General features: G+C 64.7%; 49 protein-coding genes. 33 read left to right on the top strand and 16 right to left on the bottom strand.

Going from position 1 to position 56470, the window contains the following annotated elements; all coding sequences use genetic code 11:
• Nucleotides 1-273: 273 nt before the first annotated feature.
• Nucleotides 274-1365, bottom strand: coding sequence for a methyl-accepting chemotaxis protein (locus tag DBO85_RS19790; RefSeq protein WP_407681488.1), 1092 nt, complete (start codon nucleotides 1363-1365; stop codon nucleotides 274-276).
• Between the two features lie 960 nt (nucleotides 1366-2325).
• On the opposite strand from DBO85_RS19790, the gene DBO85_RS16535 reads away from it, so the two are divergent.
• Nucleotides 2326-3135, top strand: coding sequence for a hypothetical protein (locus DBO85_RS16535; protein WP_108108494.1), 810 nt, complete (start codon nucleotides 2326-2328; stop codon nucleotides 3133-3135).
• Nucleotides 3136-3202: 67 nt separating this feature from the next.
• On the top strand, nucleotides 3203-3760 hold the full coding sequence (locus DBO85_RS16530; RefSeq protein ID WP_108108492.1) for a methyltransferase family protein: 558 nt from the start codon (nucleotides 3203-3205) through the stop codon (nucleotides 3758-3760).
• A 676-nt stretch (nucleotides 3761-4436) separates the two neighbouring features.
• Here DBO85_RS16530 and DBO85_RS16525 read toward each other — a convergent pair.
• Nucleotides 4437-5333 (bottom strand): acyltransferase, encoded by an 897-nt coding sequence (locus DBO85_RS16525; protein ID WP_108108490.1) that lies wholly within the window; start codon nucleotides 5331-5333, stop codon nucleotides 4437-4439.
• Between the two features lie 202 nt (nucleotides 5334-5535).
• Here DBO85_RS16525 and DBO85_RS16520 point away from each other — a divergent pair, with 202 nt between their 5' ends.
• The 9 genes from DBO85_RS16520 to DBO85_RS16480 all read left to right on the top strand — a co-directional run bounded on the left by DBO85_RS16520 (nucleotide 5536) and on the right by DBO85_RS16480 (nucleotide 13680).
• Nucleotides 5536-6774, top strand: coding sequence for an HD-GYP domain-containing protein (locus DBO85_RS16520; RefSeq protein WP_108108488.1), 1239 nt, complete (start codon nucleotides 5536-5538; stop codon nucleotides 6772-6774).
• Nucleotides 6775-6850: 76 nt separating this feature from the next.
• Nucleotides 6851-7540 (top strand): two-component system response regulator CreB, encoded by a 690-nt coding sequence (gene creB, locus DBO85_RS16515; protein ID WP_108108486.1) that lies wholly within the window; start codon nucleotides 6851-6853, stop codon nucleotides 7538-7540.
• Nucleotides 7540-8964, top strand: a complete 1425-nt coding sequence (creC, locus tag DBO85_RS16510) for a two-component system sensor histidine kinase CreC (RefSeq protein ID WP_108108484.1) — start codon at nucleotides 7540-7542, stop codon at nucleotides 8962-8964. The genes creB and creC overlap by 1 nt, the downstream gene beginning before the upstream one ends.
• A gap of 52 nt (nucleotides 8965-9016) precedes the next feature.
• A complete protein-coding gene (locus tag DBO85_RS16505; RefSeq protein ID WP_108108482.1) occupies nucleotides 9017-9451 on the top strand; it encodes a CBS domain-containing protein in 435 nt (144 codons plus the stop codon).
• A 104-nt stretch (nucleotides 9452-9555) separates the two neighbouring features.
• A complete protein-coding gene (gene creD, locus DBO85_RS16500; protein WP_108108480.1) occupies nucleotides 9556-10902 on the top strand; it encodes a cell envelope integrity protein CreD in 1347 nt (448 codons plus the stop codon).
• A 43-nt stretch (nucleotides 10903-10945) separates the two neighbouring features.
• A complete protein-coding gene (locus tag DBO85_RS16495; protein WP_407681483.1) occupies nucleotides 10946-11251 on the top strand; it encodes a hypothetical protein in 306 nt (101 codons plus the stop codon).
• Nucleotides 11248-11436: a hypothetical protein gene (locus tag DBO85_RS16490; protein ID WP_108108476.1), complete on the top strand. Its 189-nt coding sequence runs from the start codon at nucleotides 11248-11250 to the stop codon at nucleotides 11434-11436. The genes DBO85_RS16495 and DBO85_RS16490 overlap by 4 nt, the downstream gene beginning before the upstream one ends.
• A 199-nt stretch (nucleotides 11437-11635) precedes the next feature.
• Nucleotides 11636-11902, top strand: coding sequence for a DUF4212 domain-containing protein (locus tag DBO85_RS16485; RefSeq protein WP_108108474.1), 267 nt, complete (start codon nucleotides 11636-11638; stop codon nucleotides 11900-11902).
• Nucleotides 11903-11913: 11 nt separating this feature from the next.
• Entirely contained in the window at nucleotides 11914-13680 is a 1767-nt protein-coding gene (locus tag DBO85_RS16480; RefSeq protein WP_108108472.1) for a sodium:solute symporter family protein, read from the top strand.
• Nucleotides 13681-14208: 528 nt separating this feature from the next.
• Here the strand turns inward: DBO85_RS16480 and DBO85_RS16475 are convergent.
• The 3 genes from DBO85_RS16475 to DBO85_RS16465 all read right to left on the bottom strand — a co-directional run bounded on the left by DBO85_RS16475 (nucleotide 14209) and on the right by DBO85_RS16465 (nucleotide 18288).
• A complete protein-coding gene (locus tag DBO85_RS16475) occupies nucleotides 14209-15315 on the bottom strand; it encodes an alginate lyase family protein (protein ID WP_108108470.1) in 1107 nt (368 codons plus the stop codon).
• A 337-nt stretch (nucleotides 15316-15652) separates the two neighbouring features.
• Nucleotides 15653-16357: a 3'-5' exonuclease gene (locus tag DBO85_RS16470; RefSeq protein ID WP_108108469.1), complete on the bottom strand. Its 705-nt coding sequence runs from the start codon at nucleotides 16355-16357 to the stop codon at nucleotides 15653-15655.
• Nucleotides 16354-18288, bottom strand: a complete 1935-nt coding sequence (locus DBO85_RS16465) for a putative nucleotidyltransferase substrate binding domain-containing protein (protein ID WP_108108467.1) — start codon at nucleotides 18286-18288, stop codon at nucleotides 16354-16356. Before DBO85_RS16465 ends, DBO85_RS16470 begins: the two co-directional genes overlap by 4 nt.
• 153 nt (nucleotides 18289-18441) lie before the next feature.
• Here DBO85_RS16465 and DBO85_RS16460 point away from each other — a divergent pair, with 153 nt between their 5' ends.
• Nucleotides 18442-18876: a PaaI family thioesterase gene (locus DBO85_RS16460; protein WP_108108465.1), complete on the top strand. Its 435-nt coding sequence runs from the start codon at nucleotides 18442-18444 to the stop codon at nucleotides 18874-18876.
• Nucleotides 18877-18912: 36 nt separating this feature from the next.
• Nucleotides 18913-19500, top strand: coding sequence for a TetR/AcrR family transcriptional regulator (locus tag DBO85_RS16455; RefSeq protein WP_108108464.1), 588 nt, complete (start codon nucleotides 18913-18915; stop codon nucleotides 19498-19500).
• An 889-nt stretch (nucleotides 19501-20389) separates the two neighbouring features.
• On the opposite strand, the gene DBO85_RS16450 is transcribed toward DBO85_RS16455, so the two are convergent.
• The 4 genes from DBO85_RS16450 to DBO85_RS16435 all read right to left on the bottom strand — a co-directional run bounded on the left by DBO85_RS16450 (nucleotide 20390) and on the right by DBO85_RS16435 (nucleotide 26136).
• Nucleotides 20390-20794: a type 2 periplasmic-binding domain-containing protein gene (locus tag DBO85_RS16450; RefSeq protein WP_108108462.1), complete on the bottom strand. Its 405-nt coding sequence runs from the start codon at nucleotides 20792-20794 to the stop codon at nucleotides 20390-20392.
• Nucleotides 20795-20805: 11 nt separating this feature from the next.
• Complete coding sequence (locus DBO85_RS16445; RefSeq protein ID WP_108108460.1) at nucleotides 20806-21972, bottom strand: hypothetical protein; 1167 nt, start codon at nucleotides 21970-21972, stop codon at nucleotides 20806-20808.
• Nucleotides 21973-21995: 23 nt separating this feature from the next.
• Nucleotides 21996-23618, bottom strand: coding sequence for a methyl-accepting chemotaxis protein (locus DBO85_RS16440; protein ID WP_108108458.1), 1623 nt, complete (start codon nucleotides 23616-23618; stop codon nucleotides 21996-21998).
• 340 nt (nucleotides 23619-23958) lie between these two features.
• Complete coding sequence (locus tag DBO85_RS16435) at nucleotides 23959-26136, bottom strand: malate synthase G (protein ID WP_108108456.1); 2178 nt, start codon at nucleotides 26134-26136, stop codon at nucleotides 23959-23961.
• Nucleotides 26137-26336: 200 nt separating this feature from the next.
• On the opposite strand from DBO85_RS16435, the gene DBO85_RS16430 reads away from it, so the two are divergent.
• Nucleotides 26337-26855: a glycine cleavage system protein R gene (locus DBO85_RS16430; protein ID WP_108108454.1), complete on the top strand. Its 519-nt coding sequence runs from the start codon at nucleotides 26337-26339 to the stop codon at nucleotides 26853-26855.
• A gap of 6 nt (nucleotides 26856-26861) precedes the next feature.
• On the opposite strand, the gene rarD is transcribed toward DBO85_RS16430, so the two are convergent.
• From rarD to DBO85_RS16415, 3 genes are all read right to left on the bottom strand, one after another.
• Nucleotides 26862-27752, bottom strand: coding sequence for an EamA family transporter RarD (gene rarD / locus DBO85_RS16425; protein ID WP_108108452.1), 891 nt, complete (start codon nucleotides 27750-27752; stop codon nucleotides 26862-26864).
• Between the two features lie 19 nt (nucleotides 27753-27771).
• A complete protein-coding gene (locus DBO85_RS16420) occupies nucleotides 27772-28746 on the bottom strand; it encodes a serine/threonine protein kinase (RefSeq protein WP_108108450.1) in 975 nt (324 codons plus the stop codon).
• 68 nt (nucleotides 28747-28814) lie between these two features.
• Nucleotides 28815-29525 (bottom strand): ComF family protein, encoded by a 711-nt coding sequence (locus tag DBO85_RS16415; protein WP_108108448.1) that lies wholly within the window; start codon nucleotides 29523-29525, stop codon nucleotides 28815-28817.
• A 105-nt stretch (nucleotides 29526-29630) separates the two neighbouring features.
• Here DBO85_RS16415 and bioB point away from each other — a divergent pair, with 105 nt between their 5' ends.
• The 10 genes from bioB (at nucleotide 29631) to DBO85_RS16365 (ending at nucleotide 41177) form a co-directional block, all read left to right on the top strand.
• Nucleotides 29631-30686 carry a biotin synthase BioB gene (gene bioB, locus DBO85_RS16410; protein WP_108108447.1) on the top strand — a complete coding sequence of 352 codons (1056 nt, stop codon included), beginning with the start codon at nucleotides 29631-29633 and terminating at the stop codon, nucleotides 30684-30686.
• Between the two features lie 110 nt (nucleotides 30687-30796).
• Nucleotides 30797-31963 carry an 8-amino-7-oxononanoate synthase gene (bioF, locus tag DBO85_RS16405; RefSeq protein ID WP_108108445.1) on the top strand — a complete coding sequence of 389 codons (1167 nt, stop codon included), beginning with the start codon at nucleotides 30797-30799 and terminating at the stop codon, nucleotides 31961-31963.
• On the top strand, nucleotides 31956-32687 hold the full coding sequence (locus tag DBO85_RS16400) for an alpha/beta fold hydrolase (RefSeq protein WP_108108443.1): 732 nt from the start codon (nucleotides 31956-31958) through the stop codon (nucleotides 32685-32687). The genes bioF and DBO85_RS16400 overlap by 8 nt, the downstream gene beginning before the upstream one ends.
• A complete protein-coding gene (bioC, locus tag DBO85_RS16395; protein WP_108108441.1) occupies nucleotides 32680-33492 on the top strand; it encodes a malonyl-ACP O-methyltransferase BioC in 813 nt (270 codons plus the stop codon). The genes DBO85_RS16400 and bioC overlap by 8 nt, the downstream gene beginning before the upstream one ends.
• On the top strand, nucleotides 33489-34178 hold the full coding sequence (gene bioD, locus DBO85_RS16390) for a dethiobiotin synthase (protein ID WP_108108439.1): 690 nt from the start codon (nucleotides 33489-33491) through the stop codon (nucleotides 34176-34178). Before bioC ends, bioD begins: the two co-directional genes overlap by 4 nt.
• An 84-nt stretch (nucleotides 34179-34262) precedes the next feature.
• Complete coding sequence (locus tag DBO85_RS16385; RefSeq protein WP_108108437.1) at nucleotides 34263-34520, top strand: hypothetical protein; 258 nt, start codon at nucleotides 34263-34265, stop codon at nucleotides 34518-34520.
• A gap of 121 nt (nucleotides 34521-34641) precedes the next feature.
• The gene (locus DBO85_RS16380; RefSeq protein ID WP_177429794.1) at nucleotides 34642-35238 is read left to right on the top strand and encodes a putative metalloprotease CJM1_0395 family protein; all 597 of its coding nucleotides are present in this window, start codon (nucleotides 34642-34644) and stop codon (nucleotides 35236-35238) included.
• Between the two features lie 164 nt (nucleotides 35239-35402).
• Nucleotides 35403-37208: a phenylacyl-CoA dehydrogenase gene (locus tag DBO85_RS16375; RefSeq protein WP_108108433.1), complete on the top strand. Its 1806-nt coding sequence runs from the start codon at nucleotides 35403-35405 to the stop codon at nucleotides 37206-37208.
• A gap of 207 nt (nucleotides 37209-37415) precedes the next feature.
• Nucleotides 37416-39212 carry an acyl-CoA dehydrogenase C-terminal domain-containing protein gene (locus DBO85_RS16370; RefSeq protein WP_108108431.1) on the top strand — a complete coding sequence of 599 codons (1797 nt, stop codon included), beginning with the start codon at nucleotides 37416-37418 and terminating at the stop codon, nucleotides 39210-39212.
• A 186-nt stretch (nucleotides 39213-39398) separates the two neighbouring features.
• Nucleotides 39399-41177, top strand: a complete 1779-nt coding sequence (locus DBO85_RS16365) for an acyl-CoA dehydrogenase C-terminal domain-containing protein (protein WP_108108429.1) — start codon at nucleotides 39399-39401, stop codon at nucleotides 41175-41177.
• A 55-nt stretch (nucleotides 41178-41232) separates the two neighbouring features.
• Here the strand turns inward: DBO85_RS16365 and DBO85_RS16360 are convergent, their stop codons facing one another.
• Nucleotides 41233-41889 carry an endonuclease gene (locus tag DBO85_RS16360; RefSeq protein WP_108108427.1) on the bottom strand — a complete coding sequence of 219 codons (657 nt, stop codon included), beginning with the start codon at nucleotides 41887-41889 and terminating at the stop codon, nucleotides 41233-41235.
• 387 nt (nucleotides 41890-42276) lie between these two features.
• Here DBO85_RS16360 and DBO85_RS16355 point away from each other — a divergent pair, with 387 nt between their 5' ends.
• The 5 genes from DBO85_RS16355 to DBO85_RS16335 all read left to right on the top strand — a co-directional run bounded on the left by DBO85_RS16355 (nucleotide 42277) and on the right by DBO85_RS16335 (nucleotide 48890).
• Nucleotides 42277-42630 (top strand): hypothetical protein, encoded by a 354-nt coding sequence (locus DBO85_RS16355; protein ID WP_108108425.1) that lies wholly within the window; start codon nucleotides 42277-42279, stop codon nucleotides 42628-42630.
• Nucleotides 42631-42722: 92 nt separating this feature from the next.
• The gene (locus DBO85_RS16350; RefSeq protein WP_108108423.1) at nucleotides 42723-43976 is read left to right on the top strand and encodes a TolC family protein; all 1254 of its coding nucleotides are present in this window, start codon (nucleotides 42723-42725) and stop codon (nucleotides 43974-43976) included.
• Nucleotides 43973-45427, top strand: coding sequence for an efflux RND transporter periplasmic adaptor subunit (locus tag DBO85_RS16345; protein ID WP_108108421.1), 1455 nt, complete (start codon nucleotides 43973-43975; stop codon nucleotides 45425-45427). The genes DBO85_RS16350 and DBO85_RS16345 overlap by 4 nt, the downstream gene beginning before the upstream one ends.
• Nucleotides 45424-48567 carry an efflux RND transporter permease subunit gene (locus tag DBO85_RS16340; protein ID WP_108108419.1) on the top strand — a complete coding sequence of 1048 codons (3144 nt, stop codon included), beginning with the start codon at nucleotides 45424-45426 and terminating at the stop codon, nucleotides 48565-48567. The genes DBO85_RS16345 and DBO85_RS16340 overlap by 4 nt, the downstream gene beginning before the upstream one ends.
• Nucleotides 48564-48890: a copper-binding protein gene (locus DBO85_RS16335; RefSeq protein WP_108108417.1), complete on the top strand. Its 327-nt coding sequence runs from the start codon at nucleotides 48564-48566 to the stop codon at nucleotides 48888-48890. The genes DBO85_RS16340 and DBO85_RS16335 overlap by 4 nt, the downstream gene beginning before the upstream one ends.
• Before the next feature lie 71 nt (nucleotides 48891-48961).
• Here the strand turns inward: DBO85_RS16335 and DBO85_RS16330 are convergent, their stop codons facing one another.
• Nucleotides 48962-49354 carry a hypothetical protein gene (locus DBO85_RS16330; RefSeq protein WP_108108416.1) on the bottom strand — a complete coding sequence of 131 codons (393 nt, stop codon included), beginning with the start codon at nucleotides 49352-49354 and terminating at the stop codon, nucleotides 48962-48964.
• A 231-nt stretch (nucleotides 49355-49585) separates the two neighbouring features.
• Between DBO85_RS16330 and DBO85_RS16325 the strand changes: the two genes are divergently transcribed.
• Complete coding sequence (locus DBO85_RS16325; RefSeq protein WP_108108414.1) at nucleotides 49586-49744, top strand: YqaE/Pmp3 family membrane protein; 159 nt, start codon at nucleotides 49586-49588, stop codon at nucleotides 49742-49744.
• A 130-nt stretch (nucleotides 49745-49874) separates the two neighbouring features.
• On the opposite strand, the gene osmE is transcribed toward DBO85_RS16325, so the two are convergent.
• Nucleotides 49875-50207 (bottom strand): osmotically-inducible lipoprotein OsmE, encoded by a 333-nt coding sequence (gene osmE, locus DBO85_RS16320; RefSeq protein ID WP_108108412.1) that lies wholly within the window; start codon nucleotides 50205-50207, stop codon nucleotides 49875-49877.
• A gap of 345 nt (nucleotides 50208-50552) precedes the next feature.
• Between osmE and DBO85_RS16315 the strand changes: the two genes are divergently transcribed.
• Both DBO85_RS16315 and DBO85_RS16310 read left to right on the top strand, forming a co-directional pair.
• Complete coding sequence (locus tag DBO85_RS16315) at nucleotides 50553-51842, top strand: DUF2254 domain-containing protein (protein WP_177429793.1); 1290 nt, start codon at nucleotides 50553-50555, stop codon at nucleotides 51840-51842.
• Nucleotides 51843-52147: 305 nt separating this feature from the next.
• Nucleotides 52148-52969: an HDOD domain-containing protein gene (locus DBO85_RS16310; RefSeq protein WP_108108410.1), complete on the top strand. Its 822-nt coding sequence runs from the start codon at nucleotides 52148-52150 to the stop codon at nucleotides 52967-52969.
• 96 nt (nucleotides 52970-53065) lie between these two features.
• Here the strand turns inward: DBO85_RS16310 and DBO85_RS16305 are convergent, their stop codons facing one another.
• Nucleotides 53066-54403, bottom strand: coding sequence for a CSLREA domain-containing protein (locus DBO85_RS16305; RefSeq protein WP_108108408.1), 1338 nt, complete (start codon nucleotides 54401-54403; stop codon nucleotides 53066-53068).
• Between the two features lie 1063 nt (nucleotides 54404-55466).
• Between DBO85_RS16305 and DBO85_RS19150 the strand changes: the two genes are divergently transcribed.
• On the top strand, nucleotides 55467-56470 hold a 1004-nt coding region (locus tag DBO85_RS19150; RefSeq protein WP_177429792.1), incomplete at its 3' end, for an RHS repeat protein.

Genomic DNA, 56470 nt, shown 5'->3' with positions numbered 1-56470 from the left:
GCGCAGTGTAGCAGGCGGGCAGCCAGGGGCCGATCTGTAGCGTGCGGGTTGACGCAGGGGTGATCTCTGTTGGGCCTTGCGGCCCAACCTACACATTGGGGTTGGCGTGGCGGCTTTGCCGAGGTTGCTGTTGGGCCTTCGGCCCAACCTGCTCGGTGCGGCGTTGTAGGTTGGCGCCGAGCATGGCGAGGCCCAACGATGCGGTGGCTCAGGCCCGTAGGGTGGATCAGCCGCAGGCGTAATCCACCGCTGAGGTCACGTCATGGCAGACGATCAGCTCACCCCCAACGCCTGCGGGACGATGCCTGTGCCCAGCGTTCCCCAATGCCGTCCGCGCACGTAGAGCGGTACGAAGAGCACGAAGCAGACGATGTTGCCGGGCAGCACGAAGGTGCCGAAGCCGATGTGGGTGCAGTCGCGGATGTTCTGCAGGTCGACCTTGTTGGTCACTAGGAAACGCATGAAGTTGCTCTTGATCGCATCCACCTCCGGGTTGCCGGTGGGCGGGTTGGACGACTCGGGGCGCGCGCAGGGCAGGTAGCCCATGTCGTTGGTCGGCAGGCAATAGATGATGCCGTCCTTGCCCTGGCTGCTGTTCCATTCGTTGAGCAGCGGCTGGGCGGCCTGGCGGAACGGGCCGACCCAGCTGGCGTCGTGCTTCTGCGGATTGGTATTGGGGATTGGCGTATAGCGTTCGTCGTGCAGGTTCACACCCTGGTCGGCGAGGCGTTCCATGATCTCCTCAAGCGCGGTACGGCGCTGCATGAGCAGGTCGGTGATCTGCTCCATGCGGCCGTGGCCGAGGCGGAAACTGGCCAGCTGGCGCAGCACGCGGTTGGTGGCGTCGCGCAGCCCGTCGGCCTTGGCGAAGGAGGTCTGCATGTCCTTGCCGATCTGCAGGCTGAGGTTGCGGATCTCGGTGCTGTGCTCGTGGCTCTCGCTGTTGGTGATGGACAGCTGCTCCAGTGCCGAGCTGACCATCAGCAGGTCGCCGTTGGCCGATTCGAAGTCGGCGACCATGGCGGCGAACTGCGATGAAGAGGCGGCGATCGCGTCGCTGGCAAGGGCCGAGCGCTCGATCATGCCCTGGGTGCCCTCGTCGGCGCCGGCTACGGCGCTGGCCATGTTGCCGACCAGGCTCTGGATCTGGTCGGCGGCCTTGCCGACCTTGGCCGCCAGGGAGCGCACTTCGTCGGCGACCACGGCAAAGCCGCGGCCCTGCTCGCCGGCACGGGCGGCCTCGATGGCGGCATTGAGCGCGAGCATGTTGGTCTGCGCGGCGAAGTCGAGCACGGTGCCGAGGATGTTGCGGATGCTGCCGGAGCTTTCCTGCAACTGGTCGATGGTGCTGCGGAAGTTGCCCATGATCTCGCTGATCCCGGCGATCTGCCGGCTGACCTCGGCCAGTTCCTGCTGCGAACTGCGTGCGACCTCCAGATTGCGGCTGTTCATCGAGGCGATGGCGCTGCTGCGCTGGGAGACTTCCTGTACCGCAGTGGCGGTCTGCTCGCTGGACTGGAACACCAGTGCAGAGACTTCCTCCTGGCGGTTGGCGCCCTTGGCTGACTGCTCGGCAAGCAGGCGACCCTGTGCCGAGGACAGGCCGATGACCAGATTGTGCTGCTGGAACTGCTCCATGATCTGGCGCAGGCGAGTGGCGAAGGCGTTGTACTGCGCGGCCAGCCCCGCATAGGGACTGCCGGGCGCGACTTGCAGGTCCGCGCTGAGGTCGATCTGCTCGCCGTTGGCCGCCTTGAGCAGCTGCTCCAGCTCGCCCAGGACCGGGTCGCCGCGGCGCATGCGCCAGGTCAGCCAGAGGCCGACGCCAACGAGGATCAGTGGAGCGACCTTCCACCCGCCTGGCGCCAGCAGCAGCGCGCCGCCGGCCAGCAGGAGCAGTACCAGCATGAGCATGAAGCTCAGCGTTGTGGGGGAGGGGCCAGAGGCTTTCTGCACGTTTGGATTCTTGTCGTTCATGGGGCGAACCTGTCGAGGACTGCGCGGACTGTTCGTGCCTGCCAATGGTTTTTGTTTTCGGCAGGGATATTCAAGGTCCGTCCGCTGGACCCCGGTGATGCTGTATCGGCCGTAGTGGCAATTTAGTATAGGGAGGGAAAAATAATTTCCGACTGTCGTCCGCGGCCAAAACGCTCAATGGTCAGGGCGATTCGGCCAACTGCGCGGACTCTTTGCCAGTCGTCGCCGACGAGCGTACTGGCGTCGGGCAGTTGTTGTGATGGGTTTAATGGCGGCGCGCGCCAGCCTGAGCTCCAATCCGCTCCCTGCGGGGAGGGGCCCCGTCTTTATCGTGGTGGAGTGCTCTACATGGACAGTGGCAAAGCGCTTTTAAATCAGTTCTGGGAAACCTTCAGCGCTTGGGGACTGTTCCTCAACGGCCTGGGCGGCGCTTTGCTCGGTCTGCTGCTGGGCGTCGTCCTCGCGGTGCTGCTGCAGCGTTCCGGCTGGCTGGGGCGGCGTAATCGATGGCATCACTGGCTGCTGAAACTGTATTTCCTTGCGCTTCCCGGCCTGGGGATAGCCCTGGGCGTCCAGGCAGGCGTGCTCTACGCGGTGCAGAAGGAAGCCTATCGCCAGATCGACGCCTTCAAGCCGCAACTGCAGGCCGAGGCGGATCGCTATCTCGATGACTTCCAGGCCTACGTGCACGCCCAGCAGCTGGGCGTCGTGGATCTGCGCGAGGACTCGCTACGCGAACTGCTGGCGCGCATGGTGCGGGACTATCTGCGCGAGAACCCGTTGCTCGGCTTCGAGGGTCGTGACGACTCGGTGCTGGAGATGGCCGGCTACAAGTTGATGGAAGGTTTGCGCGAAAGCGTGCTGATCAGTCTTGCCAGCGACCAGTTGATAAAGAAGGCCGCGGGCTACAGCCGCCTCGACGAGAAGACGCTGGAGAAGATCATCCAGACGCGTTTCTCAGAGCTGTTCAGCGCCGACTTCGTGCTTGGTCTGGCAAAGAAACAGGTTGCGGCTCTCATGCAGGGCTTCTACCTGGGTGTGCTGATGCAGTTGCTGATAGCGCTGCTGCTGATCGGGCTGGAGGTCGGCCTGTCGCGCTGGTTCGGTCAGCTACGCACGCTGGACGCCGCGCTGCAGCCGCCGCTGCCGGTTGCCTGAGCGAAGCGGCAAAGGCCGCGCACTTGTCTTATAGTGCGCGGCCTTTGCGAATCACCGGCCGCACGCGATGACTCTTCTCTACGATCTGCTCTTCATCTGTCTGGGCCTGGCCCTGGCGGGAGTGTCCTGGCGTTCGCTGCGCGATCCCGGCAGCCATGGCTTCTACCGGCTGTTCGTCTTCGAAGCCGCGCTGCTGCTGCTCTGGCGCGCGCTGCCGGTCTGGTTCGCGGCGCGCTTTGCCTGGTATCAGCTGATTTCCTGGGGGCTGCTGTTCGTTGCGCTGTACCTGTTGCTGCACAGCCTGTATCTGTTGCGCAGCCGGGGCGGGCAGGGCGCAGCGCGGCCGGGGCAGGAGGCCAACTTCGCCTTTGAGAACACCGCCTCGCTGGTCGAGAGTGGCCTCTACCGATGGGTTCGTCATCCGATGTACAGCGCCCTGCTGCTGTTCGCCTGGGGGCTGTTCTGGAAGCGCCCGGACCTGCTCGGCGGTATCGCTGCCGGGGTCGCGACGCTGGCCATGTTGGCCACGGCCCGGGTCGAGGAGCGCGAGAATCTGGCGACCTTTGGCGAGGCCTATCGGGATTATATGAAGCGTACTTGGCGTTTTATTCCGTTGGTGTTCTAGCTTGGGCTGAGCGGTGCCTGTCTTAGTTTCGTTGTTTCGTGTCTGGGCTCATTGCCCAGTGGCCTGGGGATTCTGGTTTCGGCCCCCCGGCCGAGTTCCTTTTGGCATTGCCCCAAAAGGAACCAAAAACGCTAGCCCCGTCATCCGGCCCTGCGCTGCGCGCAGGGTGCCTTCGCTCCATCGGCGCTCCGAGGGGCCGACGTAGAAGGACCATCCATGGTCCTCTACGTCTTTCGCGGCATCCATACCGCTCACCCCTCTACACGACGACTGCGCTCAGCCGGATAAAAGGGGCGATAGGTCGTGCCTGAAAGTCTGTGCTGTGGAAAGGCAAAAGATTCAAAAGAAGAGCGGCCAGGCAGCTCGGTGCCAGATCCCCTTACAGAAGGCCGAGTGGAGGTGTTGCGCAGGAGGTGAGCGGCAGGGATGCCGCGAAAGGCATAGCGGGCCAGGGACGGCCCGTGTATGCCGGCCTCTGGAGCGGCGCCGGAAGGAGGGAACCCTGCGCGAAGCGCAGGGCCGGATGTGGGGGTGTGTTTCTTTGCTTACTTTCTCTGCACAAGCAAAGAAAGTAAGGCGCCCGGAAGGGCGAAACCAGAAGCATCAGCCGGCGCGACAAACAGTCGGGCACCGAGCCAGGGGCGCTCACTAAGCCCATCGACGCGTGAGCCAGTGCTTACGACTCCTGCGTCTCCGCCCGCAGCTCGGCGATCCGCGCATCCTTCTCCGCCCAGAGCCCGCTGACCCAGCCCTGGACGAACTGTCGGAACAGCGGATCGTTCTGGTAGTCGCCCTGCCAGAGGGCCGGGTCCAGCTCGCGGGTGCGGATGTCGACGATGACCCGCGGCAGCTGGCCACTGATCAGCTTCCAGAAACCGGGAATCCTGCCCTCGGGATAGACCAGGGTCACGTCGAGGATGGCATCCAGCTGCTCGCCCAGCGCAGCCAGCACGAAGGCCACTCCGCCTGCCTTGGGCTTGAGCAGATGTTGATAGGGCGAGCCTTGCGCCGCGTGCTTGGCGGGGGTGAAGCGAGTGCCTTCGAGGTAGTTGACCACGGTGACCGGCAGATCGCGGAATTTCTCGCAGGCGCGCCGGGTGATCAGCAGATCCTGGCCCTGCATGTGCGGGTTGCGCGCCAGGAACGCCTTGGAATAGCGCTTCATGAAGGGGTAGTCGAGCGCCCAGAAGGCCAGGCCGAGGAAGGGCACCCAGATCAGTTCGCGCTTGAGGAAGAACTTGAAGTAGGGCGTCTTGCGGTTGAAGGCCTGCACCAGCGCCGGAATGTCGACCCAGGACTGGTGGTTGCTGATCACCAGATACGAGGTATCGCTGCGCAATTCGCCACCGCCGCGGATGTCCCAGACGGTCGGCGTGAGGGTGGCAAAGATCAGCTTGTTCAGCTCCGCCCAGGTTTCCGCTATCCACATCACTCCGCGCGAACAGGCCAGGCGCAGGCGCCGGCCAGGCAGGATCAGGCGCATCAGCGCGAGCAGCAGCATTGGGCCGATCAGAATCAGCGTGTTCAGTAGTACCAGCAGAATGACGCTCAGACCGGTGATGAACGGACGCATGCGTGCTCCTTGTAGGCGAGACCGGGGCTGATGATAAGGCAAGCCCCGACCTTGGGCGATGGTCGAACTGGCGGCCCCCTGGGCCACGTGCCATCATCCTGAACAGGGCTCGGGGTATACGCTGCAAGGGGCGTGGTACGTGTCAGGACGACAGAATTCGCTCCGAATGTGTTCCGTTGGCTAGTTGCAGTCAGGTGTCGTCGTGCTGAAACGTATCAAGGTGGTGGATGCCCGCGTGGGCATGTTCGTACAGGAGTTCTGCGGCTCATGGATGGACCACCCGTTCTGGAAGGCACGCTTTCTGCTCGATAGCGAGCATGATCTGCAGCGTATTCGCGGCAGTGCCATCACCGAGCTGTGGATCGATACGTCCAAAGGCCTGGATGTACTCGGTGGTGCCGGCCAGAGCGAGGCCGAGGTGGCTGCCGAGACCGAGGCCCTGCTCGCTGCGGTGCGGGCTCCGGAGCCGGTCCGGCCGGTGGATCTGGATCAGGAGCTGGAGCGCGCGGTGCGCCTGTGTGCGCGAAGCAAGAAGGCCATCGTCAGCATGTTCAGCGATGCGCGCATGGGCCAGAGCATCGAGATCGGCGGCGCCCGCGAGCTGGTCGAGGAGATCAGCGACTCGGTCATCCGCCACCCCAGCGCGCTGATCAGCCTGGCGCGGCTGAAGACCTCGGACGAATACACCTACATGCACTCGGTGGCGGTCTGCGCATTGATGATCGCTCTGGCGCGCCAGCTCGGCCTGCCCGATCGTGAGGTGCGCGAGGCCGGTCTGGCCGGTCTGCTGCACGACATCGGCAAGATGGCCATGCCGATGGAGGTGCTGAACAAGCCGGGCAAGCTGACCGACGAGGAGTTCGACATCATGCGTTCGCACCCGGCGGCCGGGCACGCCATGCTGCTCGGCAACGAGGTCAGTGCGCAGGTGCTGGACGTCTGCCTGCACCATCACGAGAAGGTCGACGGCAGCGGCTATCCGAACCGGCTGAGCAGCGATCAGATCAGCCTGCAGGCGAAGATGGGTGCGGTCTGTGACGTGTATGACGCGGTCACCTCGGACCGCCCCTACAAGCGTGGCTGGGATCCCGCCGAGTCGATCCGGCGTATGGCCGAATGGACCGGGCATTTCGATCCGGCGGTATTCCAGGCCTTCGTCAAGTCGGTGGGCATCTATCCGGTCGGCTCGCTGGTGCGGCTGCACAGCGGGCGCCTGGGCGTGGTGATGGAGCAGAGCGACAAGTCGCTGCTGGCGCCGAAGGTCAAGGTGTTCTTCTCGGCGCGCTCGAAGACCCCGATTCCGCAGGAGGTCATCGATCTGGGCCGGCTTGCCGGCGCGGACAAGATAGTCGCGCGGGAGAACCCGGGCGACTGGAACTTCCCCTACCTCGACGAGCTCTGGTCCGGCCTGCCGGCGAGCAAGGGTTCGCACTTCGACTGATGCGGCGCCCCGGTGGTTGACGGCCGCGCGTGCGCTGCGGCACCGTGCGCGTCACTGCGCACACGCCGGGACGCCCATGCCGCACATTCTCATCGTCGAAGACGAAGCCGCCATCGCCGATACCCTGATCTTCGCCCTGCAGGCCGACGGTTTCAGCACGCGCTGGTTCAGCCTGGCGGGGGAGGCGCTCGACTACCTGCAGCAGGAGGTCGTCGACCTGGTGGTGCTGGATGTCGGCCTGCCCGACATCAACGGCTTCGAGGCCTGCCGCCGGTTGCGGCGCTTCTCCGAGGTGCCGGTGATCTTCCTCACCGCTCGCGATGCCGAGATCGATCGGGTGGTGGGCCTGGAAATCGGCGCCGACGACTATGTGATCAAGCCCTTCAGCCCGCGAGAGCTCAGCGCCCGGGTGCGCGCCATCCTCAAGCGGGTGGCGCCGCGGGCAGAGAGTGTCGCACTGGTGGCGGAAGCGGCGCCGTTTCAGGTCGATCTCGAACGCATGCGCATCAGCTATCGCGCCCAGCCGCTGACGCTGACCCGGCATGAGTTCCGTCTGCTGCAGTGCCTGCTCAGCCAGCCGGAGCGAGTGTTCTCCCGCGAGCAGTTGCTCGATGCGCTGGGGGTGGCTGCCGAGGCCGGCTACGAGCGCACCATCGACAGCCACATCAAGAGCCTGCGCGCCAAGTTGCGCCAGGTGAAGGACGATGCCGAGCCGATCCAGACCCATCGCGGTCTGGGCTACAGCTACCTGCCGGGTCAGGCCTGATGCCGCTGGGGATACGGATATTCCTCGCCTACTTCCTGTTTGTCGGGCTCGCCGGCTATTTCGTGCTGAGCACGGTGATGGACGAGATCCGCCCCGGGGTGCGCCAGTCGACCGAGGAGACCCTGGTCGATACCGCCAACCTGCTGGCCGAGCTGCTGCGCGACGAGGTGCGTGAAGGCAGCCTGGCCCAGAGCCGCCTGCCGGAGGTGCTCAGGGCCTACGGCCAGCGCGAGCCGCAGGCGCGCATCTGGGGCGTGGAGAAGACCGAGGTCAATCACCGCATCTACGTCACCGATGCCAACGGCATCGTCCTGCTCGACTCCAGCGGCGAGGCGCTGGGTCAGGACTACTCGCGCTGGAACGATGTCCATCTCACCCTGCAGGGCAAGTACGGTGCGCGTTCGACCCGTGAAGACCCGGAGGATGAAGACTCCTCGGTGATGTACGTGGCAGCCCCGATCAAGGCCGATGGCAAGATCATCGGGGTGGTCTCGGTGGCCAAGCCGAACCGCAGCCTGATGCCCTATATCCAGCGTTCGCAGCGCCGCCTGGGCTGGCTCGGCGCGGGTCTGATCGGGCTTGGCCTGCTGGTCGGCGGGCTGCTGTCCTGGTGGTTGAGCGGCTCCCTGCGGCAACTGACCCGCTATGCGCAGGCGGTCAGCGCCGGCGAGCGCGCAGCGGTGCCGCGCCTGCGTGGCGGCGAGCTGGCGCAACTGGCCGAGGCGGTGGAGCGGATGCGTGTGGAGCTCGAAGGCAAGGCCTATGTCGAGCGCTACGTGCATACCCTGACTCACGAGCTGAAAAGCCCGCTGGCGGCGATTCGCGGTGCCGCCGAACTGCTCCAGGAAGACATGCCGGCGGCTCAGCGTGAGCGCTTCGTCGGCAACATCGGCAACGAGAGCGCGCGCATGCAGCAGCTGATCGAGCGCCTGCTGAATCTGGCGGTGGTCGAGCAGCGTCAGGGGCTGGAGGAGCGCGTCGAGGTCGGTCTGCTGGAGCTGGTCGAAGAACTGGTCGAGGCCCAGCGGCCGCGAATCCAGTCTGCCGCGTTGCGGCTGGAGGTGGACCTGCAGCCCGGCATGCGGGTATCGGGCGAGCGCTTTCTGCTGCGCCAGGCGCTGGCCAATCTGCTCGACAACGCGCTGGACTTCACGCCGGCGGGAGGGCGCATTCGCTTCGATGCCTGTCGTCAGGGCGGCTTCTGGCTGGTGCGATTGTTCAATCAGGGCGATGCGATTCCCGACTTTGCCCTGCCGCGTCTGTGCGAGCGGTTCTATTCGTTGCCGCGGCCGACCAGCGGCCGCAAGAGCACCGGTCTGGGTCTGAATTTCGTCCAGGAAGTGGCTACCCTTCACGGCGGCAGCCTGGAGCTTCACAACATCGATGAGGGCGTGCAGGTGCTGTTGCGCCTGCCGGCGGCCTAGGTCGCTATATGAGAACGTGCGCCGAGGGCGCAGAAGAGGAAAGGGCATAACAATGAAAACAGTCGCCGAGATTCTCAATTCCAAGCCGGACCACAGCGTCCATGTGATCTCTCCGGACGTGCCGGTGCTGGAGGCGATACGGCTGATGGCCGAGAAGAACATAGGCGCCCTGGTGGTGACCGAGGGCGAGCGAGTGGTAGGCATCGTCAGCGAGCGTGACTATGCGCGCAAGATGATCCTGGCGGGACGTTCCTCGGCGGTGACGCCGGTCAGCGCGATCATGACCAGCGATGTGATCACGGTCGAGCCCAAGGCCAACCACGAGCAGTGCATGCAGCTGATGACCGATCGCCACCTGCGTCACCTGCCGGTGGTCGATGGCGGCCGTCTGGTCGGCCTGCTGTCGATCGGCGACCTGGTGAAGAACGTGATCGCCGAGCAGCAGAGCCTGATCCGCCATCTGGAGCAGTACATCCGCGGCGAATAGCGCTTCTTCACACAATCTCCACAGAGTCTCCATCGGCAGCGCACAAGGGCTGCAGATTGACGGCGCAGCATCGGCTCCAGTCGAAATGAACTGGAGAACCACTGATGAACCGCAACCTGCTGCTCAAGCTCGGCGTCGTGCTGCTGCTGGTGATACTGCTCTTCATACCCCTGCTGCTGATCGACGGCGTGGTCGACGAGCGTCAGGGGCTGCGCAACGATGTGCTGCTGGATATCGCCCGCAGCTCGAGCCATAGCCAGCGCCTCACCGGCCCGCTGCTGGTGGTGCCCTACCGCAAGACCGTGCGCGAATGGCGCACCCACGAGAAGACCGGCACCCGCTACCTGGAAGAGCGCGAGAAGCGCGGCCGCTTCTACTTCCTGCCGGAACGCTTCGTCGTCGACGGCAACCTGACCACCGAGCTGCGCGCCCGCGGCATCTACGAAGCGCGCCTGTATCACGCCAGCACGGCGATCTCCGGGCGCTTCGAGATTCCCGCGCAACTGGGCATCGCCGAAGACTTCGCCGACTATCGTTTCGAGCCGGCCTTCCTCAGCCTCGGGGTCAGCGACATCCGCGGGATCAAGAACGACCTGCGCCTGGGGCTGGGTGAGCAGCGCGTCGCCTTCGCCCCCGGCAGCAACGAGCTGCTGCTCGGTTCTGGCGTGCATGCCACCCTGCCGCAATGGGAAGTGGCTGGGCCCCACGCCTTCGACTTTGCCTTCGATCTCGACCTGCTTGGCAGCAGCCAGCTGGACATAGTCCCGGTCGGCCGCGAGACCCAGGTCAAGCTGAGCTCCGACTGGCGCCACCCCAGCTTCGTCGGCAACTTCCTGCCGAGTGAGCGCGAGATCGACGCCAGCGGCTTTCGCGCCAACTGGCAGACCAGCTTCTTCGCCACCAACATGGAGGAGGTACTGGCCGAGTGTGAAAGTGGCCGTGAGTGCTACGGCCTGGCCAACAGCGGCTTTGGCGTCAGCCTGGTCGATCCGGTCGACCAGTATCTGAAGACCGATCGAGCGATCAAGTACGCGCTGCTGTTCATCGGCCTGACCTTCGCCGCCTTCTTCCTCTTCGAGGTCCTCAAGCGCCTGGCCATCCACCCGGTGCAGTACGGCCTGGTCGGACTGGCACTGGCAATGTTCTACCTGCTGCTGGTGTCGCTCTCCGAACACCTGGGTTTTGCCGCTGCCTATGGCATCTCCTCGGTCGCCTGCGTGTTGCTGATCGGCTTCTACCTGGCGTTCGTGTTGCGCAGTGCCTTGCGTGCGATCGGCTTCAGCGCAGGTCTGGCGGCGCTTTACGGTCTGCTCTACGGCCTGCTCAGCGCCGAGGACTACGCCCTGCTGATGGGCTCGCTGCTGGTCTTCTCGCTGCTCGCCTGCGTGATGCTGCTGACCCGCAAGCTGGACTGGTACGGCCTCGGCAAGCCCGAGCTGTCGCTGGACTGAGAAACGTCGGGCGCAGCTGGCTGCGCCCTTGCCAGGAGTTGCAATGATGAGATTCATGCTGCAGTTCTGCGCCTGCTTCTGCCTCGGCTTGGTGGTTGCGGTGCTGATCCTGATCGGACTGATGTTCGCCGGCCAGATGGACCTGGTGCAGGGACTGGTGTTCAGCGGCAAGCCGGTAGCTGGCGTGGCGCTGGAGCTGTTGCCGGATGGGCTGTGGACCTGGCTGACTGGCGTCGAGGGTGCCGCCGAGCACCCCAGCGTGACCTCCTTCCTGCAGTTGTGCGTGGCGCTGGCGCAGGTCGCGCTGCTGCTCGCGCTGGGCTTCTTCCGCCTCTGGTACCGGACATGAAGGTGCATGTCGGCTTGCGCGAGGAACGCCTGGAAGGCCATCGCCTGGCGCGGCGCATCGCGCTGTTGTTCCCGATGCCGGAAGGCGGTGCCGGGCAGGAGATCGAACAGGCCGGTGTCCGGCACATTCGCCCGAGCGCGCTGAAAAAACCCATGACCTGCGCTCGATCATCCCGGGCGGACTGATCATCTACCAGGCTTCGGGGCAGGCAGAGTCAACCTGTCGGGGCCGCCAGCGCCCTGCGGGCAACTTCCGTGCAACAGCGCAACCGCTCTGGCCCGGTACACCGGGCGTCCGCTAGACCAAAGTCTGACTAGCACTCGCCTGGCGGACTGCTAAGTTCCTTGAGGCAGAACAACAAAAACACCTCGAGGAGGGTCCCCTATGTCCGCTTCAAAGCAAGAAGCCGCGACTGCCTACTGGAAAGAGAATCTGCGCTGGATGCTGATTCTGCTGGTGATCTGGTTCGTGGTCTCGTTCGGCTTCGGCGTGCTGCTCGTCGATCAGCTCAATGCCATCCAGTTCTTCGGCTTCCCGCTCGGATTCTGGTTCGCCCAGCAGGGCTCCATCTACGTCTTTGTGCTCGAGATCTTCTTCTATGTCTGGAAGATGAATCAGCTCGATCGCAAGTACGACGTTCACGAAGAGTGAGGCTGGCGAGCATGGATACCCAAACCCTGATCTATCTGTTCGTCGGCGCGTCCTTCGCGCTCTATATCGGCATCGCCATCTGGACTCGCGCCGGCTCCACCAGCGAGTACTACGTCGCCAGCAAGGGCGTGCATCCGGTACTCAACGGCATGGCCACCGGCGCCGACTGGATGAGCGCGGCCTCATTCATCTCCATGGCCGGGATCATCGCCTTCGCCGGCTACGACGGCTCGGTCTACCTGATGGGCTGGACCGGCGGCTACGTGCTCCTGGCGATGTGTCTGGCGCCCTACCTGCGCAAGTTCGGCAAGTTCACCGTGCCCGAGTTCGTCGGCGCACGTTACTACTCGCAGACCGCGCGGGTGGTGGCGGTGATCTGCGTGATCTTCATCTCCTTCACCTACGTGGCGGGGCAGATGCGCGGCGTCGGCATCGTCTTCTCGCGCTACCTGGAAGTCGACATCAACACCGGGGTGATGATCGGCATGGCGATCGTCTTCTTCTATTCCGTGCTCGGTGGAATGAAGGGCATCACCTATACCCAGGTGGCGCAGTACTGCGTGATGATCTTCGCCTACATGGTGCCGGCGATCTTCATCTCGATGATGGTGACCGGCAACCCGATACCGCAGCTGGGCTTCGGCAGCGAGGTCAGCGGCACCGGACAGTCGGTGCTGGAGCGCCTCAACGGTCTGGGCGCCGAGCTTGGCTTCACGCCCTACACCGATGGCAGCAAGTCGACCACCGACATCTTCTTCATCACCATGGCGCTGATGGTCGGTACCGCCGGTCTGCCTCATGTGATCGTGCGCTTCTTCACCACCCCCACCGTGCGTGATGCGCGCAAGTCCGCAGGCTACGCGCTGCTGTTCATCGCCGTGCTCTACACCACTGCACCGGCAGTGGCGGCGTTTGCCCGTACCAACCTGCTGACCAGCGTGCCGAATACCAGCTACGAAGCAGTGCCGGCCTGGTTCAAGACCTGGGAGAACGCCGGTCTGATCGCCTGGATGGACAAGAACAGTGACGGTGTCATTCAGTACGGACCCGGCGCAGCCTTCGCCGGCAAGCCGGAGTTCACCGCCGAGCGTGGTGCTTCCGGAGAGCGTCTGCTGAAGAATGCGCCGACCCCGACCACCACCGAGGTTTACGTCGACAACGACATCATGGTTCTCGCCAACCCGGAAATCGCCGGCCTGCCAGGCTGGGTGATCGCGCTGATTGCCGCGGGCGGCCTGGCGGCGGCGCTGTCCACCGCAGCAGGGCTGTTGCTGGTGATCTCGACGTCCATCTCGCACGACCTGCTCAAGAGCAACCTGATGCCGAACATCTCCGAGAAGAAGGAGCTGCTCGCGGCACGTGTCGCCGCAGGCGTCGCGGTGGTGGTTGCAGGGTTGTTCGGCATCTATCCGCCCGCCTTCGTCGCTCAGGTGGTGGCCTTCGCCTTCGGTCTGGCGGCAGCGTCGTTCTTCCCGGTGATCGTGATGGGCATCTTCTCCAAGAAGATGAACAAGGAGGGCGCCATCGCCGGCATGCTGGTCGGGCTGATCTTCACCTTCAGCTATATCGTCTACTACAAGTTCATCAACCCGACTGCCGGGCCGAACGAGTGGTGGTTCGGTATCTCGCCGGAAGGCATCGGCACCCTGGGGATGATCTTCAACTTCATCGCCGCCGTGGTGGTGTCTAAGTTCACCGCAGCGCCGCCGGAGCACATCCAGCATCTGGTCGAGGACATCCGCGTTCCGCGTGGAGCGGGTGCGGCCATCGACCACTAAGAGGGTCCGCGACAGCAAACGCCCCGGCTTGCCGGGGCGTTTTTCGTTCCGGCGCAGGCTCGGGGTAGAAGGAGGTATGGCCGTATTGTCTCTAAGGTCCCTGCAAGCATGCAGATGTCGGACGCAAGGTGGAGTCCGCAGGGCGCAGCATTGCTGAGACAGCCGAGACCGGGCTGACGGGCTGCCGGTTGCTGGACTGTTAACGCAACCTCTGGACAAGTATGGCTCTGGGCCTCGTTGAAATGCCCCCTGCTGCGGCCTGGTCAAAGTGCGCCTGTCTATGCGCCCCCAACTGGCGCCCCCGCCGACCCTGCTCGCTGCCTTTTTAAGCGGTTCCTTAAGATGGATGACAGCGTCCGTTGTGGGGGCCGGCGTCATGTCGGCGTGGGCCGATCAGGCCGCTCTGTTGCAAACCGCGGGTGGGACAGCCCGGCGGTCTTGTCCAGCCTGTCTGCAGCGGTGACAACGTCGCTCGAGCAGAAAGCACAACGCCCCGGCAGGCGGGGCGTTGGTCGGGCGGCAGAAGGCTTACAGCTTGGAGTAGAAGAACTTGATGGTGCCGCCGATCTGGCTGTAGTGGTCGACTTCGCCGAACTGCGATTCGTACAGCTTGCGCGCCAGTGCATGGTTGGGCCGATGCTCGAGGAACGGCATCAGCCAGGCCATCTTGTGCTGCGGCACCGGCGACTGGCCGCGCGCGAGCTCGGGCAGCTTGTGCGGCTCGAGAACCGCTCGAGCGGCGAAATTGGCCAGCAGCTCCAGGCGTTCGCGTTCCTCGCGCTTGAGCGTGCGGCCGTTGCGATGCGCCGATTCAGCCAACAGCACCAGCGGTACCATGGCGTAGTGGGTGTAGTCCGCGCCCAGCGAACCCCGGGCGGTTTCCTGCGGCAGATAGCCGTAGTCGCCGCGCTTGGACACGACTATCTGGCTGATGCCGCGGCGCAGCGCCTGGTCGGACCAGGTCACGTAGCGGTCTCGGTTGAGCACCAGGCCGGTGGAGGCGACGGCCCAGGCGGCCCAGTAGTCGTGGTTGTTGAAGTTGCGGAACTGCGGATCGAGGCGCGGCTGGTAGTCGGAGATCACCATGCCCGCCAGGCGGTCGAGCCAGTTGCGCTGGATCGACGACGGCTTGAAGCGCTGGCCGCTGGTCGACTGGGTCTTGAGAATGGTCGAGGAGATCGCTGCCAGCGCCCACTTACGCATGGCCTGACCGGTACCGGTGACGTCGGTACTCTGCAGCGCGCCGGCCCGGGCCCAGCTTTCCAGCCAGACGTCCATGCAGCTGAGCGCTTCCTTGGCCTGCTCCGGGGTGCGGGCCTGGTGGTAGTTGGCGCCCAGTCGGACCAGACCGACGTAATAGCCCTGGATGTGTTCGCTGATGCGCTGGTTCTCATCGGAGCGAGCGTGGCTCAGTGTCGAGCGGCTCTTGTCGCTCTGGTCGTACTTGCTCTCCAGTCGCAGATGCCCGGTATAGGGCTTGGGCGGCAGGGTGTTACAGGTGGCGGAGCGGTAGTTGCCGATCTTGCTGGCGAAGGCGGTCGGCTGGTTCGCCCAGATGGAGTTGGCGGCGCTGGCAGATTGCAGCGGCAGATTGAGAAGCAGCAGACAGCTGCCAATCAGGACGGGAATGCGCATGGCAGTCCTCCATGTCTTTGGCCTAGGCCGGACGAAAATGGGGCGGTTGGCAGGAAAGCCCGCATGGCGGACACCGCGATCTGCTTTCCGCAGGTCTGATCGCCTGGCGCGCTGGCTGCGGCACGACTGCATGGCTGGATCAGCGATGAGGAGCCTAACAACGAAGCGGTACGGCAAAAGCTGACCTGGGCCGCACTTCTTCAGGACTTAGTGCGTGCTCCGTCACAGATCCCAGGCGCTCTACGTTGCGGCTTATAGCGAAGCGACAGTGGCCTTTGGCCGGCACTGAAATGGGTACTTTCGTCCTGTTCGGAGCGGCGTGCAGGCAAGAAGAAGCTCAGAGCATTTGCGCATTCTGGCGCCGCCGCCAGTGCTCCAGTCGGCTGTCGAGGGCGGCCAGGCTGTCGATGCCCTGGCGACGCGCATGGCTGAACAGGATCAGTGCCAGCTCGGCGGTAACCAGGGCATCGGCGCTGGCATGGTGGCGCTGGTGCACCTGCAGGTGGAAGTGCTCGGTCCAGTCGTCCAGCCCACCGTGCCGGGGTTTGCTGTCGGGGAACAGCATCGGCGCCATCTCCGCGACGTCCAGAAAGCGATGTTGCAGGCGGTAGCCGAGGGTCTGCTTCAGGGCCCGGGCGAGCATGCGCTGATCAAATCCGGCGTGGAACGCCAACAGTGGGCTGGGGCCGAGAAACTCCATGAAGTCCAGCAGCGCCTGCGCCGGATCGCAGCCGGCGGCCAGGGCGCTGGGCGCGATGCCGTGAATCAGCACGCTCTCGCTGACCGGCTGTACCGGGCGCAGCAGGGTGACCTCGAACTGTTCACCCAGATCGATGGCGTCGTCACGAATCACCACGGCGCCGATCGAAAGCACGAGATCACGACGCATGTTCAAGCCGCTGGTTTCCAGATCCAGCACCACCAGCCGCTGCTGGCCTAGCGGCCGGTCATCCGGCACCTCGGCGGCGAGCAGCCTGCCGAGTCGCTCACGCTGGTGCTCATCGAGCTGCGGCCCCTTGCCGCGAAACCAGGCCAGGTTCACAGCTGATACCTCAGTGCCAGGCTGCTTTGCAGGCGCTGTGCTTGGCGAAAGGACTCACGCAGGATGCGTCGGTCGAGGTGGTTCAGGCTGTCCGGGTCGACGCGGTTGGAGTAGGGCTGGCCCAGGCGCGCCTGTTGCTGATGCTGCTGCATGCGGGTCTGCTGGATGAAGTGGTAGGCCTCCTCATAGGCGGCGCCATCCTGGGTCTCGATCACGCCGGCCTCCATCAGAGCACGCAGACGCTCCAGGGTGTTGCTGGCTTCCACGCCATGGGCCAGGGCCAGCAGCCGGGCGCCGTCGACGAAGGGCGTGAGGCCTTCGACCTTGAGATCCAGGGTGTCCTTCTGTGCGCCCTTGCGCGCCACCACGAAGTCGCGGAAGCGCCCCACCGGCGGTCGGTGGCGCAGCGCATTCTCTGCCAGCATGCGCTGGAACAGGGTGTTGTCGGCGATCTGTTCGAGCAGTTGGCTGCGCAGTTGGGCACAGCCCTGCTCGTCGCCCCAGACCACCCGCAGGTCGAAATAGATGCTTGAGCCAAGCAGGTTGGCCGGCGTCGCCTCGCGCACGAAGCTGGCAAAACGCCGCGACCACTCGCTGCGCGACAGGCACAGCTCGGGGTTGCCGGCCATGATGTTGCCCTTGCACAGGGTGAAACCGCATTGCGCCAGGTGCTGGTTGATCTGTGCCGCCAGTGGCAGCAGGCGCTGGCGGATCGCCGCGGCTTCGGCATCGTCTGCCGCCTCGAAAAGAATGCCGTTGTCCTGGTCGGTATGCAGGGTCTGCTCGCGCCGGCCCTCGCTACCGAAGCACAGCCAACTGAACGGAATGCCCGGATTGCCCATGTCTTCCAGGGTCAGCTCGATGACACGGCAGACGGTGTGGTCGTTGAGCAGGGTGACGATGTGGGTGATCTGGGTCGAGCTGGCACCGTGCGCAAGCATCCGGTCGACCAGCAGGCCGATGTCGCTGCGCAGCGCGGTCAGCGACTCCAGACGTGGTGCGTGACGAATGGTGCTGGCCAGATGAACCAGGTCGACCCGCTGCAGGGAGAACAGATCGCGTTCGGAGACCACTGCACGCAGGCGCTTTTTTTCGACCACGCAGACGTGGGCGATGTGGCGCTCGGTCATGGCAATGGCAGCGTCGAAGGCGCTGGCCTCCGGTGGCAGGTGAAAGGGCTTCTGGGTCATCAGCTGTTCGATGGGCCGGCTCAGGTCGCTGCAGCCCTCGGCGATCACCCGGCGCAGGTCGCGCAGGGTGAAGATGCCTACCGGTTGGTCACTCGGATCGACGATCACGATGCTGCCGACATGCTGCTCGTGCATCAGCCGTACGGCTTCGTTGAGCGGCATTGCCGGCGCGCAGGACACCGGTGTCTGCAGGGTCAGTTCACCCAGCCGGGTGTCCAGCGAATACTCGGCGCCGAGGGTTTCGGCAGCGCGCAGCTGGGCCTGCTGGTTGACCTGATCGAGCAGGCTGCTGACGCCGCGCAGGGCAAAGTCGCGCAGCGGGCTGGAGAGGGCGAAGAGCCGGACGAAGGCTTCCTTGCCGAGCAACAGGCAGAAAGTATCCTCGGCGGCCAGGTGTTCGGTGCGGGTTGCCCGCTCACCGATCAGCGCCGCGAGCGGGAAGCACTCGCCGGCGGTGATCTCGAAGGTGGTCTCGGTGCCACGTCGGGCGCTGTGCGGACGTTCGCCATGGACGCGACCCTGCTTGACGATGAAGAAATGCTCGACCGGCCCATCCTCGGGCTTGAGGATCGAATCGCCGGCGGCGTAGAAGCGCAGTTGGCAGTGCTCGACCAGATAGGCCAGGTGCGCGTTCTCCATCTGGATGAACGGCGGGTACTTGCGCAGGAATTCCATGGTGCCGTGGATGTTCTGCAGCACGGCGGTCTTGCCGGCTTCGGCGAAGGCGTCGTTCTTGCTCATGCATTGACCCTCTGGCTGGTAGGGGAATGGTCCTCCGCGATCAAGGCGCCGGCACATTGGACGAAAGTCTAGGCCTATTGTCAGGTGCGGACTGGCGCGCGACGCAAGAGTGAGCTAATAACTAGACCAGTCTATATAAATCGAGTTGCCGCCATGTCCTCTATCGACCCCCATGCCGAAGCCATCCCTGAAGGCTTTTTGCCGCTGCAGCGCAGCAGCTCCTTCCTCGACCTGTTGGGTCCCCTGCTGCAGCGCCCGGCGCGGGGCGACGAACCGCTGACGCTTGGGCTGCGCATCGAGCAGAGGCACTGCAATGCCAGCGGCACCGCCCACGGCGGCTTGCTGGCAACCCTGGCCGATGTCGGGCTGGGCTACGCCACGGCGTTCTCAGTCGACCCACCGGTACGCCTGACCACGGTCAATCTGAGCCTCGACTACTGCGGAGTAGCGCGACTGGGCGACTGGCTCGAGGTGCATTGCGACATCCTGCGCCTCGGACGCCAGGTCGCCTTTGCCGATGCGCGACTGCGCGCAGCCGGCAAGGTGGTCGCGCGTGCCAGTGCGGTATTCCATATCCCGGGGGGCTGAGGCATCCTGCCCCGTCCATCGCCCAGGAGACGCCCCGTGGCAAAGAAGTCCGACGCCTGTGATCGCATCGTCCGCGCCACCGCTTCGCTACTGGCCAGCCATGGCTATTACGGCACCGGACTGAACGACGTGATCCGCTTGTCCGAGGCGCCCAAGGGCTCGCTGTACCACTACTTCCCGCAGGGCAAACCGCAGATGGCGGCGGCGGCGGTGGCTTTCATCGGTGATGAGGTCGCCAGTGCCCTGGCGCAGGCCGGCAAGCGGCCGCCACATGGTCGGCAGCTGCTGCAGGCGATGACTGGCACCTTGCGCAGCTGGCTGACGCGTTCGCAGTTCCAGGCATCCTGCCCGGTGTTCTCCACCGCCATGAGCAGCGGCGAGGAGCTGGCCGTGGTGCGTGAGGCCTGTGCTCATGCCTTTGCCAACTGGATGCAGGCCATCGAACAGGCGCTGCTACAAGACGGGCTTGGCGCCGAGCAGGCGGCCTCTCGGGCCTGCCTGGCGATTGCCGCGCTCGAGGGCGCGGTGGTGCTGGCGCGCACGCGAGAGAGTCTGGAGCCGCTGGAGCAGATCGAACGGGAGTTGCTGGGGTTGTTGCCGGATGGGTCGGCCACGAGGCGCTAGTACGCGATTGGGTTGGCGGTTCAGCGCCGAGCGCGACAAGATCGAAATTCTTCGGGTCTCTGGAAAGACGTGATGGGTCGCATGGGAGACTCTGTCCGCCGCTGATCGTTTCGCGTGAGGGCCCATTGTCCAGTGGTCTGCTTGCCTGGGGTTTCGGCCCCCCGGCCGAGTTACTTTCTTGTTGTTCGCCCAACAAGAAAGTAACCAAAGAAAAAGGGCGCCCCACATCCGGGTCTGCCCGCTGCGCGGTCAGACTCCCCTCGCTCCGGTGCTGCTCCAGAGGCCGCCAGGGATGGGCCTTCCGTGGCCCAACCCTGTCTTTCGCGGCATCCATGCCGCTCACCTCCTGCGCAGCACCTGTGCTCAGCCTTCTGTAACGGGATTTCTGCACCGAGCTGGCTAAGGCTTTTCCTCACGCCCAACGTCTAGCTCCGACGCAATCAATCGCTCTTTGCGATGGTGCCCACGCTCCGGCGTGAGCACCTAAACCGGGAACGCTCCGCGTCCCTCAGACGCGGAGCGTCTGCAACCGCATTCCCACGCGGAGCGTGGGAACGATTAGTAGCATAGAAACTTCAGGCGCCTCGGTGCCCAAACCCCTTACAGCAGGCCGAAGGGAGGGAAGTCTGTCCGCTTGGCGGACAGACCCGGATGTCGGGGCACGCTTTCTCTTTGGTTACTTTCTCTTTGCGTGGGCAAAGAGAAAGTGACTCGGCCGAGGGGCCGAAACCCAAGACCGGCAGATCTACTGGGTGACGAGGCTATACGCGAGAGGCCTGGCAGCGGACAGAGTCATTCCTGAGAGTTGTACAACCGCTCCATGATCCAGGGAGAGCCATAAGAAAAGCCGACCCTAAGGTCGGCTTTTCTTCAGTCAGGCCACTCAGCCTCAGGGCAAGGTAAACAACACCTTGACCGAGTCATTGACCGCGCCAGCGTCGACATAGCCGATGGCATCGGCTTCGGCAGCTACGCGAGCGACCACCTCGGCATCTCCGGCGACACTGGGCAGCGGCTGGCCCTTGCCGGTGAACACCAGTCCGGACCAGTAGGACTTCAGCTGCGACTCGCTCTTGCTGGTCACCGCGCTGTAGAACTTGTCCTTGGTCGGCGTCCAGTCCTTGTGGTCAACGCCCTTCATGGACTTGTCCTTGCCCAGGAAGATGTTGGCCACCTGGGACTGGGACGGCGCCTTGCTGGCGCCGGGATTGACGATGACGGCGACCTCGGCGGCCACCAGCCCGGAGAAGGCGAGCAGGCTCAGGGCCGCTGCACTGCGAAAGACGTTGTTCATGTGCATGCCCCTTAGAAGACGAAGTCGACGCCGACACTGACGATGTCGCCATCGTAGTTGCGTGCGGGCACACCGAAGGCACCGTTGGTGCGTTCACTGACCGTGTTCTGGTACAGCTCCTGAGCACCGCGGACGAACACGCCGTCGTAGCCGCCGGAGGTATCGACACGCTTGTATTCGCCCTTGAGCACCACGGTCGGGGCGATGTTGTAATTCAGCCCGTAGGTCCAGGAGGTCTGGCGACCGCCATTGTCGTCGAGCTGTGCGTAAGTGACGTGAGCGAGGAATTCGCCGAAGCGACGGCCACCCATCAGGTAGAAGGCATCGATGCTTTCCATGCCGTCACCCTCGACCGAGCGGCGGGTCCACTCGTTGGCGCTCAGCCAGCTGCCGTCGTCGTACTGGTAGCCGATGGAGGTGAACTTGCCCTTGTTCTTCTTCAGGTTCAGCAGCGACTGCTGCTGCGACACGCCCACGCCCGGCGGTACCACGCCGACCACGCTGCCGTTGATGTCGGTGGTGATGTCGGCCTCGACATAACCGACGCGCAGGGTGCCGAAGTCGTTGCTCGCCAGGCTCACGTTGGCGCCAAACACCTTGTCGTAATCGATGTCGTAGAGTTCGTCGTAGGCGAAGTAGTCACGGTTTTTTGCCTGGCCGCCGGCGACCTGGAAACTCAGCGAACCAAAGGACAGCGGCAGGCTGTAGTTGGCATCGACGCCTTCATAGTTGGACAGCTGGACCTGGCTGTAGACCTCGTCCGGTAGACGCAGCCAGGGGTAGCTGAACCCTACGTCGATACTCTCGGAGTACATGTACACCGGCGTGCGCAGACGGCCGGCGCGGAGCATCAGGGCGTCGGTGGCCTGCCAGGACAGGTAGGCCCACTCGATGTTGGCTTTCCACTCGTCCTGCAGCGGCTTGGCGGTCGCCTGCACGGTGACCCCCAGTGTGTCGGTAAGGCCGTAGCTGAACTGGCCGCCGAACTTGGACAGCTGGTCGCCGCGCCAGGCGTCGGTGGTCTGGCCGCTGACGCCATAGCTGCGACCTTCGTCCTCGCCACCCAGGTGGGTAAAGCCGACGGTGCCGAAGCCGTTGAGTCGATACTCACCCTGGTCCAGGGCGTAGACGGTGGTGCTGGCCAGGCAGATGGCCAGGGGCAGTAAACGCTTAAGCATTGTCGAGTTGCTCCTTCATAGGATTAGACGCGGAACTGGGCGGTCGCCGCGCGCAAGTGGTCTCCGGTGCTGACCAGTTGCTCGCCGAGGCGTGCGGTGGCTTCTGCCCCTTGTGCGGTTGCTTGGGCGTCCTGCTGCAACACTTGGGTATCTTGTTGGATGGAACTCGACAGGCCGATCTGCTCCTGGGTGAACTGGGCGATGCCGGCGTTGAGTTCGTTGATCTGGCTGACGGCCTGGGCGATGGCCTCGAGCATGCGGGTGGCTTCCACCGAGCGCTCGATGCTGTGCTGGGCCTTCTCGTTGTTGCTGGTCATCACGTTGAGCACGGCATTGGCGCTGTTCTGCAGGCGCTGGATGATCTGCTGGATCTCGGCGGTGGAGGCAGCGGTCTTCTGCGCCAGGTTGCGCACCTCGTCGGCGACCACGGCAAAGCCGCGGCCCTGCTCGCCGGCCCGCGCAGCCTCGATGGCGGCATTCAGTGCGAGCAGGTTGGTCTGCTCGGCGATGCTGCGGATCACCGTCAGTACCGAGCCGACCTGCTGGGTTTCCTCTTCCAGCTGTTCCATGGCCTGGACGGCCCCGGTCACGCTGCTGCCCAGGTCGCTGATGCTGTCGGACAACCCGCCGATGCTCTGCCGGGCGGCGCCGGCCTGGTGCGAGGCCGAGGCGGCTTCCTCTGCGGCCTGCTGCGAGCGGGTGGCAACTTCCTGGATGCTACTGGTCATGGTCTGGATGTCGCGACCGATGGAGTCGGTATGGCCCTGCTGCGACTTGGCGTTTTCTTCCGCGCCCTGGGTCAGGCGGTAGAGCTCCTTGGACATGCCGCCCAGCGGCGCGGCCGAGTCGATGATCTGGCGAATGGTGCCCTGCAGCTTGTCGAGGAAGCCGTTGAACAGCTCGATCATGGCGCCGATCTCGTCGTTGGCTTCGACCGTGACCCGGCGGGTCAGGTCGCCGTCGCCGCGGGCAATCGCCTGCAGTGATTCGATCACGCCGTGCACATTGGCCATGATGCCGCGAATCACCAGCCAGGAGCCGAAGCTGACCAGGCCGATCAGCAGCACGCTGAGGATGATGCCCAGGCGCGTGGTGCTGGCGTTGTCCTCGCGGGTCTGCGCGAGGGTCTGCTGGAAGTCCTGGTAGGCGAGGGCACGGAATTCATCGCCGACCTTCTGGGCCTGCTGCAGGTCGCTGGCCATGCGCCCGAGGTTGTCACGCAAATCCTCGAAGGAGGCACTGCCGTCGACCAGCTTGGCCGAGGCATTCAGCGCGTTGTCGGCGTAACGCTGCACCGCGTCGCGCCAGGCATTGAGGCTGGCGGCAAGTGGTGGATTGCCGGCGGTAAGGCCTTGCAGTGCCTGTTGCCGGGACTCGATCTCGCGGCGCACCTCGCGTGCTTCGTCGAGCAGCGCGGGCTCGCCGGCGGCAACGGCGTTGTTCAGTAGACCGGGTATGCGCGAGAACTGGAAGATGACGGCATCGGCCTTCTCCAGGGTCGGGAAGCTGTTGTTCTCGAGAGTCAGCAGGCGGCGGTCGTTATTGGCCAGTTGCAGCGAGTTGTAGCCAACGTAGAGCAGGAGTCCGAGCAGGGCAACGGCGGGCAGCAGCGAGAGTTTCAGGGTCAGCGACAGATTCTTCGACATCGCATGGCTCCAGCAAAGGGCGCGTATCGTAGCGGAATGAATTGGCGGCAAAAAGCCACTAATAGGTCGCCAGATGATGCGAATCGGTCATTCTGGCGTCGGTTTGTCGGCCGTTGTATCGAGTTCTCCAGTCGGTTCATCGCTTCTGACCAGCCGGTCAGCGGAATAGGGTGAGCCCGGCGTTGCGCGCACGCCCTGCGGCACGCCTTGTCTTCAGCATGGTAGGCGTTTGCCCGCCGCGCAAGGCGCCGGGGCAGAGCGCCGTGTTCGATGCGAGGCGGTGGCGACAGTCCCACCAAAAAGCCGCCCCGAGGGGCGGCTTTTTCACTGCAGCGATAGCTCAGCGCGCGTACTTGGCCTTGAACTCGCGGCGACGGCGGTGCAGCACCGGCTCGGTGTAGCCGTTCGGCTGCTTGGTGCCTTCGAGGATCAGCTCCAGCGAAGCCTGGAAGGCGACGCTGTCGTCGAAGTTCGGCGCCATCGGCTTGTAGGCGGCATCGCCGGCGTTCTGCCGATCAACCACCACGGCCATGCGCTGCATGCTCTCGATCACCTGGTCCTTGGTGATGATGCCGTGGCGCAGCCAGTTGGCCATCAGCTGGCTGGAGATGCGCAGGGTGGCGCGGTCTTCCATCAGGCCGATGTCGTTGATGTCCGGCACCTTGGAACAACCGACGCCCTGGTCGATCCAGCGCACCACGTAGCCGAGGATGCCCTGGACGTTGTTGTCGATCTCGTTCTTGATCTCCTCGGCCGACCAGTTGGTGTCCTTGGCCAGCGGGATGGCGAGGATGTCGTCGACCGAGGCGAAGGTACGCTTGGCCAGCTCCTTCTGCCGCTCGAACACGTTGACCTTGTGGTAGTGCAGCGCGTGCAGCGAGGCGGCGGTCGGCGACGGAACCCAGGCGGTGTTGGCGCCGGCCATCGGGTGCATGATCTTCTGCTCGAGCATGCCGGCCATCAGATCGGGCATGGCCCACATGCCCTTGCCGATCTGCGCGCGACCGGACAGGCCGCAGTTCAGACCGTGGTCGACGTTCCAGTTCTCGTAGGCGGCGATCCACTTCTCGCTCTTCATGGCGGCCTTGCGCACCATGGCGCCGGCTTCCATGGAGGTGTGGATCTCGTCACCGGTGCGGTCGAGGAAGCCGGTGTTGATGAACACCACGCGCTCGCTGGCGGCCTTGATGCACGCCTTGAGGTTGACGGTGGTACGACGCTCCTCGTCCATGATGCCGACCTTGAGGGTGTTGCGGCTCATGCCGAGCACGTCCTCGATGCGGTCGAACAGCTCGTTGGCGAAGGCGACTTCTTCCGGGCCGTGCATCTTCGGCTTGACGATGTAGACCGAGCCGGTGCGGGTGTTCTTGCGGCTGGTGTTGCCCTTGAGGTTGTGCAGCGCGATCAGGCTGGTGACCAGGCCGTCCATGATGCCTTCCGGCACCTCGAAGCCTTCCTTGTCGATGATCGCGTCGTTGGTCATCAGGTGGCCGACGTTGCGGATGAACAGCATCGAACGACCATGCAGGCTCAGCTCGCCGCCATTGGCCGCGGTGTAGCTGCGGTCGGCGTTCATGGTGCGGGTGAAGGTCTTGCCGTCCTTGCTGACGCTTTCAGCCAGGTCGCCCTTCATCAGGCCGAGCCAGTTCTTGTAGGCGATGACCTTGTCGTCGGCATCGACCGCGGCAACCGAATCTTCGCAGTCCATGATGGTGGTCAGCGCGGACTCCATCAGCACGTCCTTGATGCCGGCGGCGTCGGTCTGGCCGACCGGGGTGCTGGCGTCGATCTGGATCTCGAAGTGCAGGCCGTTGTTCTTCAGCAGCACGCCCTTGGGCGCAGCGGCGTCGCCGACGAAACCGACGAACTTGTCAGCCTGGGCCAGGCCGGTGGTGCTGCCGTCCTTGAGGCTGACGAGCAGCTGGCCGTTGTCGACGCGGTAGCCGGTGGAGTCGACGTGCGAGCCCTTGGCCAGCGGCGCGGCTTCGTCGAGGAAGGCGCGGGCGAAGGCGATGACCTTGTCGCCACGGACCTTGTTGTAGCCCTTGCCCTTCTCGGCGCCGCCTTCTTCGCTGATGGCGTCGGTGCCATAGAGCGCGTCGTACAGCGAACCCCAGCGGGCGTTGGCGGCGTTCAGCGCAAAGCGCGCGTTCATGATCGGCACCACCAGCTGCGGGCCGGCCATGGTGGCGATCTCGGCGTCGACGTTCTCGGTGGTGACCTTGAAGTCCGCCGGTTCCGGCAGCAGGTAGCCGATTTCCTGGAGGAACGCCTTGTAGGCTGCGGCGTCATGCGCCTGGCCCTTGCGCGCCTGGTGCCAGGCGTCGATGGTGGCCTGCAGCTCGTCGCGCTTGGCCAGCAGCGCGCGGTTCTTCGGCGCCAGGTCATGGATGACGCCCGCGGCGCCGGCCCAGAAGGCATCGGCGGCTACGCCGGTGCCGGGAATGGCTTCGTTGTTCACGAAGTCGTACAGGACTTTGGCAACCTGCAGGCCACCGACTTGAACGCGCTCAGTCATCACTCGCCTCACTCTGTTCCGAAATCTGCTGCAGACGGGGCCGGACGCCCCGGTAGTCTGAGGCGCGGGATACTACAGGATGCGACGGGAAAAATCAGGGGGCGCGCGTCGCTTCGCGACCGGGTTGCTGGTCTGCAGTCACGTATCGCGGCCTGTCTATACTGGCGCCAGCCCGACTATCAGCAGCTAGCGAGGAACACATGAATCATCTGGTACTCACTGTCATCGCCCAGGACCAGACCGGTCTGGTGGAGCGCATCGCCAAGTGCATCGCCGAGCATCAGGGCAACTGGCTGGAGAGCCGCATGGCGCGCATGGCCGGGCAGTTCGCCGGCATCCTGCGGGTCGCGGTGCCGGTCGAGCACCGCCCGGAGCTGGTCGAGGCGCTGCAGGGCCTGGAGCGCCAGGGCGTGCGCGTGCTGGTGGCTGACAGCGGCGCCGAGCCGTCGCATAGCTGGAAGGCGATACAGTTGTCGCTGGTCGGCAATGATCGGCCCGGCATCGTCCGCGACATCACCCGCCTGCTGTCGGAGCTGGGGATCAACCTGGAAAGCCTGAAGACCGACGTGCAGCCGGCGCCGATGAGCAGCGAGCCGCTGTTCCATGCCGAGGCGCTGCTGGCGCTGCCGGCCGGGCTGGCGCTGGATCGTCTGCAGGATCAGCTCGAGGCGCTCGCCGATGACCTGATGGTCGAGCTCAACCTTCAGGAGCATGAGTAGTCCGGGTCAGCTCCGCTGGCGACGCAGCATGAGCCAGATATCCAGGCTGTAGATCGCCAGCGCCAGCCAGATGCAGGCAAAGGACAATAGCCGTGCCGGTGGCAGCGGCTCGTCGTAGACGAACACCGCGAGCAGCAGGACCAGCGTTGGCGCCAGGTACTGCAGAAAGCCCAGGGTGGCGTAGGGCAGGTGGCGCGCCGCCGAATTGAAGCAGATCAGCGGCAGCAGGGTGAGGGGGCCTGCGGCGAGCAGCCAGAGCGCCGTGCTGCCGCTCCAGAACTCGGCCTGGCTGCTTACCGCTGCCGGATGCAGGAACAGCCAGCCCAGCGCCAGGGGCATCAGCAGCCAGGCTTCGACCACCAGGCCGGGCAGTGCCGCCACCGGCGCCTGCTTGCGCAGCAATCCATAGAAGCCGAAGGTCGCCGCCAGTACCAGCGACAGCCAGGGCAGCTCGCCCAGTTGCCACAGCTGCTGTCCGACGCCGATGGCGGCGATGGCCACCGCCAGCCATTGCAGCCGGCGCAGGCGCTCGCCGAGCAGCAGCATCCCCAGCAGCACGTTGATCAGCGGATTGATGTAGTAGCCCAGGCTGGTTTCCAGCATGCGGCCGTTGTTTACCGCCCAGACGTAAAGCAGCCAGTTGGTCGCGATCAGCAGCCCGGAGAGGCCGAGCAGCGCCAGCAGGCGCGGCCGGGCAATCAGCTCGCGCCACCAGCCGGGGTGTTTCCATAACACCAGCAGCAGGCTGCCGACCATGGCGGCGCCGAGCGCCCGATGCACCACTATCTCCAGTGCTGGTACCGTCTCGAGCAGCTTGAAGTACAGCGGAAACAGGCCCCAGATCAGATAGGCCGCAATGCCCAGCAGATAACCACGCTTGAGGTCGGGAGTGCTCATCGGTGCAACGCTCGGTCGGTCAGAACAGTCGCAGCGGCTCTTCATCCAGCGCGGACAACTGCTCGCGCAGGATCAGTATCTGCTCGCCCCAGTAACGTTCGCTGCCGAACCAGGGAAAGCTCATCGGGAACGCCGGGTCGTCCCAGCGCCGCGCCAGCCAGGCGCTGTAATGCATCAGGCGCAGGGCGCGCAGGCCCTCGATCAGCGGCAGCTCGCGGGGGTCGAAATCGTGGAATTCCTGGTAGCCGTCGACCAGTTCGGAAATCTGCGCCAGACGCTCGTGGCGTTCGCCGGCCAGCATCATCCACAGATCCTGCACTGCCGGGCCCATGCGGCAATCGTCCAGGTCGACCAGATGGAACATCTCGTCGCGGCACATCATGTTGCCCGGGTGGCAGTCGCCGTGCAGGCGGATCGGCTTGAAGCGAGTGGTGGCAAACAGGGCGTCGAGCCGCTTGAGCACATCCCGGGCGACCGACTCGTAGGCCGGCAGCAGGCTGCGCGGAATGAAACCGCCCTCAAGCAGCGTCGCCAGCGACGCATGGCCGAAGTTGTCGACCCCGAGGTTCTCACGGTGGACGAAGGGCCGGGTGGCGGCCACGGCGTGCAGGCGGCCGAGCAACTGCCCCAGGCGGTACAGCTGATCGAGATTGCCCGGCTCGGGCGCGCGACCGCCGCGACGGGGGAACAGGGCGAAGCGAAAGCCGGCGTGCTCGAACAGGCTGCGGCCATCGTGCACCAGCGGCGCCACCACCGGCACCTCGCAGTCGGCCAGCTCGGCGCTGAAGGCATGCTCTTCAAGAATCGCCGCGTCGCTCCAGCGCTCGGGGCGATAGAACTTGGCGATCAGCGGCTCGCTGTCCTCGATGCCGACCTGGTAGACGCGGTTCTCGTAGCTGTTCAGTGCCAGCACACGGGCATCGCTGACGAAGCCGATGCTGTCCACGGCATCCAGCACCAGATCGGGCGTCAGGGCGGAAAAGGGATGGGACATGGGCGGCTCCGGTCGGCAGGGCGCACAGTCTAGCCGTTCCCCCGGCCGGCAACAGCGCTATCGCGTGTTCAGTGATCGCCAGGCCGGGGCGTGCGCGCCAGACAGTAGACATCGACCGAGCGAGCGCCGGCGCGCAACAGCAGGCGGGCGATGGCATCGGCGGTGGTGCCGGTGGTGAGTACGTCGTCCACCAGTGCCAGATGCTTGCCGCGCAGGTCGGCACCGCTGCGCAGGACGAAGGCATCGCGCAGGTTGCGCTTGCGTTCGGCGGCGTCCAGGCCCTGCTGGGCGACAGTTTCGCGGCTGCGCACGAGCAGATCGTCATGCATCGGCAGAGCAAGTGTCTGGCTCAGCCAGCGAGCGAGCATCTGCGCCTGATTGAAGCCGCGCTGGCGCTGGCGCCGCCTGGCCAGGGGTACCGGTAAAAGCAGCTCAGGTCGAGCCAGGTCATTGCCGAAGGCGTTATGCAGATGGTGTGACAGCAAACCGGCGAGCAGACGTCCAATCGGCCATTGCGCCTGATGCTTGAAGCGGGTGATCAGGTTGTCGACCGGAAAGGCGTAGCGCCAGGGCGCCTCCACGCGCCTGAACGCCGGCGGTCTTTTAAGGCAGGCACCGCACACCAGATCGGGTTGCGGCATAGGCAAGGCGCAGCGCGGGCAGTGATAGCCGAGCCAGGGCAGGTCCGCTTCGCAGGGCAGGCAGATGTTGCGGCCGGCATCGTCGGGCTGATCGCAGAGCAGACAGGATTGTTCAATAAATAGCCGCTTGTAAACCATGATTCCGTTCCTGGTTGACAGTGTTTCGGGCATCGCTAAAGATGCCGCCCATTCCGTGTCGCGCATCCTTCCTGGGCGCCGGCAGAGCTTTCACGAGGATAGTGCATGAGCGCCAACGCTTCTTCCCTGCGTCACGACTGGTCCCTGGCCGAGGTCAAGGCGCTGTTCGAACAGCCCTTCAACGATTTGCTGTTCCAGGCGCAGGGCGTTCACCGCCAGCACTTCGACGCCAACCGGGTGCAGGTCTCGACGCTGCTGTCGATCAAGACCGGTGCCTGCCCGGAAGACTGCAAGTACTGTCCGCAGTCCGGTCACTACAACACCGGCCTCGACAAAGAGAAACTGATGGAAGTGCAGAAGGTGCTGGAGGCGGCCGCCGAGGCCAAGGCCATCGGCTCGACGCGCTTCTGCATGGGCGCCGCCTGGAAGCATCCTTCGGCCAAGGACATGCCCTACGTGCTGAAGATGGTCGAAGGGGTCAAGGCCATGGGTCTTGAGACCTGCATGACCCTGGGCAAGCTCGACGAGGAGCAGACCCGCGCCCTGGCCGCTGCCGGGCTCGACTACTACAACCACAACCTGGACACCTCGCCGGAGTTCTACGGCAATATCATCACCACCCGGACCTATTCCGAGCGCCTGCAGACGCTGGCCTACGTGCGCGATGCGGGCATGAAGATCTGCTCCGGCGGCATCCTCGGCATGGGCGAGTCGCTGGATGATCGCGCTGGCCTGCTGATCCAGTTGGCCAACCTGCCGGAGCATCCGGAGTCGGTGCCGATCAACATGCTGGTCAAGGTCAAGGGCACGCCGCTGGCCGATGAGCAGGACGTCGATCCGTTCGACTTCATTCGCATGCTGGCGGTGGCGCGGATCATGATGCCGAAGTCCCACGTGCGCCTGTCCGCCGGCCGTGAGCAGATGAACGATCAGATGCAGGCCCTGGCGTTCTTCGCCGGCGCCAACTCGATCTTCTACGGCGAGAAGCTGCTGACCACCGCCAACCCCCAGGCCGGCAAGGACATGCAACTGTTCCAGCGCCTGGGCATCAAGCCCGAGGAGCGCGAGGAGCACGCCGACGAAGTGCACCAGGCCGCCATCGAGCAGGCGCTGGTCGAGCAGCGCGATTCGAAGCTGTTCTACAACGCCGCTTCGGCGTGAGGTTCCGTTTGGTGGATGAATAAGGCGTCATCCACCAAACGCCGGAGCCGACCTTCTATTAGGCGGATAACCCGCTTGCGGTTATCCACCCGTCGCCGGTATTCGCGCCCATGACATTCGATCTTTCAGCTCGCCTGGCCGAGCGCCACGCCGCCCACCTCTACCGCCGGCGCCCGTTGCTGGAAAGCCCGCAGGGTCCGCTGGTGCAGGTCGATGGCCGCGAACTGCTGGCGTTCTGCTCCAACGACTATCTCGGGCTGGCCAACCATCCCGACGTCGTCGCCGCCATGCAGCAGGGTGTGGCGCGCTGGGGTGTCGGCGGGGGCGCCTCGCATCTGGTGATCGGCCACTCGACGCCACACCACGAGCTGGAAGAAGCCCTCGCCGAGTTCACCGGGCGCCCCCGCGCCCTGCTGTTTTCCACCGGCTACATGGCCAATCTCGCTGCCGTCACCGCGCTGGTCGGCCGCGGCGACAGCGTGCTCGAAGATCGTCTCAACCATGCCTCGCTGCTGGATGCGGGCCTGCTTTCGGGCGCGCGCTTCTCGCGCTACCTGCACAACGATGTCGCCAGCCTCGCCAGCCGCCTGGAGAAGACCGACGGCAACACCCTGGTGGTGACCGACGGCGTCTTCAGCATGGACGGTGATCTGGCCGAGCTGCCTGCACTCTGCGCTGCGGCGCGTGCGCGAGGCGCCTGGCTGATGGTCGATGACGCCCACGGTTTCGGTCCGCTCGGTGCCACCGGCGGCGGCATCGTCGAGCACTTCGGCCTGGGTATCGAGGATGTGCCGGTGCTGGTCGGAACGCTGGGCAAGGGCTTCGGCACCGCGGGCGCCTTCGTCGCCGGCAGTGAGGAGCTGATCGAAACCCTGATTCAGTTCGCCCGGCCCTACATCTATACCACCAGCCAGCCGCCGGCCGTGGCCTGTGCCACGCTCAAAAGCCTCGAGCTGCTGCGCAGCGAGCATTGGCGGCGTGAGCATCTCGCCCGGCTGATCGCGCGCTTCCGCCAGGGTGCCGAAGAGATCGGCCTGAGCCTGATGGACAGCCCGACGCCGATCCAGCCGATCCTGGTGGGCGACAGCGAGCGGGCGCTGCAACTCTCTGCAAGGCTGCGCGAGCGTGGTTTGCTGGTGGGTGCCATCCGTCCGCCAACGGTGCCGGCCGGTACGGCGCGCCTGCGGGTAACCCTGACTGCCAGCCACAGTGAAGCGCAGCTCGATCGGCTGCTCGACTGTCTGGCGCAATGCTGGCCGGAGGTCGCCGATGCGTGATCGGGTGATTCTGCTGCCGGGCTGGGGCCTGGGCAGCGCGCCGCTGGAGCCGCTGGCGGCGGCGCTCGCCGGCCTGGATGAGCGCCTCAAGGTGCAGATCGAAGCGCTGCCGATGCTGGACAGCGACGATCCGCAGGACTGGCTCGACGAACTGGATGCCAGTCTGCCGACCGATGCCTGGCTGGGCGGCTGGTCGCTGGGCGGGATGCTGGCGGCGCAACTGGCGGCGCGACGTGGCGAGCGCTGCTGCGGCTTGTTCACCCTGGCCAGCAATGCCTGTTTCGTGGCGCGCGATGACTGGTCCACGGCCATGCCGGCGGCCACCTTCGATGCCTTTCACGCCGGCTGTGCCAGTGATTCGGCGCAGACGCTCAAGCGTTTTGCGTTGCTCTGCACCCAGGCCGGTGCCGATGCCCGCGCGCTGGCGCGACAGCTGGTGCTCGGTGCGCCGCTCCAGCAGCCAGACGCATTGCTGGCAGGCCTTGACCTGCTTGCCACGCTGGATACCCGCGCGGCGCTGCAGGCGTACAACGGCCCGCAGCTGCATCTGTTCGCCGCCGCCGACGCACTGGTGCCGGTGGCGGCGACGCAGGCACTGCTGGAGCTGGTTGCGGATGTCGAGGTAGGAATACTGCAGGGCGCAAGCCACGCCTTCGTCCTCGAGCGGCCGCACGAGGTCGCTGCATCGATCCGCGCCTTCATCGGCGAGGCTGGCGATGACTGAAGCGACTACGGGAATACTGCCGGAAAAGCGCCAGGTTGCAATGTCGTTCTCCCGCGCGGCGGCCAGCTACGACGGCGTTGCCGGCCTGCAGCGCAGCGTCAGCGACCAGCTGCTGGCGCGTCTACCGCTGGACCTGTCAGCCGATCATTGGCTCGATCTCGGTTGCGGTACCGGTTACTGCTCGCGGGCGCTGTCGACGCGTTTTCCTGGCAGCAGCGGGCTGGCGCTGGACATCGCCGAAGGCATGCTGCGGCATGCGCGCGAGCAGGGTGCGGCGCAGGCGTTCGTTGCAGGGGATGCGGAAAGCCTGCCCCTTCGCGGCGAGAGCTGCGACCTGATCTTCTCCAACCTGGCGTTGCAGTGGTGCGCGGACTTTTCCGCCGTCCTGTCCGAGGCACGGCGGGTGTTGCGAGCCAATGGCGTCTTCGCTTTCAGCAGTCTGTGCGTCGGTACCCTGCAGGAGTTGCGCGACAGCTGGCAGGCGGTCGATGGCCTGGTGCACGTCAACCGCTTTCGCCGTTTTGCGGACTACCAGCAACTGTGCAGTGCCAGCTCGCTGGAGTTGGTCGAGCTGCGCTGCGAGCCGCAGGTGCTGCATTTTCCGGATGTGCGCCAGCTGACCCATGAGCTCAAGGCGCTCGGCGCCCACAACCTCAATCCAGGCCGCCCCGGTGGCCTGACCGGACGGGCGCGACTGCAGGCGTTCCTCGCCGCCTATGAAGCGCAACGCCAACCGCAGGGGCTGCCGGCGACCTACCAGGTCGTCTACGGCGTGCTGCGCAAGAAGTCAGGCATTGCAGGATGACACAGGCCTATTTCATCGCCGGGACCGATACCGACGCCGGCAAGACCACCATCGCCGCCGGGCTCCTGTGCGCAGCGCGTCGCACTGGCCTGAGCACCGCAGCGGTGAAGCCGGTGGCCTCCGGCTCCGAAGCCACCGTCGAGGGGCTGAGGAACGCCGATGCCCTGGCGCTGCTGGCGCAGTGCTCCGCGCCGCTTTCCTATGAGCTGGTCAATCCTCATGCATTTGCCCCGGCCATCGCTCCGCATATCGCCGCGCGGGAAGCCGGGGTCGTTCTGGATGTCGCGCAGCTGGCCGGCAGGGTTCGACGGGTGCTCGATCTGCAGGCGGATTTCACCCTGGTCGAAGGCGCGGGCGGCTGGCGCGTGCCGCTCTCGGAGACGGAGCTGCTCAGCGCGCTGCCTCGTGCGCTGGGCCTGCCGGTGATTCTGGTGGTCGGCGTGCGCCTGGGCTGCATCAATCATGCGCTGCTCAGTGCCGAGGCGATCATCGCCGACGGTCTGCCGCTGGCCGGCTGGGTAGCCAATCTGCTCGATCCGCAGATGAGTCGGCTGGAGGAGAACCTTGCGACGCTGGAGCAGTGGCTGCCCGCACCCTGTTTGGGCCGGGTACCGCGTCTTGAGAATGCGTCTGCCGTGGCTGTGGCTGACTGGCTGGATATCGCGCGGCTACGTCCAGCGATATAAAGGCGCCCCGCAATAACCATTTCTTCGTAGGTTTTTCCGGCGAGACCGGCTTTAATTGGCATCAGTCCATGCAGGAGTACGATCATGGAAATCTCTTCCGCCAGCGCCTTTACCTCCGGTCTCACCAGTATCCAAAGCGGTCAGCGTCGCGTTGATCAGGCCGCCGTCGAGGTGGCCGGTTCCAGTCTTCCTTCCGGGGCGGCTTCCGCTTCGGCCACCGCCCCCGATCTCGCCAGCCTGCTGCTGGAGCTGGAGATGGGCAAGCTCGAGGTTGAAGCCGGGGCCAAGGTCTTGCAGGCGGTCGACGAAACGCTCGGTACGCTGATCGACACCACCGCCTGAGTCCGCTTCACCACGGCCTGCATTGATGCGGGCCGGTTCATTCCTGCCGGCATTCGACATTCGATATTCGGAACACGGCATTCGCTTCGTCCCGCCCTGCCGCGGAACGAGGAGTTGCGACATGCTTATCGGCGCCTTCGCCTACTCCTCCAGCGTTACCCCTCCCACATCGCGCGCGAGTGTCGGTGGGGCCGCGCCTGCGCCTGATGAAAAGGACGCGTCGGGCAAGCCGGCGGCCGATCAGGCGCCTCAGAAAAATCGGCTGGAACAGGTCCAGTTACGTCTGGAGCAGATGGAGATTGCCGATCTGACAGCGCGCGACCGCGAGGTGCGGGTGCATGAGCAGGCGCATGCGGCGGTGGGTGGGGCGCTCGCCGGCTCGCCGACCTACAGCTACACGCGCGGCCCCGACGGGCGCAGCTATGTGACCGATGGCGAGGTCAGCATCGACACCGCGCCGGTGGCCGGTGATCCCCAGGCAACGCTGGCGAAGATGGACCAGGTCCGGCGTGCTGCCCTTGCACCCGCCGAGCCATCGGCGCAGGACATGCGCGTCGCGGCACAGGCCCAGGCCACCGCCGCACAGGCGCGCGGCGAGCTTGCCGAGCTGCAGTCGCAGGCGGGCGGACAGGGCAAGGGCTCGGCTGTCGCAAGCGCCTATCGCGCCGTCGAAGAAGGCGCTGAGTCGAGTGAATCCCGGGTCGACGAACGGGCGTGACTTGGATCCGCCCGCCTGCTTGACAAGGCGGGGGGCTAAACGTATGTTTCAAACGCCTGTTTGACTGTCGGCCAGCCTGATGCTCCCGACCGTCGCCAACGCCAAGCAGCAAGCGCCCCATTTGCCGGGGCTCATCTTAGGAAATCCATCAGAGGTTTACCGATATGCCTGACTACAAGGCCCCCTTGCGCGATATCCGTTTTGTCCGTGATGAGCTGCTGGGCTACGAAGCCCACTATCAGAATGTACCGGGCTGCCAGGACGCCACGCCGGACATGGTCAATGCCATCCTCGAGGAAGGCGCCAAGTTCTGTGAAGAAGTCATCGCTCCGTTGAACCGTGTGGGTGATCTCGAGGGCTGCACCTGGAGCGAGTCCGGTGTGAAGACCCCGACCGGCTTCAAGGAAGCCTACAAGCAGTTCGTCGAAGGTGGCTGGCCGAGCCTGGCGCATGACGTCGAACTGGGTGGCCAGGGCCTGCCCGAGTCCCTCGGCATGGCCATGAGCGAAATGGTTGGCGAGGCCAACTGGTCCTGGGGCATGTACCCCGGTCTGTCGCATGGCGCCATGAACACCCTGCACGAGCACGGTACTCCCGAGCAGCAGCAGACTTACCTGACCAAGCTGGTTTCCGGCGAGTGGACCGGCACCATGTGCCTGACCGAGCCGCATTGCGGCACCGACCTTGGCATGCTGCGCACCAAGGCCGAGCCGCAGGCTGATGGCAGCTACAAGGTTTCCGGCACCAAGATCTTCATCTCCGCTGGCGAACACGACATGGCCGACAACATCGTCCACATCGTACTGGCCCGCCTGCCCGATGCCCCGCAAGGCACCAAGGGCATCTCGCTGTTCATCGTGCCGAAGTTCCTGCCAAATGCCGAAGGCGGCGTGGGCGAGCGCAACGCGGTTTCCTGTGGCTCGCTCGAGCACAAGATGGGCATCCACGGCAACGCGACCTGCGTGATGAACTTCGACGGTGCCACCGGCTTCCTGATCGGCCCGCCGAACAAGGGTCTGAACTGCATGTTCACCTTCATGAACACTGCTCGTCTGGGCACCGCGCTGCAGGGCCTGGCCCACGCCGAAATCGGTTTCCAGGGCGGCATCAAGTACGCTCGCGAGCGTCTGCAGATGCGTTCGCTGACCGGTCCGAAGGCGCCCGAGAAGGCTGCTGACCCGATCATCGTGCACCCCGACGTGCGTCGCATGCTGCTGACCATGAAGGCGTTCGCCGAAGGCAACCGCGCCATGCTGTACTTCGCTGCCAAGCAGGTCGATATCGTCCAGCGCAGCCAGGACGAGGCCGAGAAGAAGGCCGCCGACGCCATGCTGGCGTTCCTGACTCCGATCGCCAAGGCGTTCATGACCGAGACCGGCTTCGAAGCCGCCAACCATGGCGTGCAGATCTACGGTGGCCACGGCTTCATCGCCGAGTGGGGCATGGAGCAGAACGTGCGTGACAGCCGCATCTCCTGCCTCTACGAAGGCACCACCGGCGTTCAGGCGCTCGACCTGCTGGGCCGCAAGGTGCTGATGACCCAGGGCGAAGCGCTCAAGGGCTTCACCAAGATCGTGCACAAGTTCTGCCAGAACAACGAAGGCAACGAAGCCATCAAGCACCTGGTCGCACCGCTGGCGCAGATCAACAAGGAGTGGGGCGAGCTGACCATGAAGGTCGGCATGGCCGCGATGAAGGATCGTGAGGAAGTCGGCGCCGCGTCGGTCGACTACCTGATGTACTCCGGCTACGCCTGCCTGGCCTACTTCTGGGCCGACATGGCTCGCCTGGCTGCCGAGAAACTGGCTGCCGGCACCGAGGAAGAAGGCTTCTACAAGGCCAAGCTGCAGACCGCGCGCTTCTACTTCCAGCGCATCCTGCCGCGTACCCGCACCCACGTGGAAACCATGCTCTCCGGCGCTGGCAACCTGATGGATCTGGCCGAGGAAGACTTCGCGCTCGGCTACTGATAACTGCGCTGCGATGAAAAGCCGCTTGCCCTCGGGCAAGCGGCTTTTTTCATTTCCGGGCCGGCATCTTTTGCCAGACGGGGCGTTCGCGCTTATGGTTGCGCATTCAGCGACTGCAGGGTCATTGCTCGAATCGCGATTCAAACGGTAGTTTTAACTTCTACCCTGCGCCGCCGTTTGCGCGCGCCCAATCCACGGAGAACGACAATGCCCGATTACAAGGCCCCTCTGCGCGACATGCGCTTCCTGATGGACGAAGTTTTCGATTACCCGGCCACCTACGCCGCGATCGGTGCTGTCGATGCCACTCCAGACCTGGTCGGTGCGATCCTCGAGGAAGGCGCCAAATTCTGCGAACAGGTCCTGGCGCCGCTGAACCGTAGCGGTGACGAGGAAGGCGCGGTCTGGAAGGACGGCGAGGTCACTACGCCCAAGGGCTTCAAGGAAGCCTTCGCCCAGTACGTCGAAGGTGGCTGGAATGGCCTGGCGTCGGACCCGGCCTACGGTGGCCAAGGCCTGCCTAGCTCGTTGGCGATGGCCATCGGCGAGATGGTCGCCGCGGCCAATACTTCCTGGGGCATGTACCCGGGCCTGACCCACGGCGCCATGTCGGCGATCCACGCCCACGGCAGCGAAGAGCAGAAGCAGACCTACCTGACCAAGCTCACCGAGGGTCGCTGGACCGGCACCATGTGCCTGACCGAGCCGCATTGCGGCACTGACCTGGGCATCATCAAGACCCGCGCCGTGCCTCAGGCAGACGGCAGTTACGCGGTCTCCGGGACCAAGATCTTCATCTCCGCCGGCGAGCACGACATGAGCGAGAACATCGTTCACCTGGTGCTGGCCAAGCTGCCGGACGCCCCGGCGGGGACCAAGGGCATCTCGCTGTTCATCGTGCCGAAATTCAACGTCGGTGCCGACGGCGAAGTTGCCGAGCGCAATGGTGTGTCCTGTGGCTCGATCGAGCACAAGATGGGCATCAAGGCTTCGGCCACCTGCGTGATGAACTTCGACAGCGCCAAGGGCTTCCTCATCGGTGAGCTGAACAAGGGCCTGAACTGCATGTTCACCATGATGAACCATGCACGCCTGGGTACCGGCATGCAGGGTCTGTGCAACGGCGAGGCTTCCTACCAAGGCGCCCTGCGCTATGCCAACGACCGTCTGCAGATGCGTTCGCTGACCGGGCCGAAGGCGCCGGACAAGCCGGCCGACCCGATCATCGTGCACCCGGACGTGCGCCGCATGCTGCTGACCATGAAGTCGCTGAACGAAGGCTGCCGTGCGCTCGGCTACTTCACCGCCCAGCTGCTCGACATCGCTCACCGCAGCCCGGACGAAGAGAAGCGCGAGGAGGCCGAGGGCCTGCTGGCGTTCCTCACCCCGATCTGCAAGGCCTTCATGACCGAAGCGGGCCTTGAGGCCACCAGCTTGGGCATGCAGGTGTTCGGCGGCCACGGCTACATCCGTGAGTGGGGCATGGAGCAACTGATGCGCGACGCGCGCATCGCGCCGATCTACGAAGGCACCAACGGCATCCAGGCGCTCGATCTGCTCGGCCGCAAGGTCCTCGGCAGCCAGGGCAAACTGCTGCGCGGCTTCAGCAAGCGCGTGCACAAGCTTTGCGAAGCAAATGCCGAGCACGGCAAGTTCAAGGCGCAGGTGGCGCAACTGGCCAAGCTCAACCAGCAGTGGGGCGAGATGGTCCAGCAGATCGGCATGGCCGCGATGAAGAACCCGGACGAAGTCGGTGCCGCCTCGGTGGACTTCCTGATGTTCTCCGGCTACGTGGTGCTGGCGCACTTCTGGCTGCAGATGGCGCTGGTCGCCGAGCAGAAGCTGGCCGAAGGCAGCAGCGAGAAGGCCTTCTACGAGTCGAAGCTGATGACCTGCGAGTTCTACTTCAAGCGCATCCTGCCGCGCACCGCCGCCCATCAGTTGGCGCTGGCTGCCGGTAGCGACTGCATGATGCAGATGACCCCGGAGCACTTCGCCGTCTGATCACTGCGTGATCCGGAAAAGCCCGCCTTGTGCGGGCTTTTTCATTTCTGTCAGGGGAGATTTCCGTGTGACCAGATAAAACTATCCGGTCATAACGGGACGCTACATATCTGTGTCGTGCGCAATATAGACTTCGCGGCTGAATCCATCCGGGCTCTTCCGGTTCCTGTCGCTAGCGAGGTTTCCATGGCCGACTACAAGGCACCCCTGCGCGATATGCGCTTCGTCCTCAACGAGGTCTTCGACGTTGCCAGCCTCTGGGCACAACTGCCCGCTCTGGCCGATGTCGTCGATGCCGATACCGCCGACGCCATTCTGGAAGAGGCCGGCAAGGTCACCGCCCGCACCCTGGCACCGCTCAATCGCAGTGGCGATGAAGAGGAGTGCCAGTGGAAGGATGGTGTGGTCAGCACGCCGGCCGGCTTCCCGGAAGCCTACAAGGTCTACGGCGAGGGCGGCTGGGTCGGCGTCGGTGGTGACCCTGCCTACGGCGGCATGGGCATGCCCAAGGTGCTCGGCGCTCAGGTCGAGGAAATGCTCAACGCCGCCAACCTGTCGTTCGGCCTGTATCCGATGCTGACCGCGGGCGCCTGTCTGTCGATCCACGCTCACGCCAGCGAGGAGCTCAAGCAGACCTACCTGCCGAACATGTATTCCGGGGTCTGGGCCGGCTCCATGTGCCTGACCGAACCGCACGCCGGCACCGACCTGGGCATCATCCGCACCAAGGCCGAACCCCAGGCCGACGGCAGCTACAAGGTCAGCGGCACCAAGATCTTCATCACCGGTGGCGAGCACGACCTGACCGAGAACATCATCCATCTGGTGCTGGCCAAGCTGCCTGACGCGCCGGCCGGCTCCAAGGGCATTTCGCTGTTTCTGGTGCCCAAATTCATGGTCAACGCCGACGGTTCGCTGGGCGAGCGCAACGCGGTTGCCTGCGGCTCCATCGAGCACAAGATGGGCATCAAGGCCTCGGCGACCTGCGTGATGAACTTCGATGGCGCGGTCGGCTACATGGTCGGCGAGGCCAACAACGGCCTGGCGGCGATGTTCACCATGATGAACTACGAGCGCCTCGGCGTCGGCATCCAGGGTCTGGCCGCCGGCGAGCGTTCCTACCAGAACGCCGTCGAATACGCCCGCGAGCGCATCCAGAGCCGTGCCCCCAGCGGCCCTGTGGCCAAGGACAAGGCGGCTGATCCGATCATCGTCCATCCCGATGTGCGTCGCATGCTGCTGACCATGAAGGCGTTCAACGAAGGTGGTCGTGCGTTCTCCACCTACGTCGCCACTCAGCTGGACATCGCCAAATTCAGCGAGGATGCCGAGGCCTGCAAGCGCGGCGAGCAACTGGTCGCACTGCTGACGCCGGTGGCCAAGGCCTTCCTCACCGACCTGGGCCTGGAAACCACCGTGCATGGCCAGCAGATCTTCGGCGGCCATGGCTTCATCCGCGAGTGGGGCCAGGAGCAACTGGTGCGTGACGTGCGCATCACCCAGATCTACGAAGGCACTAACGGCATCCAGGCCCTGGACCTGATGGGGCGCAAAGTGGTCGGCAACGGCGGCACCTTCTACAAGCTGTTCTCCAACGAGATCCGCGCCTACGTGGAGGCTGCCGATGCCGCGCTGGGCGAGTTCACCAACCCGCTCAAGGCTGCGCTGGACAACCTCGACGGCCTGACCGAGTGGGTGCTTGGCCAGGCCAAGCAGAACCCCAACGAGATCGGTGCGGCGTCCGTCGAGTACCTGCAGGTGTTCGGCTATACCGCCTACGCCTACATGTGGGCGCGGATGGCCGAAGTGGCTCTGGCCAAGCAGGCTGACGATGAGTTCTACGTAAGCAAGCTGGGCACGGCACGCTTCTACTTCGCCCGTCTGCTGCCGCGCATTCACTCGCTGAGCGCGTCTGTTCGCGCCGGCAGCGAGTCGCTCTACCTGCTGGATGCCGCGCAGTTCTGATGGCTCGACTGCAATGAAAAAGCCCCTCGTTCGAGGGGCTTTTTTGTTTCCGGTATTACTCGCCGGTGAGCTGCTCTGCCAGTTTGGGGTCGTCGATGAAGCGGTTGCGAGTGCCCTGCAGCATCGAGATGCGGGCATTGCGAGCCTTCTCGTCATCGTCCGGCGGGTCCATCTGATGCCAGCGCTTGAGTACTTCCAGTTCCTTGGCGATCGGCAGCCGGTATTCCTGGTGCATGTAGAAGAAGGCACGGGCGATATCGCCCTTGACCGCATCGCGAGGCTCGATCACATGGTAGGTAGCGCGGGTATCGCAGCCCAGATCGTTGGGCTTGCGCCCTTGTTCGCCCAGTTCGCCGAAGATGGCATTGCGACGGGCGTCTTCCATACTGGTCAGCACCGGATAGAGATTGTGCAGATCGGCGACCATGAACACATATTGCGGCGTCTTGACCGCGCATTGGGAGTCGGTCAGGCAACGTAGCGCAGACTTGATCTGCTTTACGTTGTAGATGTGCGAGGCGGTCAGTGCGCCGTTCTCGTCGTCCTTGAACGCCTTGCCACAGTAGAGGGTGCTGCCGCCAGACGCATAGACGGTGCCCCAGAATGTCCGGGAGGCTTCGTCGGGGTCGGAGATGACGTTCTGGCCCCCAGCGTGAAGCGAAGTCGCGGCGGAGGCCGCAAGAAAGGAGAAAACGATAGCCGATACGCGCATGGTTGGAGCCCTGTGACCCTCTCTTGCGAGGGGCTGTTGTTTTTGTAGGACAAGGCGAGTCTAACAAGAGCTGTATCACAAAAAAAGCAAGCGTAACGGCAGTGTGGCGTTTTGTAGGCAATGGCTTACACGTTTCGTGGAGATCCGCCCCTGTGAGGCGCGGAGCAGCATCGCTATTCTGCTGCCCATGGATGTCGCGCAGGAAGCGCAGCACAGACACAGGGATACACAGGGATTGCTGCCAGGACGGTAGCTCAACATGGATGTCAGGACACAGTCTGCAAAGCCCCGCGAAAGCGGGGTTTTCTTTTTGCGCGCGGAAAGGTCGCACGCGCCAGCCCCCGCATCTGATTGTGGATCCCTCCTTCGGGGAATAGACTGCTGCCCATGACCGCTCTCCTTCGCCGCAGCCTGCTGCTTCTGCTGATGCTCTCGCTACCCTATTCGGGAATGGCGGCGCCGCTGCTGGGCATGCTCGAGCCCTGTCCGATGCAGAGCCATGAGCATCACCAGATGGCGATGCTGGAGCAGGCGGATGATCACTGCGACCACCAGGCATCGTCACCTGGCAAGGTGGTCAAACTGTGCAAGAGCGGTCACGAGTGCCAGTCTCCGAGCCTCCTCGTCGTGCTGCCCGGCAAGCCGGTGACCCTCGCCGCATCCCGTCAGCAACGTCCACACCTATCCTTCGATTGCATTTCCTGTCGCACCGCCGACGTTTGGCGCCCTCCGCAAGTCTGATCCTCCTTCGCTAGCTGTTGATGCCGCGCGCCAAGCGCGGAATGGTCGCGCGTGCCGAAATCCGGCCGCGCAGGCTTTTGAGGATTTCACCGATGCTTTTCCTATATTTGCGCGCACCGCGCCCGTGCTGGCTGCTGCTGGCGGTGGCCTGCTGGACGCCGTTTCCGGCACTCGCGTTGTCGTTCGATGCAGCCCTGCAGTTGGCCGAACATCAGGCGCCGATACTCAAGGCGCGTGCCGAGCAGGTGGATGCCGCTCGCCACGCGGTGCTGCCGGCTGGCGCGCTGCCTGACCCGAAGCTGCTGCTCGGCCTTCAGAACGTCCCACTCGAAGGCGACGGACGTTACCGGCTGAATGAAGAAGGCATGACCATGCAGATGATCGGCTTGATGCAGGAGGTACCCAGCCGAGCCAAACGCCAGGCGCAGATCGCACTGGCCAGCGCGGGGCTTGGGCGAGCCGAGGGCGAGCGCGAAGCACAGCGTCTGCTGGTGCGTCAGGCCGTGGCTCAGGCCTGGTTGCTTGCTCATGGCCTGGAGCGCAAGTCGCAACTGCTCGATGCGCTGAGCGAAGAAAATCGTTTGCTGGCGACCAGTGTCGAGGCGCAGTTGGCGGGCGGCCGGCTGCCGGTGACTGCCGCGGTTTCGCCGCGTCAGGAGCGGGCACTGCTCGACGAGCGTCTGGATGAGCTGGCACTACAGCGCCAGCAGGCGCGTGCGGCGCTGCGGCGCTGGCTGGGCGAGGCTGGTGGCGAACCCTTGCGCGGTGAGCCGCCGCGCTGGACGGTCGACCCCCCCGCTTTCCGCCGGCGTCTGGCGCAGCATCCGCAGCTGGCGCTCTACCAGCCGCTGAGCGAGGAAGCGCAGGCCGCGGTGCAGGCTGCGGTCGCCGAGCGGCGACCGGACTGGAGCTGGGAAGTTGGCTACCAGCGCCGTGGCCAGGCATACGGCGACATGCTCAGCCTGCAGCTGAGTGTCGATCTGCCGGTATTCGGTGCTACCCGGCAGACCCCGCGAATTGCCGCCAGCCAGGCGCGCCTCAGTGCTGTAGAGGCCGAGCGCCAGGCGTTCGCCGATGAACTGGTCCAGCAGTTGAACGATGAACTGGCCGAGTACGAGCGGGCCCAGCGCTCGCTGGCGCGCACCCGGCAGACGCTGCTGCCGCTGGCGGAGGAAAAGCTGGCGCTGAGCATGGCTGCCTACCGCGCCGGCAACGCCGAGCTGGACAGCGTGCTGAGCGCGCGTCGCGAACGTATCGAGCAGCAGTTGCGAGAGATCGACCAGGCCACGCTGCTGGCGATGCTCGAGGCGCGTCTTTATCTGGCCTACGGGGAGGGCTCGCGATGAGCACAAGACTCTTTGCCTGCATCATGGGCGCTGCGGTCATCGCAGGCTCTGCGGGTTACTGGCTGGGCGCAGACAAGTCCCATGAACACTCAGGCGCTGCCGCCAGCGATGGGCGCGAAGTGCTCTACTGGTACGACCCCATGTACCCGCAGCAGCGCTTCGACCAGCCCGGTCCCTCGCCCTTCATGGACATGCAACTGGTGCCGCGCTACGCCCAGGACGAGGCTCGCGAGCAGGTTCTGCAGATCGATCCGCGGGTGGCGCAGAACCTTGGCGTGCGCCTGGCTCGGGTCGAGCGTGGCTCGATCGAGGATGGCGTCGAGGCGCAGGGCGCGCTGGCGCTGAGTGGTCGCGATGTGGCCCAGGTGCAGACGCGGGTCGCAGGCTTTGTCGAACGGGTCTATCGCCACGCGCCGGGCGATGTCATCGAGGCCGGCACACCGCTGGTCGAGCTGCTGGTGCCGGAATGGGCCGCGGCCCAGGAGGAGTATCTCGCCCTGCGGCGCAGTGGCCACGCCGATCTGGCCGCCGCCGCGCGTCGCCGCCTGCAACTGGCAGGTATGCCCGAGGCGAGCATTCGCACGCTGGAAAAGAACGGCGAGGTACAGCTGCGCCAGCGCATCAGCGCGCCGCTCGGTGGGCTGCTGCAGAGCCTGGAGGTGCGCGAAGGCATGACCCTCGCCGCTGGCGCTGCGGTCGCCCGGATCAACGGTCTCGAACGCATCTGGCTCGAGGTGGCGGTGCCCGAAGCACAGGCGGGCTCGATCCGTGTCGGCCAGCGCGTCGAGGTCGCGTTACCCTCCCGCGCGGAGCGGCTGGAAGGGCGGGTGGATGCGCTGCTGCCGGAAGCCGACGCGCAAAGCCGCACGCTGCGTGTGCGTATCGAGCTGCCCAACCCAGATGCCAGCCTGCGCGCCGGGCTCAGTGCCCGGGTGCGCTTCGTTGCAGCCGAGTCCGCACCGGGGCTACGGGTGCCGAGTGAAGCTGTCATCCGCACTGGCCGGCGCGCGCTGGTGATGCTCGCCGAAGGCGAGGGGCGTTATCGCCCGCAGGAGGTCCGCCTGGGACGCGCCGATGATCGCCACAGCGAGATCCTCGACGGACTCCAGGAGGGCCAGCAGGTGGTTGCGTCCGGGCAGTTCCTGCTCGACTCCGAAGCCAGCCTGCGCGGGCTGGGGCTGGATGATCAGGTCGCGCCGGCCGAACCGACTGCTTCGGCATCGCTGCATGAAAGCAGTGGCCGGCTGCTGGCAATCGACGGGCACGCGCTGAAGATCGCCCACGGGCCCTTCCCGACTCTGGGCATGCCGGGCATGACCATGAGCTTCGACGTCGCCCGGCACGAGTTGCTGCAGGGCCTGGCAGTCGGTCAGCGTCTGCGTTTCGCGGTACGCGAGACCGACGAGGGCCTGCTGGTCGAGCGCGTCGTCATCGAGGAGCAGGCGCCATGATCGCCAAGGTGATTCGCTGGTCGATGGCCAATCGTGTGCTGGTACTGCTGCTCAGCCTGCTGCTGGCTGCCACCGGTATCTGGTCGCTGCGCAGCACGCCGATAGACGCGCTGCCCGATCTGTCCGACGTGCAGGTGATCATCCGCACTGCCTATCCTGGTCAGGCACCGCAGGTGGTGGAGAATCAGGTCACCTATCCCCTTTCCAGTACGTTGCTGGCGGTGCCGGGGGCGCGCACCGTGCGCGGCTTCTCCTACTTCGGCGACAGCTACGTCTACGTGATCTTCGAGGACGGCACCGACCTCTACTGGGCGCGCTCGCGGGTGCTGGAGTACCTGAGCCAGCTGCAGGGCCGCCTGCCGGCCGGGGTGCAGCCGACGCTGGGACCGGACGCTACCGGGCTCGGCTGGATCTACCAGTACGCGCTGGTCGACCGCAGCGGCCGCCACGACCTGGCGCAGCTGCGCGCGCTGCAGGACTGGTTCCTCAAGTACGAGTTGCAGGCGCTGCCGAACGTGGCCGAGGTGGCCAGCCTGGGCGGCATGGTCCGCCAGTACCAGATCCAGCTCGACCCGCTGCGCATGGCCAGCCTCGGCGTCACCCAGCAGCAGGTGGCCGAGGCGGTGCGCCAGGCCAATGGCGAGACCGGCGGCGCCCTGGTGGAAATGGCCGAGGCCGAGTACATGGTCCGCGCCAGCGGTTACCTGAAGACGCTGGCGGACTTTCGTAGCATCCCGCTGCGCCTGGATGCCGGCAACGTGCCGGTGACCCTGGCCGATGTCGCCGACATTCAACTCGGCCCGCAGATGCGTCGGGGCATCGCCGAGCTGGACGGTGAGGGCGAGGTGGTCGGCGGCGTGGTGATCCTGCGCAGTGGCAAGAATGCCCGCCAGACCCTGTCCGCCGTACACCAGAAGGTCGAGCAGCTGCGTGCCGGCCTGCCTGAGGGCGTCGAGCTGGTCACCACCTATGATCGCAGCGATCTGATCGACCGCGCGGTGGAAAACCTCGGCTTCAAGCTCGCGGAGGAGTTCGTCGTGGTGGCGCTGGTCTGCCTGCTGTTCCTCGGCCACCTGCGCTCGGCGCTGGTCGCGGTGATCTGCCTGCCGCTGGGGATACTCGCGGCCTTCGTGCTGATGCGCCTGCAGGGAGTGAACGCCAACATCATGTCGCTGGGCGGCATCGCCATCGCCATCGGTGCCATGGTCGACGGCGCCCTGGTGATGATCGAGAACGCCCACCGCAAGGTCGAAGCCTGGCGCGTGGCGCATCCCGGCCAGCGGCTGGCGGGCGAGGAGCACTGGAAGGTGATAGGCGCGGCGGCGCAGGAGGTCGGCCCGGCGCTGTTCTTCTGCCTGTTGATCATCACCCTGTCGTTCGTTCCGGTGTTCGCCCTGCAGGCCCAGGAGGGCCGGCTATTCGCGCCACTGGCCTTCACCAAGACCTACGCCATGGCCGCCGCTGCCGGACTGTCGATCACCCTGGTGCCGGTGCTGATGGGCTACTGGATTCGTGGTCACCTGCCGGACGAGGGGCGCAATCCGATCAACCGACTGCTGGTGCGCCTGTACCGGCCGGCACTGGAACGAGTGCTGCGCTTCCCGCGACTGACCCTGGCGCTGGCGCTGCTGGTGATGCTCAGCGCGCTCTGGCCGCTGAGTCGGCTGGGCGGCGAATTCCTCCCGGCGATGGATGAGGGCGACCTGCTCTACATGCCCAGCGCGCTGCCGGGCCTGTCGGCGCAAAAGGCCGCGCAGCTGCTGCAGCAGACCGACCGGATGATCCTCTCGGTACCCGAGGTGGCACAGGTGTTCGGCAAGGCGGGGCGGGCGGATAGCGCCACCGATCCGGCGCCGCTGGAGATGTTCGAGACCACCATCCGCTTTCATCCGCGCGAACAATGGCGGCCGGGAATGACCCCGGAGTTGCTGATCGAAGAGCTAGACCGGGCGGTGCAGGTACCCGGGCTGACCAACCTGTGGATCCCGCCGATCCGCAACCGTATCGACATGCTCGCCACCGGGGTGAAGAGCCCGATCGGGGTGAAGATCGCCGGCAGCGACCTGGACCAGATCGAGCGCGTTGCGCAGCAGGTCGAGGCCCTGGCGCGAGCGGTGCCTGGCGTGTCTTCGGCACTCGCCGAGCGCCTGAGCGGCGGGCGCTACATCGATATCGACATCGATCGCGTGGCTGCCGCGCGGCACGGCCTGAACATCGCCGAGCTGCAGGGGTTGGTCGCCGGTGCCATCGGTGGCGAGAACATTGGCGAGACGGTGGAAGGGCTGGCGCGCTTCCCCATCAGTCTGCGTTATGGCCGCGACTGGCGCGACTCGCCGCAGGCGCTGGAACGCCTGCCGATCCTCACCGCCGGTGGTGCGCAGATCACCCTGGGCAGCGTCGCACGCATCGAGGTCAGCGACGGCCCGCCGATGCTGCGCAGCGAGAATGCGCGGTTGAGTGGCTGGGTCTACGTCGATGTGCGCGACGGCGATCTGGCCGGGGTGGCGAACGAGCTGCGCCGTACCCTTGAGCAGGAGCTGCGCCTGCCGCCGGGCGTGAGCCTGAGCTACTCGGGGCAGTTCGAATTTCTCGAACGAGCCAATGCGCGCCTGGCACTGGTGGTGCCGGCGACCCTGTTGCTGATCTTCGTCCTGCTCTACCTGACCTTCTCGCGCCTGGACGAGGCCCTGCTGCTGATGCTCACGCTGCCCTTCGCCCTGACCGGCGGTGCCTGGCTGCTGTACCTGCTCGATTACCGGATGTCGGTGGCCACCGGGGTTGGCTTCATCGCCCTGGCCGGGGTGGCTGCCGAGTTCGGTGTGATCATGCTGTTGTACCTGCGCAATGCCTGGCAAGAGCGCGGCCAGACAGGCGGCGAGCAGGGGCTGCTGGACGCCATCCGCGAAGGCGCAGTGCTGCGTGTGCGGCCCAAGGCGATGACGGTGGCGACCATTTTTGCCGGCCTGTTGCCGATCCTGCTGGGCGGCGGCAGCGGCAGCGAGATCATGAGCCGCATCGCCGCGCCCATGGTCGGCGGCATGCTCAGCGCGCCGCTGCTCTCGCTGTTCGTCATCCCCGCCGCCTATCTGCTGCTGCGCCGCCGCGCGGCCAGACTTGAAACCACTGGAGAAACGCCATGAACAGAAGCACCTGTCTCGCTTTACTGCTCGGCCTGTCCCTCGGCAGCGCCCAGGCTGCCGACCCGCACGCCGGCCATCACCAGCGTGCGACGATGACAACCGCCAGGACACAAGCCGAAGTACGCAGCATCGATCATCAGAGCAATCAGCTCGGCGTCGCCCACGGCGCCATACCCGAGCTGAAGTGGCCGCCGATGGTGATGGATTTCAGCGCCACGCCCGAACAGCTACAGGGGTTGGCGGTCGGCGACCAGGTCGAGCTGGAGATTGGCGTGGAGGCGGGTGAGGTGCATCTGTTGGATGTGCGGCGGCAGAGCGACTGAACAAAGAGAAATGCCGAGCGCCGCAGGCTGCGGCGCTGTGCACCGACGGCTGGCGGTGCTTCAGCAGCGGCTCAGCGCACCTCGAGCCGGTAGAGCTTGTCGATGTCCTGACCGGTGCACTGGGTGCCGTAGGTCCAGCCGTGGAGCTGCACGTCGTAGCGGCCGGCTGCGCGAGGCGTACCCTGGATGACGGCGTGCTTCTGCCTCTCGTCATGTACCAGCTCAAGCCCATCGGGCAGCGGTTTGTCCGGGATCACCTGCAGATTGCCGAGCGGGGTGCTGGCGTTGATCACCTCGATCTGCACGCTGTAGGGCTCGCCCACTGTCGCGACGGGCAGCTCCCTGGGCAGTACCTCGGGGGTCGGGCGCATGGCGCAGCCGACGATCACATTGCCGAACATCAGCGCTTCGCAGCCGCTCAGCAGCATTGCCAGGGCGGCACAGGCAGGCAGGGTGGGTTTCATCGCGGTCTCCTTTCCTTTTACTGCGCAATCCGGTGTCGAGGGCACCCTGCCGTGGGGCAAATCCCCGTCGGACCTGCACCGGGGGGCAGATCGCGTGCGCGGGTGTGAGTCGCAGCTGCGCAGCGCGCGGCAGACTATGGCCAGCTCGGCATCGGATGGCAAGGAACCGCAGGGGTAGCCGGGGAGTCGATCTATGAAACCCCGCGCATCCATCCCTACAGGAGATCCACAGTGGATCTGGTCCGTATTCTGTTCGCCATCCTCCTGCCGCCGCTCGGCGTCTTTCTACAGGTCGGCTTCGCCGGCGCCTTCTGGCTCAACATCCTGCTGACCCTGCTTGGCTACATCCCCGGCATCATCCACGCGGTATACATCATCGCCAAGCGCTGAGCGCCGCAGCCAGGCGACCTCAACGACGCCAGGCCGAGCGCATTACTTCTTCAGGGGGTTCTTTAGGAAAAGAACAGGAGGACGAGCGAAGCGAGCCCTTCGCTCGTCCTCCTGCGGAGGGCGGAAATGCTCAGTGGCGCTCGCGTTGCTGGCTGTCGAGTTCTTCGCAGGTGGTGAAGCCTTTGCCGTCGACACGGTCATCGCTGTTGAAGCTGACGTAGTAGGTCTGTTCCTTGCCATCGCGATTCAGTACGTAGTTGTTGCAGCTGCCGGCATGGGCAGTGCGATGGAACTCGCTGGAGGGCGGGCCGCCGAGGGTTTGCACCTGATCCTTCGACATGCCGTGCTCGATCTGCTTGACCAGGGGCTCGTTGCGATAGGTGATGCGGTCGATCGGGTTGTGCCCGGCGCAGCCGGCAAGCACTACGATGGCGCAAAGCACGGTGAGACTCTTCATGTTCATGGGGCTACCTCTGTGAGCTGCCCGAACCGGGCGACACAGGTTGGAATGGCGAAACGCCGCGCAAGTTCGCGGCCAGGGTCGCCGATAGGCAGGGTTCGCCCCGCCGTCGGGCAGATGAACGAGGTGATTGCGCTGCGGCCGAGGGCTGTGTGGAGGGCCGGGAATCGTTGCCGGCACGGGTCACCTGGACGAATTGCGGGACCTGAAGCGAGGCACGGGGCGTCAGATCGCGCGGGTGATGTCGATCTGCAGCGAGCCTGCTGCCGAGACAGGGGCCGTTTTGCGGGGTCCAAGGCGCGGAGCATGGCTACGCCATGCACTGAAATTCTCTGACAGGACGTACCGATGATTTCCAAGTGGCAATGGTTTCTGGCCCAGATAGGTCGCATGTTGTGGGTCAGGGCGACGCTGTTCACCCTGTTTGGCGTGGGCGCTGCACTGCTTGCCACCGCAGCGCAGCGCTTCTGGCCCAGCGATGAGGCGGTGCTGAGCATCGGCGCCGAGGCGGTGGGCAGCATCCTCGATATCCTGGCGTCGAGCATGCTGGCAGTGACGACCTTTTCCCTGACGGTGATGGTGTCGACCTACGGTACCGCGACTTTCAACATCACCCCGCGGGCCACGCGGCTGCTGATGCGCGACACCACTACCCAGAACGTGCTCGGTACCTTCCTAGGTTCCTTTCTTTTCAGCTTGGTGGGCATCATCGCCCTCAACACCGAGGTCTACGGTGAGCGCGGCCGGATGGTGCTGTTCGGATTCACGATTCTGGTGATCGTCATCATCGCCGTCACCATGCTGCGCTGGATCGACCATCTGACCCATTTCGGCCGCATGGAAGACACCACTTCGCGGGTGGAGGCGGTGATCCTGAGCGCACTGAAGTCGCGGATCGACAACCCGGCAATCGGCACCACGGCGCTGTTCGATCCACGGCAGATCCCGGATGCCGCCAAGCCTATCCATCCGGGCATGACCGGCTATATCCGCCACATCGATATCGGCAAGCTGTCGGCGTGGGCCGAGGCGCACGACAGCCAGATCTATCTGATCTGTACCACCGGGTCGCTGGTGCATCCGCTGGAGCCCATGGCCTGGGTGCTGTGCGACGAAGCCGATGTCCCGAGCGTGCTTGCAGACAGTTTCTCGCTGGGCGCGGAACGTTCCTTTGACCAGGACCCGCGTTTCGGCCTTCAAGTGCTCGCCGAGATCGCGTCCCGGGCGCTGTCACCAGGGGTGAATGATCCGGGAACGGCGATAGATGTACTGGGTCGAGTGGCGCGCCTGTTTTCGCACTGGAACGATGAGGCCGATGAGGGTACCGGCCCGATGGGCAGCATGCGCTGCGCCAGGGTGCATGTGCCACCGATGGAGCTGCGCGATCTGTTCGACGACATATTCACCCCCATTGCCCGCGACGGGGCTTCCCTGGTGGAGGTCCAGGTGCGTCTGCAGAAGACCCTGCGGATGCTGCATCAGTACGGCGGGCCCTTTGCCGAAAGCGCTGCAGCGCATTCGGCCCTGGCGCTACGTCGTGCGGAGTGCGCCATGGCATTGGATGAGGACAAGCTGCGGATTCGCCAGTTGGCGGCGCAGATTGGCGGAGCGGTGCCGGCTGCGCCACCAGCAAGCTGAGCGTCCAGCGACTCGACCAGTAGCCAGGGGCACAGCTGACACGATGTCGGCGCCTGCGAGCAATGGCGTTGATGGTAGTGCGGCAGTCTCCAGAAACGATGCGGCTGCAGGGATGAGCGCGCGGCACGAGTCCTGTGCGCCCTCCGCTGGCCCGCATCCGGCGTGAGCCGGCCAGGTCCGCTTCTGCGTGCGCATTTCGTCAGCGCAGCCAATGCGAGCGTCTCGACCATGCCTGGTCCTGTCTATGCTGTGAAATCCATACACATTGAGCGTCTGCCTGGCGGGTGCTCGCACGGGAGTCGCCTATGGATATCGAGAGCCTTTTCGCCGAGCTGCACAACCTGCCAAGCATTCCCAAGGTCGCGCAGGAACTGATTCAGCAGTTCGACAACCCCTCCTCCAGCCTGGAAAGCGTGGCGCGCAATATCGAGCGCGATCCGGTCATCGCAGCCAAGGTGCTGCGCCTGGCCAACTCGGCGCGTTTTCGCGGTACCCGCGAGGCAGTGAGCGTGGAGGATGCGGCCATGCGGCTGGGCTTCAATACGCTGCGCACGCTGGTCCTGGCGTCAGCCGTGACGGGCGCATTCAAGGCCGACAGCGGCTTCGATCTGAAAGGCTTCTGGCTGCGCAGCTTTCGCGTGGCCAGCGTCGCCCGCTGCCTGGCCAAGCAGCTCAAGCTGGACACCGATGCGGCCTTCACCTGCGGAATGATGCACAACATCGGCGAGCTGCTGATCCAGACCGGCGCGCCGGACGTGGCCCGCCAGCTCAATCGCCAGCCACAGCGTGGCGCGGCGGCGCAGGCCGCGGAGGAGACGCTGCAACTGGGGTTCGGCTATCCGGAGGTGGGCGCGGAACTGGCCCGTCGCTGGCAGTTGCCGCCGCTGATCCAGAACGCCATCGCCTTTCAGGCGCGGCCGAGCCAGGCTGCAGGCGATGCACGTTATGCGCGGCTGGTGGCGCAGGCGGTGATGGTCAGCGAGGCGCTGGCCGCCAATGGCGTGAGCGATAAGGCGCGACAGAGCCTGGAGGGGCCCCTGTTCGAAGAGGTGGATCTGGAGCAGCTGTTCGATGGGCTTCCAGCGGTCCTTGAGGGTGACAAGGCGTTCGCCGAATTGCTCGGCTGAAGACGCGACGGTGGAGCCGGCCGGTGCCGGCCCACCGTCGCGGTGTCGCGCTATCCACAATGGCGCCGCCCCAAAGTCTGGCGGCGCCTCTGCAGATCAGGGGTAGGCGCGCTCGAAGGCGCCCAGATCGCATACCGCCAGACCGTCGCCGTTGCCGTCACGCGGACGATCCAGGCCACGCTGGTCGTGGCTGGAGCAGCTGCCGACAGCGGCATCGATGGCGGCACTGGTACGTCGCAGCGTATGCACCAGAGTGCCGTTGTTCTCTGCCAGCGGGAACAGATGACGGGTAAAGGTGGTGGCATCGTCGATGCCGTACTCGGCCACGCAGTTGCCGCCATCGTTGCCCAGCAGCAGCCCGCGCGAGCTGTAGTTGGCATTCGCTCCGATGTTCTGGCAGTTGCCGGGAACGTCCGAATCGTACTGACGATTGCCGGCGACCACACTGTTGCGCAGGGTCAGGTTGGCGCGGTTGACCAGGCCGTAGCCCTGGTTGCCGGCGATGGTCACGTTCATCAGCTCGGCTTCCACCTGGGTGTTGTCGACGCCCCAGGCCGCGCCGTTGTCCAGCGCCGCGCCGCCATATTCGCCGGCGGTATTGCCGCTCAGCGTACTGTTGTTCAGGCGCATCTGGCCAAGGTTGAGAATCGCCGAGCCGGTGCCGTTCGAACTCACGCCATTGTTGTGCAGCACGCTGCGGGAAATCTCTGCCAGGCCGGTGTTGTAGATGCCGCAACCCTGACCGACGTCGTTGTCGTCGCTGCAGTTGTTGTCGCCGATGCGACTGTCACGGACCCAGAGCGCTCCGGTGCTGTAGATGCCGCCGCCACTGCCATAAGCGCTTTCGCTGCCCCAGGAGACGTTGTTCGAGATCGTCGAGTTCTTCACCAGCAGGCTGCCGCTGTTGGCGATGCCGCCACCCTGGCCATAGATAAACGCGGAAGAGGCCGAGTTGCCGACGATGCTCACTCGCAGCAGCTCGGTCGCGCCGCGGTTTTCCAGGCCGGCACCGCGATGCGGCGTGCGCCCGCCGGTGATGGTCAGGTCGCGCAGGGTCAGGCGGCCCTCCGGCATCACCTCGATCAGTCGGTCCAGGTCTGCGCCGTGCAGGATGGTTTGCCCAATGCCCTTACCGACGATGGTCACCGTGCTCATCACGTCCAGATCGCCAACCAGGTTGTCGTCCTCGTCGAGGATCTCGTTTTCCTCGTCGCGCAGGTTGACGCGCGCCAGGCGGTATTCGCCGGTGGACAGGATGATGCGTGAACGCTCCAGCCCGTTGGCGACGCTGATTGCATCACGCAGAGAACAATGCGTGCTGCTGCATTCGCCGTCGTACTCGTCGGCGAAGGTGGTGACCCGCAGGTCCATGGCAAAGGCAGGGAAGGCCGCAGCCAGCAGCAAAGGGCTGGCGAGACGAATGATGGTTTTCAAGGGAATAACTCCTTTTCCGGCAGATAGATGCGCGGCGCGATGTCGCTGAGCATCGGGTGTGCTGGACTGGCGCCAGTGGTTTCTGGCGAGTCGACACAAGGTTCTGAAAGGGGCGGGGAAGGCAGGGCGCCGCCGTAGCGCGCGGGTCAGGCAAAGCAGGGGCCTGTCGTGCAGGCGGATGGACCTGCGAGTGCGGCGTGGAGTTGCACGTCGATGTTTCAGCTGGTGACGGCAGTCACAGTGCAGGTGAAGCGATCGACGGCCGGCTCGTGAAGGAAACAGATCTGACCTTCATCGTCAGCCTCGCCAAACCCTCTACCTGCTGTGAGGGGGCGTGAGCCTTATCGCACGCTTGGACGACGTCGAGCATATATATGGGGCATCAAAATATTGGTGCTTATGTGCCAGTTACTCGTCGTTTTTGCGCTAATTCGCGTTTTGGATTCCGCTCTGTTGATCGCTCAGTGGGTTGCTATATCGTGGCCTTTCGATTTTCTGAGCTTTTCTGTTTTCGAAGGGAGCTTTTTCTGCATGGACGTTTTCTTTCATGCTGCCCGCTATTTGGCGGCTGTCGCTGTTTTTGCATTATCTCAGTATGTGTCAATTGGGAGCTATTACATGCGATGTTCAGGGTGGGAGCCTGAACTGGGCTATGTTGGCGCTTATTAAGGAGAGGCTCGTGCTTCTAGTTAATGGACTTTCTAGCTGTGTTGTTAGGGTTGCAGGGGTACTGCTTTTAGGTTTTTCGTGCGGAAATTCTGCGGCGGAGGAGTACAAATTCAGATTGCAGTTCTTTTACAAGACACCAGATTATTTTAGTTCTGCGGCCGCGGCGTGCAAAAACATTGATCCGAAGCTCGTCATGTCAAGGAATTGGGTGTTGTACGATTTTGATCACGTTAACCCGCAGGGCACGGGGGGGCATGGACATTGCTGGTTTATGGTGACTACGAGCGCGGGCACGCGTTTTCTTAACAGTCCCTCCGCGTACATCCGATATGGAAACGGCTGCCCTGCCAATCTTATATACGACCCTACGCTGGGCAAGTGCAGCGAGCCTGATTTGGGAGCGCCTGAGAATCTATGCTCTACCCCGCCTTCGGAAAGCGGTCCAGGTGTACTGACGGGTAATCCAGTCAACTTCAGTAACGGCAACAAGTTTCAAGTCGAGCGCGATTATGCCGCCGGTAAGCCGACCTTCGACCGGGCTTACAACGGCATCGATGGGTTGTGGCGGCATGGCTATTCCACGCGCCTTCGTATCACCGCGCCGGCCGTTGCGCTGGTACATGCCGATGGTCGCGAAAGCTTCTTCACCCTCAGTGGCACGACCATCACCCCGAGCCCTACTGAGCGGGGGAGCCTGGCTCGGCAAGAAGGGGGCTGGGTCTATCGCTCTGCCAACAACGAGGTATTTCACTTCGACAGCGAGGGCCGCCTGACTCGTCGCGAAAGCGCCGTCGAGCGAATCGATCTGAGCTACCTGAACGACAAGATTCAGGTGACGGACGAGTTTGGCAATCAGCTGGAGATTTCCGTTCGGCCTGATGGCCAGCCGCTTACGCTGAGCGGTCCGCTGCTGCAGGTGACTTATACGTACGACGAGGAAAATCGCCTGGTCGCGCTGAGTCGTACCCTGGGCGGCCAGAGCGAGAGTCGTCAGTACCACTACGAGGACGCTACGCACCCGCGCCTGCTCACCGGCATCACCGATGAGCGCGGTGTGCGTTACGCCTCCTGGTCCTATGACGCGCAGGGGCGGGCGATTTCCAGTGAGCATGCCGGCGGAGCGGACCGCGTCAGCATCGACTACAACGCGGACGGCTCCTCGACCGTCACCAACGCGCTGGGCAAGCAGACTACCTATCGCTTCCAGAGCATCCATGGCCTCAAGCGCATCATTGCCGTCGAGGGCGAGCCGTCGGCGAATTGCCCGTCGAGCAACTCCACCTTCACCTATGACGCACGCGGTCTGCTGACCAGCAAGATCGACAACAAGGGCAACCGCACCACCTACAGCTATAACGCCCGCGGCCTGGAGATATCACGCACCGAGGCGGCGGGCAC

This window comes from Pseudomonas mangrovi, assembly GCF_003052585.1.
Taxonomy (GTDB): Bacteria; Pseudomonadota; Gammaproteobacteria; order Pseudomonadales; family Pseudomonadaceae; genus Aquipseudomonas; species Aquipseudomonas mangrovi.
The sequence above is the reverse complement of the archived record's forward strand: the minus strand, read 5'-3'. Positions and strand labels throughout refer to the sequence as shown.

Bases quoted from the DNA above. Each gene is read 5' to 3' on its own strand.
- DBO85_RS19790 (WP_407681488.1), bottom strand. From the start codon at position 1,365: ATGGGCAACTTCCGCAGCACCATCGACCAGTTGCAGGAAAGCTCCGGC.
- DBO85_RS16535 (WP_108108494.1), top strand. From the start codon at position 2,326: ATGGACAGTGGCAAAGCGCTTTTAAATCAGTTCTGGGAAACCTTCAGC.
- DBO85_RS16530 (WP_108108492.1), top strand. From the start codon at position 3,203: ATGACTCTTCTCTACGATCTGCTCTTCATCTGTCTGGGCCTGGCCCTG.
- DBO85_RS16525 (WP_108108490.1), bottom strand. From the start codon at position 5,333: ATGCGTCCGTTCATCACCGGTCTGAGCGTCATTCTGCTGGTACTACTG.
- creB (WP_108108486.1), top strand. From the start codon at position 6,851: ATGCCGCACATTCTCATCGTCGAAGACGAAGCCGCCATCGCCGATACC.
- creC (WP_108108484.1), top strand. From the start codon at position 7,540: ATGCCGCTGGGGATACGGATATTCCTCGCCTACTTCCTGTTTGTCGGG.
- DBO85_RS16505 (WP_108108482.1), top strand. From the start codon at position 9,017: ATGAAAACAGTCGCCGAGATTCTCAATTCCAAGCCGGACCACAGCGTC.
- creD (WP_108108480.1), top strand. From the start codon at position 9,556: ATGAACCGCAACCTGCTGCTCAAGCTCGGCGTCGTGCTGCTGCTGGTG.
- DBO85_RS16495 (WP_407681483.1), top strand. From the start codon at position 10,946: ATGATGAGATTCATGCTGCAGTTCTGCGCCTGCTTCTGCCTCGGCTTG.
- DBO85_RS16490 (WP_108108476.1), top strand. From the start codon at position 11,248: ATGAAGGTGCATGTCGGCTTGCGCGAGGAACGCCTGGAAGGCCATCGC.
- DBO85_RS16485 (WP_108108474.1), top strand. From the start codon at position 11,636: ATGTCCGCTTCAAAGCAAGAAGCCGCGACTGCCTACTGGAAAGAGAAT.
- DBO85_RS16480 (WP_108108472.1), top strand. From the start codon at position 11,914: ATGGATACCCAAACCCTGATCTATCTGTTCGTCGGCGCGTCCTTCGCG.
- DBO85_RS16475 (WP_108108470.1), bottom strand. From the start codon at position 15,315: ATGCGCATTCCCGTCCTGATTGGCAGCTGTCTGCTGCTTCTCAATCTG.
- DBO85_RS16465 (WP_108108467.1), bottom strand. From the start codon at position 18,288: ATGAGCAAGAACGACGCCTTCGCCGAAGCCGGCAAGACCGCCGTGCTG.
- DBO85_RS16460 (WP_108108465.1), top strand. From the start codon at position 18,442: ATGTCCTCTATCGACCCCCATGCCGAAGCCATCCCTGAAGGCTTTTTG.
- DBO85_RS16450 (WP_108108462.1), bottom strand. From the start codon at position 20,794: ATGAACAACGTCTTTCGCAGTGCAGCGGCCCTGAGCCTGCTCGCCTTC.
- DBO85_RS16445 (WP_108108460.1), bottom strand. From the start codon at position 21,972: ATGCTTAAGCGTTTACTGCCCCTGGCCATCTGCCTGGCCAGCACCACC.
- DBO85_RS16440 (WP_108108458.1), bottom strand. From the start codon at position 23,618: ATGTCGAAGAATCTGTCGCTGACCCTGAAACTCTCGCTGCTGCCCGCC.
- DBO85_RS16435 (WP_108108456.1), bottom strand. From the start codon at position 26,136: ATGACTGAGCGCGTTCAAGTCGGTGGCCTGCAGGTTGCCAAAGTCCTG.
- DBO85_RS16430 (WP_108108454.1), top strand. From the start codon at position 26,337: ATGAATCATCTGGTACTCACTGTCATCGCCCAGGACCAGACCGGTCTG.
- rarD (WP_108108452.1), bottom strand. From the start codon at position 27,752: ATGAGCACTCCCGACCTCAAGCGTGGTTATCTGCTGGGCATTGCGGCC.
- DBO85_RS16420 (WP_108108450.1), bottom strand. From the start codon at position 28,746: ATGTCCCATCCCTTTTCCGCCCTGACGCCCGATCTGGTGCTGGATGCC.
- DBO85_RS16415 (WP_108108448.1), bottom strand. From the start codon at position 29,525: ATGGTTTACAAGCGGCTATTTATTGAACAATCCTGTCTGCTCTGCGAT.
- bioB (WP_108108447.1), top strand. From the start codon at position 29,631: ATGAGCGCCAACGCTTCTTCCCTGCGTCACGACTGGTCCCTGGCCGAG.
- bioF (WP_108108445.1), top strand. From the start codon at position 30,797: ATGACATTCGATCTTTCAGCTCGCCTGGCCGAGCGCCACGCCGCCCAC.
- DBO85_RS16400 (WP_108108443.1), top strand. From the start codon at position 31,956: ATGCGTGATCGGGTGATTCTGCTGCCGGGCTGGGGCCTGGGCAGCGCG.
- bioC (WP_108108441.1), top strand. From the start codon at position 32,680: ATGACTGAAGCGACTACGGGAATACTGCCGGAAAAGCGCCAGGTTGCA.
- bioD (WP_108108439.1), top strand. From the start codon at position 33,489: ATGACACAGGCCTATTTCATCGCCGGGACCGATACCGACGCCGGCAAG.
- DBO85_RS16385 (WP_108108437.1), top strand. From the start codon at position 34,263: ATGGAAATCTCTTCCGCCAGCGCCTTTACCTCCGGTCTCACCAGTATC.
- DBO85_RS16380 (WP_177429794.1), top strand. From the start codon at position 34,642: ATGCTTATCGGCGCCTTCGCCTACTCCTCCAGCGTTACCCCTCCCACA.
- DBO85_RS16375 (WP_108108433.1), top strand. From the start codon at position 35,403: ATGCCTGACTACAAGGCCCCCTTGCGCGATATCCGTTTTGTCCGTGAT.
- DBO85_RS16370 (WP_108108431.1), top strand. From the start codon at position 37,416: ATGCCCGATTACAAGGCCCCTCTGCGCGACATGCGCTTCCTGATGGAC.
- DBO85_RS16365 (WP_108108429.1), top strand. From the start codon at position 39,399: ATGGCCGACTACAAGGCACCCCTGCGCGATATGCGCTTCGTCCTCAAC.
- DBO85_RS16360 (WP_108108427.1), bottom strand. From the start codon at position 41,889: ATGCGCGTATCGGCTATCGTTTTCTCCTTTCTTGCGGCCTCCGCCGCG.
- DBO85_RS16355 (WP_108108425.1), top strand. From the start codon at position 42,277: ATGACCGCTCTCCTTCGCCGCAGCCTGCTGCTTCTGCTGATGCTCTCG.
- DBO85_RS16350 (WP_108108423.1), top strand. From the start codon at position 42,723: ATGCTTTTCCTATATTTGCGCGCACCGCGCCCGTGCTGGCTGCTGCTG.
- DBO85_RS16345 (WP_108108421.1), top strand. From the start codon at position 43,973: ATGAGCACAAGACTCTTTGCCTGCATCATGGGCGCTGCGGTCATCGCA.
- DBO85_RS16340 (WP_108108419.1), top strand. From the start codon at position 45,424: ATGATCGCCAAGGTGATTCGCTGGTCGATGGCCAATCGTGTGCTGGTA.
- DBO85_RS16335 (WP_108108417.1), top strand. From the start codon at position 48,564: ATGAACAGAAGCACCTGTCTCGCTTTACTGCTCGGCCTGTCCCTCGGC.
- DBO85_RS16330 (WP_108108416.1), bottom strand. From the start codon at position 49,354: ATGAAACCCACCCTGCCTGCCTGTGCCGCCCTGGCAATGCTGCTGAGC.
- osmE (WP_108108412.1), bottom strand. From the start codon at position 50,207: ATGAACATGAAGAGTCTCACCGTGCTTTGCGCCATCGTAGTGCTTGCC.
- DBO85_RS16315 (WP_177429793.1), top strand. From the start codon at position 50,553: ATGATTTCCAAGTGGCAATGGTTTCTGGCCCAGATAGGTCGCATGTTG.
- DBO85_RS16310 (WP_108108410.1), top strand. From the start codon at position 52,148: ATGGATATCGAGAGCCTTTTCGCCGAGCTGCACAACCTGCCAAGCATT.